The 57671-nt window shown below is 38.0% G+C and carries 53 protein-coding genes (2 of these 53 cut by a window edge); 36 read left to right on the top strand and 17 right to left on the bottom strand.

What is annotated here, in order from left to right; genetic code table 11:
- Both ABJE44_RS14600 and ABJE44_RS14605 read right to left on the bottom strand, forming a co-directional pair.
- Positions 1-1989 carry the 5' portion of an efflux RND transporter permease subunit gene (locus ABJE44_RS14600; protein ID WP_348109544.1) on the bottom strand. Its footprint begins 1350 nt before the window's first position, so the window shows 1989 of its 3339 coding nt (coding positions 1-1989); the start codon lies at positions 1987-1989; its stop codon lies off the left edge, out of view.
- Between the two features lie 11 nt (positions 1990-2000).
- Positions 2001-3125 (bottom strand): efflux RND transporter periplasmic adaptor subunit, encoded by a 1125-nt coding sequence (locus tag ABJE44_RS14605; protein WP_348109542.1) that lies wholly within the window; start codon positions 3123-3125, stop codon positions 2001-2003.
- A gap of 315 nt (positions 3126-3440) precedes the next feature.
- Here ABJE44_RS14605 and ABJE44_RS14610 point away from each other — a divergent pair, with 315 nt between their 5' ends.
- Positions 3441-3887: a YaiI/YqxD family protein gene (locus tag ABJE44_RS14610; protein ID WP_348109540.1), complete on the top strand. Its 447-nt coding sequence runs from the start codon at positions 3441-3443 to the stop codon at positions 3885-3887.
- Positions 3888-3943: 56 nt separating this feature from the next.
- Here the strand turns inward: ABJE44_RS14610 and ABJE44_RS14615 are convergent, their stop codons facing one another.
- On the bottom strand, positions 3944-5254 hold the full coding sequence (locus ABJE44_RS14615) for a DEAD/DEAH box helicase (RefSeq protein WP_348109538.1): 1311 nt from the start codon (positions 5252-5254) through the stop codon (positions 3944-3946).
- A gap of 198 nt (positions 5255-5452) precedes the next feature.
- Positions 5453-8377, bottom strand: coding sequence for a ribonuclease E (rne, locus tag ABJE44_RS14620; protein ID WP_348109620.1), 2925 nt, complete (start codon positions 8375-8377; stop codon positions 5453-5455).
- Between the two features lie 597 nt (positions 8378-8974).
- Between rne and rluC the strand changes: the two genes are divergently transcribed.
- Positions 8975-9928 (top strand): 23S rRNA pseudouridine(955/2504/2580) synthase RluC, encoded by a 954-nt coding sequence (gene rluC / locus ABJE44_RS14625; RefSeq protein ID WP_348109536.1) that lies wholly within the window; start codon positions 8975-8977, stop codon positions 9926-9928.
- Positions 9918-10559 carry an HAD-IA family hydrolase gene (locus ABJE44_RS14630; protein ID WP_348109534.1) on the top strand — a complete coding sequence of 214 codons (642 nt, stop codon included), beginning with the start codon at positions 9918-9920 and terminating at the stop codon, positions 10557-10559. Before rluC ends, ABJE44_RS14630 begins: the two co-directional genes overlap by 11 nt.
- Here the strand turns inward: ABJE44_RS14630 and ABJE44_RS14635 are convergent.
- Positions 10556-11158, bottom strand: a complete 603-nt coding sequence (locus tag ABJE44_RS14635) for a Maf family protein (RefSeq protein WP_348109618.1) — start codon at positions 11156-11158, stop codon at positions 10556-10558. The genes ABJE44_RS14630 and ABJE44_RS14635 overlap by 4 nt on opposite strands.
- A gap of 132 nt (positions 11159-11290) precedes the next feature.
- Here ABJE44_RS14635 and yceD point away from each other — a divergent pair, with 132 nt between their 5' ends.
- From yceD to ABJE44_RS14700, 13 genes are all read left to right on the top strand, one after another.
- Positions 11291-11818, top strand: a complete 528-nt coding sequence (gene yceD, locus ABJE44_RS14640) for a 23S rRNA accumulation protein YceD (protein WP_133471612.1) — start codon at positions 11291-11293, stop codon at positions 11816-11818.
- 10 nt (positions 11819-11828) lie between these two features.
- Positions 11829-11999 carry a 50S ribosomal protein L32 gene (gene rpmF / locus ABJE44_RS14645; protein ID WP_133471611.1) on the top strand — a complete coding sequence of 57 codons (171 nt, stop codon included), beginning with the start codon at positions 11829-11831 and terminating at the stop codon, positions 11997-11999.
- Between the two features lie 20 nt (positions 12000-12019).
- The gene (plsX, locus tag ABJE44_RS14650; RefSeq protein WP_348109531.1) at positions 12020-13048 is read left to right on the top strand and encodes a phosphate acyltransferase PlsX; all 1029 of its coding nucleotides are present in this window, start codon (positions 12020-12022) and stop codon (positions 13046-13048) included.
- Positions 13049-14008, top strand: a complete 960-nt coding sequence (locus tag ABJE44_RS14655; RefSeq protein WP_348109529.1) for a beta-ketoacyl-ACP synthase III — start codon at positions 13049-13051, stop codon at positions 14006-14008. It abuts the gene before it with no gap.
- A gap of 20 nt (positions 14009-14028) precedes the next feature.
- On the top strand, positions 14029-14955 hold the full coding sequence (gene fabD, locus ABJE44_RS14660) for an ACP S-malonyltransferase (protein ID WP_348109527.1): 927 nt from the start codon (positions 14029-14031) through the stop codon (positions 14953-14955).
- Positions 14956-14986: 31 nt separating this feature from the next.
- The gene (gene fabG / locus ABJE44_RS14665) at positions 14987-15724 is read left to right on the top strand and encodes a 3-oxoacyl-ACP reductase FabG (RefSeq protein WP_348109525.1); all 738 of its coding nucleotides are present in this window, start codon (positions 14987-14989) and stop codon (positions 15722-15724) included.
- Positions 15725-15892: 168 nt separating this feature from the next.
- Complete coding sequence (gene acpP / locus ABJE44_RS14670) at positions 15893-16132, top strand: acyl carrier protein (RefSeq protein ID WP_133471608.1); 240 nt, start codon at positions 15893-15895, stop codon at positions 16130-16132.
- An 80-nt stretch (positions 16133-16212) separates the two neighbouring features.
- Positions 16213-17457 (top strand): beta-ketoacyl-ACP synthase II, encoded by a 1245-nt coding sequence (gene fabF, locus ABJE44_RS14675; RefSeq protein ID WP_348109523.1) that lies wholly within the window; start codon positions 16213-16215, stop codon positions 17455-17457.
- A gap of 110 nt (positions 17458-17567) precedes the next feature.
- Positions 17568-18395, top strand: coding sequence for an aminodeoxychorismate lyase (gene pabC, locus ABJE44_RS14680; RefSeq protein ID WP_348109616.1), 828 nt, complete (start codon positions 17568-17570; stop codon positions 18393-18395).
- Positions 18396-19394, top strand: a complete 999-nt coding sequence (mltG, locus tag ABJE44_RS14685) for an endolytic transglycosylase MltG (RefSeq protein ID WP_348109521.1) — start codon at positions 18396-18398, stop codon at positions 19392-19394.
- Positions 19395-19407: 13 nt separating this feature from the next.
- Positions 19408-20037, top strand: a complete 630-nt coding sequence (tmk, locus tag ABJE44_RS14690; protein WP_348109519.1) for a dTMP kinase — start codon at positions 19408-19410, stop codon at positions 20035-20037.
- Positions 20038-20925: a DNA polymerase III subunit delta' gene (gene holB, locus ABJE44_RS14695; protein WP_348109516.1), complete on the top strand. Its 888-nt coding sequence runs from the start codon at positions 20038-20040 to the stop codon at positions 20923-20925. It abuts the gene before it with no gap.
- A gap of 25 nt (positions 20926-20950) precedes the next feature.
- The gene (locus ABJE44_RS14700; RefSeq protein ID WP_348109514.1) at positions 20951-21724 is read left to right on the top strand and encodes a YchF/TatD family DNA exonuclease; all 774 of its coding nucleotides are present in this window, start codon (positions 20951-20953) and stop codon (positions 21722-21724) included.
- Positions 21725-21795: 71 nt separating this feature from the next.
- Here the strand turns inward: ABJE44_RS14700 and ABJE44_RS14705 are convergent, their stop codons facing one another.
- The 8 genes from ABJE44_RS14705 to ABJE44_RS14740 all read right to left on the bottom strand — a co-directional run bounded on the left by ABJE44_RS14705 (position 21796) and on the right by ABJE44_RS14740 (position 28297).
- Positions 21796-22275 carry a YchJ family protein gene (locus tag ABJE44_RS14705; RefSeq protein ID WP_348109512.1) on the bottom strand — a complete coding sequence of 160 codons (480 nt, stop codon included), beginning with the start codon at positions 22273-22275 and terminating at the stop codon, positions 21796-21798.
- A gap of 90 nt (positions 22276-22365) precedes the next feature.
- Positions 22366-22746, bottom strand: coding sequence for a hypothetical protein (locus tag ABJE44_RS14710; protein WP_348109510.1), 381 nt, complete (start codon positions 22744-22746; stop codon positions 22366-22368).
- Positions 22747-22842: 96 nt separating this feature from the next.
- Entirely contained in the window at positions 22843-23451 is a 609-nt protein-coding gene (msrQ, locus tag ABJE44_RS14715; protein WP_348120815.1) for a protein-methionine-sulfoxide reductase heme-binding subunit MsrQ, read from the bottom strand.
- Positions 23452-24456, bottom strand: coding sequence for a protein-methionine-sulfoxide reductase catalytic subunit MsrP (gene msrP / locus ABJE44_RS14720; RefSeq protein ID WP_348111486.1), 1005 nt, complete (start codon positions 24454-24456; stop codon positions 23452-23454).
- A 92-nt stretch (positions 24457-24548) separates the two neighbouring features.
- Entirely contained in the window at positions 24549-25871 is a 1323-nt protein-coding gene (locus ABJE44_RS14725) for an anti-phage deoxyguanosine triphosphatase (protein WP_348111485.1), read from the bottom strand.
- Positions 25872-25989: 118 nt separating this feature from the next.
- Entirely contained in the window at positions 25990-26598 is a 609-nt protein-coding gene (gene yfbR, locus ABJE44_RS14730; protein WP_348111484.1) for a 5'-deoxynucleotidase, read from the bottom strand.
- Between the two features lie 3 nt (positions 26599-26601).
- Positions 26602-27822, bottom strand: coding sequence for a pyridoxal phosphate-dependent aminotransferase (locus tag ABJE44_RS14735; protein ID WP_348111483.1), 1221 nt, complete (start codon positions 27820-27822; stop codon positions 26602-26604).
- A 163-nt stretch (positions 27823-27985) separates the two neighbouring features.
- Positions 27986-28297, bottom strand: coding sequence for a hypothetical protein (locus ABJE44_RS14740; RefSeq protein ID WP_348111492.1), 312 nt, complete (start codon positions 28295-28297; stop codon positions 27986-27988).
- A gap of 134 nt (positions 28298-28431) precedes the next feature.
- Between ABJE44_RS14740 and ABJE44_RS14745 the strand changes: the two genes are divergently transcribed.
- Entirely contained in the window at positions 28432-29193 is a 762-nt protein-coding gene (locus ABJE44_RS14745; protein WP_348111482.1) for a Nif3-like dinuclear metal center hexameric protein, read from the top strand.
- A gap of 17 nt (positions 29194-29210) precedes the next feature.
- Positions 29211-29972, top strand: a complete 762-nt coding sequence (locus ABJE44_RS14750; RefSeq protein WP_348111481.1) for a methyltransferase domain-containing protein — start codon at positions 29211-29213, stop codon at positions 29970-29972.
- A gap of 38 nt (positions 29973-30010) precedes the next feature.
- Here the strand turns inward: ABJE44_RS14750 and ABJE44_RS14755 are convergent, their stop codons facing one another.
- A complete protein-coding gene (locus ABJE44_RS14755; protein ID WP_348111480.1) occupies positions 30011-31666 on the bottom strand; it encodes a FapA family protein in 1656 nt (551 codons plus the stop codon).
- Between the two features lie 122 nt (positions 31667-31788).
- Positions 31789-33228 carry an exodeoxyribonuclease I gene (sbcB, locus tag ABJE44_RS14760; RefSeq protein WP_348111479.1) on the bottom strand — a complete coding sequence of 480 codons (1440 nt, stop codon included), beginning with the start codon at positions 33226-33228 and terminating at the stop codon, positions 31789-31791.
- A 154-nt stretch (positions 33229-33382) separates the two neighbouring features.
- Here sbcB and ABJE44_RS14765 point away from each other — a divergent pair, with 154 nt between their 5' ends.
- The 6 genes from ABJE44_RS14765 (at position 33383) to ABJE44_RS14790 (ending at position 41653) form a co-directional block, all read left to right on the top strand.
- Positions 33383-34594: an integrase arm-type DNA-binding domain-containing protein gene (locus ABJE44_RS14765; RefSeq protein WP_348111478.1), complete on the top strand. Its 1212-nt coding sequence runs from the start codon at positions 33383-33385 to the stop codon at positions 34592-34594.
- Positions 34595-34597: 3 nt separating this feature from the next.
- Positions 34598-35455: a hypothetical protein gene (locus tag ABJE44_RS14770; protein WP_348111477.1), complete on the top strand. Its 858-nt coding sequence runs from the start codon at positions 34598-34600 to the stop codon at positions 35453-35455.
- Positions 35456-35603: 148 nt separating this feature from the next.
- Entirely contained in the window at positions 35604-35834 is a 231-nt protein-coding gene (locus ABJE44_RS14775; RefSeq protein WP_348111476.1) for a DNA-binding protein, read from the top strand.
- The gene (locus ABJE44_RS14780) at positions 35831-36109 is read left to right on the top strand and encodes a hypothetical protein (RefSeq protein ID WP_348111475.1); all 279 of its coding nucleotides are present in this window, start codon (positions 35831-35833) and stop codon (positions 36107-36109) included. The genes ABJE44_RS14775 and ABJE44_RS14780 overlap by 4 nt, the downstream gene beginning before the upstream one ends.
- Positions 36102-37838, top strand: coding sequence for a replication endonuclease (locus ABJE44_RS14785; RefSeq protein ID WP_348111474.1), 1737 nt, complete (start codon positions 36102-36104; stop codon positions 37836-37838). Before ABJE44_RS14780 ends, ABJE44_RS14785 begins: the two co-directional genes overlap by 8 nt.
- A gap of 74 nt (positions 37839-37912) precedes the next feature.
- The gene (locus ABJE44_RS14790; protein ID WP_348111473.1) at positions 37913-41653 is read left to right on the top strand and encodes a hypothetical protein; all 3741 of its coding nucleotides are present in this window, start codon (positions 37913-37915) and stop codon (positions 41651-41653) included.
- A 539-nt stretch (positions 41654-42192) separates the two neighbouring features.
- On the opposite strand, the gene ABJE44_RS14795 is transcribed toward ABJE44_RS14790, so the two are convergent.
- Positions 42193-42762, bottom strand: a complete 570-nt coding sequence (locus ABJE44_RS14795) for a VTT domain-containing protein (RefSeq protein ID WP_348111472.1) — start codon at positions 42760-42762, stop codon at positions 42193-42195.
- A gap of 407 nt (positions 42763-43169) precedes the next feature.
- Here ABJE44_RS14795 and hrpA point away from each other — a divergent pair, with 407 nt between their 5' ends.
- Both hrpA and ABJE44_RS14805 read left to right on the top strand, forming a co-directional pair.
- Positions 43170-47078: an ATP-dependent RNA helicase HrpA gene (gene hrpA / locus ABJE44_RS14800; protein WP_348111491.1), complete on the top strand. Its 3909-nt coding sequence runs from the start codon at positions 43170-43172 to the stop codon at positions 47076-47078.
- Between the two features lie 84 nt (positions 47079-47162).
- Positions 47163-47465, top strand: coding sequence for a PilZ domain-containing protein (locus tag ABJE44_RS14805; RefSeq protein WP_133471589.1), 303 nt, complete (start codon positions 47163-47165; stop codon positions 47463-47465).
- A gap of 42 nt (positions 47466-47507) precedes the next feature.
- Here the strand turns inward: ABJE44_RS14805 and ABJE44_RS14810 are convergent, their stop codons facing one another.
- Entirely contained in the window at positions 47508-48695 is a 1188-nt protein-coding gene (locus ABJE44_RS14810) for a class I SAM-dependent methyltransferase (RefSeq protein ID WP_348111471.1), read from the bottom strand.
- Between the two features lie 80 nt (positions 48696-48775).
- Here ABJE44_RS14810 and ABJE44_RS14815 point away from each other — a divergent pair, with 80 nt between their 5' ends.
- From ABJE44_RS14815 to ABJE44_RS14860, 10 genes are all read left to right on the top strand, one after another.
- Positions 48776-49759 carry an NAD(P)H-quinone oxidoreductase gene (locus ABJE44_RS14815; RefSeq protein WP_348111470.1) on the top strand — a complete coding sequence of 328 codons (984 nt, stop codon included), beginning with the start codon at positions 48776-48778 and terminating at the stop codon, positions 49757-49759.
- A 196-nt stretch (positions 49760-49955) separates the two neighbouring features.
- The gene (alc, locus tag ABJE44_RS14820; protein WP_348111469.1) at positions 49956-51002 is read left to right on the top strand and encodes an allantoicase; all 1047 of its coding nucleotides are present in this window, start codon (positions 49956-49958) and stop codon (positions 51000-51002) included.
- Between the two features lie 19 nt (positions 51003-51021).
- Positions 51022-51522 carry an ureidoglycolate lyase gene (locus ABJE44_RS14825; RefSeq protein ID WP_348111468.1) on the top strand — a complete coding sequence of 167 codons (501 nt, stop codon included), beginning with the start codon at positions 51022-51024 and terminating at the stop codon, positions 51520-51522.
- A 59-nt stretch (positions 51523-51581) separates the two neighbouring features.
- Positions 51582-53774, top strand: coding sequence for a malate synthase G (locus tag ABJE44_RS14830; RefSeq protein WP_348111467.1), 2193 nt, complete (start codon positions 51582-51584; stop codon positions 53772-53774).
- Positions 53775-53826: 52 nt separating this feature from the next.
- Positions 53827-54474 (top strand): TetR/AcrR family transcriptional regulator, encoded by a 648-nt coding sequence (locus ABJE44_RS14835; protein WP_348111466.1) that lies wholly within the window; start codon positions 53827-53829, stop codon positions 54472-54474.
- A gap of 84 nt (positions 54475-54558) precedes the next feature.
- Entirely contained in the window at positions 54559-55299 is a 741-nt protein-coding gene (gene cobB / locus ABJE44_RS14840; protein WP_348111465.1) for a Sir2 family NAD+-dependent deacetylase, read from the top strand.
- 1 nt (position 55300) lies between these two features.
- Positions 55301-55942, top strand: coding sequence for a LysE family translocator (locus ABJE44_RS14845; RefSeq protein ID WP_348111464.1), 642 nt, complete (start codon positions 55301-55303; stop codon positions 55940-55942).
- A gap of 32 nt (positions 55943-55974) precedes the next feature.
- Positions 55975-56736 carry a hypothetical protein gene (locus ABJE44_RS14850; RefSeq protein ID WP_348111463.1) on the top strand — a complete coding sequence of 254 codons (762 nt, stop codon included), beginning with the start codon at positions 55975-55977 and terminating at the stop codon, positions 56734-56736.
- The gene (locus tag ABJE44_RS14855) at positions 56729-57541 is read left to right on the top strand and encodes a glucosaminidase domain-containing protein (protein ID WP_348111461.1); all 813 of its coding nucleotides are present in this window, start codon (positions 56729-56731) and stop codon (positions 57539-57541) included. Before ABJE44_RS14850 ends, ABJE44_RS14855 begins: the two co-directional genes overlap by 8 nt.
- Positions 57538-57671, top strand: the 5' portion of a protein-coding gene (locus ABJE44_RS14860; protein WP_348111460.1) for a DUF2987 domain-containing protein. The gene runs 496 nt beyond the window's last position; 134 of the gene's 630 nt are visible here — the first part of the coding sequence; its start codon is at positions 57538-57540; its stop codon lies beyond the right edge, outside the window. Before ABJE44_RS14855 ends, ABJE44_RS14860 begins: the two co-directional genes overlap by 4 nt.

Genomic DNA, 57671 nt, shown 5'->3' on the forward strand with positions numbered 1-57671 from the left:
GAATTGGCCTAAATCGGTAATGACTTGGTCTGTTTTAGCTAACTGGGAGCCCGTTGGTAAATTAATTTCAACAAAGAATTCTCCCTGTGACATATCAGGAATAAGCTCCATACCTATTTTAGGTAATAACAACAATGACAGGGCCGAAACTATAATTACCGAGCTCAATACTAGGATTCTTAATTTAAGAGCTGCTTTTAATGCAACTAAATATATGCGCTCTATCTGAACAAATACTTTTTCAAAGCTCCAAAGAATAGGTTGTAAAATTAGTTTTGAAACCTTGCCGAATACTCTGAATATACCAATGCACAAGGTAGAGAAGGCTAAAAATATATAGTAAAAACATAAGCCAACCCCTTTAAATAAAAGCCTAAAGGGAAGGCCAATGTAGTAACCGACTAGTGCTTTTTTGCTAATTGGTTTTATTTTCGGTTCTGAGGGACTAAAGACTATTTTGCTAGGTTCTTTGTGGTGGTTACTACCTTTTTCTCGAGCGGCTAACATAGGGATTAACGTTAACGCAACGAGTAATGAAGCAGCAAGTGCGAATGTAACGGTTAAGGCTTGATCACTAAATAATTGACCGGCTACCCCTTCTACAAAAACCAATGGAAAGAACACTGCCATGGTGGTGAGCGTTGACGCTACTATAGCCATTGAAACTTCTTTTGTTCCTATAGCGGCTGCTTGTTTTGGGGTTTTGTTTAGGGTTTTGTGCCGAGCAATGTTTTCTAACACTACAATACTATTATCCACTAACAAACCTATTGCCAGGGCGATCCCTCCCAGACTCATTATGTTTAGGCTGATGTCATTGCTATACATCAAGTTAAAGGTGGCAATGATTGATACAGGTATTGAAATTGAAATAATTAGAGTAGACCAGATGTTTTTCAAAAATAAATACAAGATTGCCATAGCCAATAACCCGCCGATAATACCAGCTGATTTCACTTCATCTATGGCACTTCCAATAAACCTTGATTGATCATAAAGGAGTTGTAATTGGTATTGAGTTGGCATGTCATCCTGGATTTGCTCAATTCTAAATTGAACATTTTCGGCCACCTGTACTGTGTTTGCATCGCCTTCCTTATAAATAGCAATTTCAACCCCTTCGTACCCGTTAAACCTATTCATTGAGGTTGGCTCTTTATAGGCTTCTTTTACCGTTGCTATATCCCCTAATCGAATGTTTTTGCTTTCTCGAGTGGCAATAAATAGGTTTCGAATGTCATCTAAATTTTGAAATTGATTTAAAGTTCGAACAAGATATTCTTGAGAGCCATCTTTAACTCTGCCCCCTGAAGAGTTTACATTTTCATCTTTAAGGCGTTTGATAATGTCACTTACGTTTAAATTAAGTTGGTTGGTTTTTTGCTGATTTATTAAAACTTGAATTTCATTTTCTAACCCTCCACTAATTTTTACAGACGCTACACCAGCTACTGATTCAAGTTGTCGCTTTACTTGTTCTTCACCATATAGCCTCAGAGCTTTAATATTTTTCTCATTGATTGGCATGCTTTCATGGTCACCACTGGTAATCTCTTTAACGCCACTAAGCCCAAAACGTAGAACAGGATCTAAGCTAGGATTAAAACGTAAGAGTAAAGGTTTAGTGACATCTAGTGGGAGCTGCAAGGTGTCTAACTTCTCACGAACTTCTAAGCTCGCTAAGTCCATATCTGTTCCCCAGTCAAACTCTAGCAGTACATCAGATTGACTTGCTTTTGATGTAGATGTCACTGTATGGACACCTTTAACAACACCTATGGTTTCTTCTATTGGTTTAGAAACAAGTTGCTCTATTTCGCTCGGTGCAGCGCCAATGTAGTCTGTACGGATAGTGAGGGTAGGGTAAGATAATTCTGGTAACAGGTTTATCGCTAATCTAGATAAAGACACCATGCCAAATAATATAATGGCTAAGGTAAACATCCATATAGTGACTGGCCGCTTAACTGCAATATCAATTATGTTCATATTGCTAATCCTTAACCTTTAACAGGAGTTTCGGTTATGTCAACTAGTGCGGTCTCTGTCGATATGATTTCTACAGGGGCTTGGTCTCTTAAGTTTTGGTGGCCTGTAATTACCACTTGTTCATTACCGGTAAGTCCACTGATCACCTCAACCAATTCTCCTTGTTGATAGCCAATGCTGATGTTCTGTTTACTAGCAATGCCATTTTCAACAACAAATACATTAATACTGTCATCAATGGCAATTAGGGATTTACGGGCTAATAAAAGTGAATTTTTATGGGTGTCGTAGTTAAGTTGAACTTCTGCAAACATACCTGACTTAAGTTGGTTATTGGTATTTGGAACTCGTAATGTTACTTTGAATGTACCTGTGGTTGCGTCGATAACTGGGCTGATACGCTCTACATAAGCCTTGATTCTTGTATCGTCTAAGGCGGTTAATAGTAGAGTGGCTTGTTGATTTTTGAATACTTTAGAAAGCTCTTTTTCTGGAAGGTAAACAATACCGTATAATTCTTTTTGTTGAACTATATGGAACATTCTCGCTCTTTGGAAAGATTCGGTTAAATTACCCACTTTGGCGTTACGTTCTGCTATATAGCCTGATATAGGTGCAACGATAGTAGCTTCTTTTAGATCTAATTCAGCCAACGATAGTGTGGCCTTTGCTGACTCAAATTGTGCACTTAGTTTGTCGTAGGTATCATCACTGACTAGTTTTTGATTATAAACTTTGTTTATTTTTGCTAGCTCTTTTTCAACACCTACTAAATCCGCTTTTGCTCTGTCTAGGTTAAGGTGATAGCGTCTTGGCTCTATTTGCGCAAGTACTTGGCCTTTTTCTACATAGTCACCTTCCTCAACATAAATATTTTCTATAATCCCTGATGCTCTTGGCACTACAAAAGCCTCTTCTTTGGGTTCTAAAACAGCTGTGGTGGTATAGTTTGATGAAATATCACCTTTAGATAACAGGGTTATTTCAACAGGTACTGAAATAACTAATTTTTCAGATGGTTCATCTTGAGATGCGGTTTTGTTGCTATCGCCACAGGCACTTAATAAGCTGACACTAAGTAGAATGCTTAAAATAGTTATTAAATTGCTGCTTGGTTTTTTTATTATTAAGTGCATTTTGGTTCCCTTAAAAAACGTAAATTAGACAAATAGTGAGTTTGTAGATCATATTTAGCAGTGACCATGCCAAAGCAATAAAATACATAAAAAACAATTGGTTACGTTATTTTGGTGTCTGTTTTCAATAAATTCATGTTAAGTTTTTAGCGTGTTTGCTTATAAAGTGGTTTAATTGACCAACTTGAAATTTTTTAAAGTTGTAGCGAGTCTATTTATTGTTACCTAGCAGTAATGAATTGCTTGTTAGATTAGGTTACAAAACTTACATTAGGGTCATAGAGTTTTTTGTTTTTTATAAAGTGAGGAAATAAATTGAAAATTTGGGTGGATGCAGATGCGGTCCCTGTGGTGATTAAGGATATTTTAAATCGTGCAGCGCAACGAAAAGAAGTCGAAACCATATATGTCGCTAATCAGTATATTCGAACCCCGCCATCAAAATTTATCAGGTCAATGCAGGTGCCTCAAGGGTTTGATGTCGCTGATGATGAAATAGTAAAGTTAGTGGAGCTTGGTGATTTAGTTATAACCAGCGATATCCCACTTGCTGCTGAGGTGATAGAAAAAGGCGCCCTCGCGTTAAGTGGACGAGGAGAGTTGTTTACTAAAGAAAACATTCGCTCAAGACTCAATATTAGAGACTTCATGGATACAATGCGTGCTAGTGGTGAGCAGTCTGGAGGGCCGCCACCTTTAAACCAAAAAGATAGGCAGAATTTTTCGAACCACTTAGACCGTATTCTTACAGCAAATCACTAAAAAAAGCAGGCGTTTTAAGCCTGCACTTTATATGGTGTTTACGTAATTTTTTAAACTTATCTATTTCCAGAAGTGTTATTGGCTGGATTTTTTCTACGTCGCTGTGAAGGCTGCCCATTGTTGTTGCGTGAGTCACCAGTGCGGTTACGATTAGACTGATTATTTTGTCTATTAGGTTGTGGTTTCTTTTTAGCCTTTATAGGTCGCTGACCTTCTTTGGACTCAGGTAAAGGCTGGCTTGGCTCATAACCAGCGATGACTTTTCTTTGTATGAGTTGTTTCGTTAATATTTCTATGTCTACTAACTCTTTAAATTCATCTTGTGTCACCATTGAAATAGCCTGGCCTTTAGCGCCAGCACGTCCGGTCCGACCAATTCTGTGAACATAGTCTTCAGCAACATTTGGTAAATCGAAGTTGACCACTTGAGGAAGTTGATCAATATCTAAGCCTCTGGCAGCGATATCAGTAGCAATTAAGGCTTTTACCTTACCTTGTTTAAAATCTGCTAGAGCTTTAGTACGTGCTCCTTGGCTTTTATTACCATGTATTGCAGCAGCTGTAATTCCTCGGCCTTCTAATTGCTTAACTATACGGTTAGCACCATGCTTTGTACGGCTAAATACCAACACCTGCTGCCAGTCATTTTCTTTAATCAAGTGGGTTAAAAGCTGTGACTTTCTACTTTTATCAACGGGATAAACCCACTGTTCTACTAAATCTACAGTAGTGTTTGCGGGTGAGACAGAAACTTCTACAGGGTTATTAACTAATCCCTTTGCTAATTTTCTGATGTCGTCAGAAAATGTAGCTGAGAACATTAAGTTCTGACGTTTTTGGGGTAACAGCTTAATGATTTTTTTAATGTCATGAATAAAGCCCATGTCTAACATGCGGTCTGCTTCATCCAGCACTAGGATTTCTAGCTCATTAAATTTAACGGCGTTTTGGTTATACAAATCTAGTAAGCGGCCAGGAGTAGCAACAAGAACATCGGCCCCTTTTCGTAACTTTTGCATTTGTGGATTAATGCCAACGCCCCCAAATACTACAGTAGATCTTAACGATAAGTCCTGTCCGTAGGTTTGCACACTTTCTGCTACCTGAGCTGCTAGCTCGCGAGTAGGAGTGAGTATTAAGGCTCTAGCTTGATTCGCTTTAGCAGGTTTACCTTGGCTTAAAAGGTGTAAAATAGGCAATGTAAAGCCTGCAGTCTTTCCTGTCCCAGTTTGGGCGGCAGCCATTACATCGCTACCTTTTAACACAGCTGGAATCGCCTGCGCCTGGATAGGAGAGGGGGTGGTATATCCTTTACTAGTAATAGCGGATAATATTTTTGGTGAAAGGCCTAGGTCGGCAAAACTCATAGATAATTCTCAAAATTAGGTGATTAGCAATAGTGTCAAACTAAGCCCATGCTTTGTTTGAAATATGAACGGCTAAAATAAGTCGCGGGAGGATACAGCAAATAAGCGACAATAGCACCACAGCTATAAATTAAAAGTGCCGTGGGGAGTTACCCCACGGCATATACTGTTATTAGCTAGCGCTAGTTTTTACTGAGACTAAGAATCTGTTCCTGGTCTAAACGCTGGTGCTGTAGCCTTATTAGATGCACTTAATATTGCTGCTGTTTTAGTTGAGCGTGTAAGCTCTGGGCGAGCTTCGTCAGCTAACGAGCCAATATTAATCTCAATAAAGTCTTCAGTAATTTCTGCAGGTCTTGCCATAGGTGCTGAAACAGATTGTGACTTAACCTTTTTCGACACTTTCAAAGAGGTGGCTTTTGGAGCGACCTTAGCTTTAATAGGTGCTTCTGAAGCCTTCACTTTGGGCGCCTCTACTTCTGCCGCTTTTGCTTCAACAACAGGGGCTATTTCAGCAGGCGCAGGCTCGATGGCTTTAGGTTCGTCATCTGATAACTCCAAAGAAACTTGTTCTGGGGTTGATTGTTCAACTACGGGAACAGGTGTTTCCTCAACTTTTGCCGGCTCATCAAATTGTAACTCATCTTGCTTAGCACTTGGCTCGGCTTGAGTTAGTTTAACTTCAGGAGCTTTATTACCTTCTTCTGCTACTTGGGCTTCAACCTTAATCGTGTCAGCACCGTTTGCCTCTGTAATATCTGTGGTTTTGTTTTCACCGGCTGTATCATCAGATACTTCAGTTTCTTTACGGCGCTTTTGACCGGCAGCTCTAACATGGCGAGGTGAGCGACGGCTACGTGTACGTGGTTTTTGCTCTTCGTCGTTAGATACAGTAGAAGTTTCGACTTTTTCAGTGGTGGCTTCTACATTTGCAGGACTCGTCTCTGCTGCAGGAATACTAGTATTTACATCCGTTGCTGCGGTGGTAACACTGGGTCCTGAATTAGTATCTATGTTCTCAGCGTTTGCAGTTTCTTCTTTAGTAGCCAAAGTAGTAGATTTGGTATTTTCAACCTTTTTTGATTCTACTCTCACACTACGTCTAGTGTCTCTGCGCTTACGACGCTCTGCAACCTTCTCCTTTTTCTTCGCAGGAACATTATTATGAACCTCTTGATTTTGATTGGTTTGAGCTTCTGTGTCGTGGGCTTTATCGTTACGACGAGGCTTACGATTATCGTTTCTAGGCTTACGGTCTGAACGCTCATTCCGTTTTGTTGACTTGTCGTTACGGTCATTACGCTCGCCACGATCATTCTTCTCGTTACGTTCGTAGTTTTTGCCATTTCGTTTGTTACGATCATTACGGCTATTCTTGCCTTTGCGCTGGCTGCCATTTTGATTACGTGTACGAGTATTTTTCTTTGGTACTTCCTTAGGCTCTTCTTTTAGTAAGCCTTGGAACCATTTACCAATCTTAGTCAGCAAACTTTCTTCTGCAGCTGGTATACTTGCTACTTGAGTAGGCCTGGCTTTATTGGGCTCTATAAGGCTTTGTAAAGCTGGCTGCTCTTTTGCTAAAGCAGGGGCTACTGTTTTGTCTGTAATGGTTTCTTCTTGCTCAATAAGAGGCAAGTTATAACTCATATCTTGTAAAGCTTCATCCGGTCTACGACGAGAAATACTATAATGAGGTGTTTCCATGTTCGGATTAGGAATAATAACCAACTGAACGGAGTGACGTTTTTCTATGCTTCTTACTGACTTACGTTTTTCATTAAGTAAGTAGGTTGCAACATTAACAGGTAATTGTGCCTCTATTTGACCTGTATTATCTTTAATACTTTCTTCTTCCATTATCCGTAAAACAGATAAGGCTAATGATTCTGTACCACGTACCGTGCCATGACCACTACAACGTGGACATACATTGTGAGCAGAATCACCTAAAGAAGGACGTAAACGCTGGCGAGACATTTCTAATAAACCGAAACGAGAAATACGCCCAAGTTGTACTCTGGCTCGGTCTCCTCTCACCGCTTCTTTCATGCGGTTTTCTACTTCTCTTTGGTGACGCACTGGCGTCATATCAATGAAGTCTATTACAACCAAACCGCCTGCATCTCTAAGGCGTAATTGCCTAGCGATTTCATCTGCTGCTTCTAAGTTAGTATTGAAGGCGGTTTCTTCGATATCGCTGCCTTTTGTTGCACGGGCGGAGTTGATATCAATAGAGATTAACGCTTCTGTTGGGTCAATAACAATAGAGCCACCTGAAGGTAGGCGAACTTCGCGTTGGAAGGCCGATTCTATTTGACTTTCGATTTGGTAGTGACTGAATAAAGGCACGTCACCTTTGTATAGTTTTACACGATTCGCATAATCTGGACGCATTTGCTCAACATGCTTTAAGGCACGTTCGTGTACTGCTGTTTTATCAATTAATATTTCGCCGATATCGCGTCTTAGGTAGTCACGTATTGCACGAACTACTACGTCACTTTCTTGATGAATTAAGAAAGGGGCAGGGCGAGAGTCTGCCATTTCTTTTATACGTCCCCAACCAGATACTAGATAGTCTAAGTCGTAGGCTAGTTCTTCAGATGATTTTCCAACACCTGCTGTTCTTACGATTAAACCCATACCGTCGGGGAGGTTTAATCCACTTAACGCTGCTTTTAATTCAGTTCTTTCATCACCTTCAATACGACGAGAAATACCACCTGCACGGGGGTTGTTTGGCATTAATACAAGGTAACTACCAGCTAAGCTAATAAAGGTTGTTAACGCTGCGCCTTTTTGGCCACGTTCTTCTTTATCAATTTGAACTATTACTTCTTGGCCTTCTTTGATGACCTCTTTGATATTGGGACGGCCTTCAAACTTATAGCCTTTAGGGAAGTAGGTTCTACCTATTTCTTTGAGGGGTAAAAAACCATGTCTTTCTGCACCGTAATCTACAAATGCTGCTTCTAAACTAGGTTCTACTCGGGTGATTGTACCTTTATATATATTGGCTTTTTTTTGTTCGTGTCCTGGACTTTCTATATCCAAGTCATACAACTTTTGACCATCTACAAGTGCTACTCGCAATTCTTCTTGCTGAGTACCATTGATTAACATTCTTTTCATTCTTATTTAGCTCAGTAATGTACCGACCGCTACTAAGTAAAGAATGACTAAGTGATTAGACACCTGTTTGATTCAGCCTCACGACTGTATACTTTTAGTTAAGTTTTTTTGTACGTGTTATTGCCATTAATTATTTAATGCATTAGTTTCAAACACTTTACCTACATGTTGATAGGCTCTAAACACGGCTGCAGTTTAGATAAAAATATATACTTTAAAACTTATTATATTCGAAATACTTAGCTCTATTATTTGGCTTTATATATGTTCAAATATATTGTCAATTCAATTCGTCTTCTTTACATCGTATGCGTTCAGTAAGATATTTATATCGCTGATGTAAGCGTTCTGTTTAACCATAATCAGTGAAAAGTTACACACTTCACTGTTGGTTCACCGAAACTGGTGAGCAATCTATGTTTACGACTTTTGGTCGTTTATGCATACAGAACATTTAATTCATTATTTTGTTTTATACATTTACTTCATGTATGAAAACTCGCGTATTATCACATTAAATCGGTAATACTGGCAAGAAATTAAAATACTAGACAACTATTATTAAAATTCAGTTAGAATACGCCGGATATGGCAGACCTAATATTTGAAAAAGTTCAATTTATAACCGTCGATCCCGACCTTGAAGGTCAAAGGATAGATAACTATTTACGTACTTTATTAAAAGGAGTACCTAAAAGTCTCATTTATCGTATTTTACGAAAGGGTGAGGTGCGTGTTAACAAGAAAAGAGTCAAGCCAGAGTACAAGTTATGTGCTCATGATGAATTACGTATTCCTCCCATTAGAGTATCAGAACCCACAGCGTTGCCTTCAACAAAGTTAGATAAAGTGTCTAGTTTAGAAGCGAGTATTCTATATGAAGATGATTGGATAATTGTACTTAATAAACCTTCAGGTACCGCTGTCCATGGTGGTAGTGGTTTAAGTTTTGGTGTAATTGAGGGGCTTAGAGCATTAAGACCACAGCAGAAATTTTTAGAATTAGTACATAGGCTTGATAGAGATACATCCGGTTGTTTATTGATTGCTAAACGTCGTTCGGCGTTAAAAAACTTACACGAACAATTAAGAGATAGGAAAGTAGATAAGCGTTATCAAGCATTAGTAGCAGGTGAATGGCCAGCGAATCGATTTAAAGTTAAAGCTCCGTTACTCAAAAATACTTTAAAATCTGGTGAGCGTATGGTGTTAGTGAATGATGAAGGTAAGCCTTCGGAAACTCGGTACCGAATTTTAGAGCTTTTTAATCAAGCTACCTTAGTCGAAGCCTCTCCCATTACAGGTCGTACTCACCAAATTAGGGTGCATTGTTTACACGCAGGGCATCCAATAGCATGTGATGATCGATATGGTGATGCTGAATTTGAAACAAGAACAAAAAATCTTGGATTGAATCGCTTATTTCTACATGCTCATTCTTTGGCGTTTATACATCCTAACACTGAGGAAAGGGTCAGCTTTAAAGCTCCATTAGAATTACAGTTAATAAATGTTTTAAAAAGGTTGAGAAGTGAAATATAAAGCAGTAATTTTTGATTGGGACGGAACCTTAATGGATTCTGTAACAAAAATTGTAGAAAGCATGCAAACCAGTGCTAAACATTTTGGATTACCTGTACCAAGTTATAATGAAGCAAAAAATGTTATCGGAATCAGTTTATTGCCTGCTCTGAAAAAACTCTTCTCAATTGATGACCATGAAGAAGCAACAAAGCTAATGGTCACCTATAAAGAACATTTTAAAAACCATGCTCAAATTAGTAGCCCAATGTTTGAAGGGGCTTTAGATATGCTCGAAGAGTTAAAGTCTAGAGGACATGTCTTAGCGGTTGCTACGGGGAAAGCGAGAATAGGGTTAGAGCATAATTTGTTACATTCTAATACCGGCCATTTGTTCACCACTTCAAGGACGGCAGATGACGCAAACAGTAAGCCATCTCCCGATATGTTGAAGCAAATATTAGCGGAACTAAATTTACAAGCTAGTGAAGTTTTAATGGTAGGTGATACTACGTATGACATGGAAATGGCGGAATCTATCGGCATGGATAGGGTTGCAGTGAGTTTCGGCGTTCACGAAAGTGAAACCTTAATGCGACACAACCCGATAGCCATCATTGATTCTTTGGGTGAATTAACAGGGATTGTTTAATTAGGCTTTTTCATAAGGTCAAAGATATCAACAGACATTTTATCAAATAACTCAATTAGACGTATTAATGGTAGTCCAACTAAGCTGTTGGGATCTGTGCCCTTAAGTGATGAGAATAAAGCAATACCTAGGCCCTCACTTTTAAAACTGCCAGCGCAGTCAAAAGGTTTCTCAATTGTTAAGTAAGTGTCTATTTGGCTTTCCGTTAACCGTTTAAATGTGACTTCATAAACATCAACAATAGTTTCTATTAAGTTTTTATTTGCACAATATAAACATAACCCAGTGTAAAACTTTACAGTTTGGCCACTTGCGCTCATTAATTGTTGTTTTGCACGAATATAATCTCCCGGCTTTCCGAGAACGACGCCATTAAGGCTAGCTAGTTGGTCAGAGCCAATTACATAGGCTTGTTTATTTTTAAGTTTAATTGAAACTGATTGAGCTTTTTGCTCTGCAAGCCTCTTAACCTGTTGTTCTATTGTCTCATTCAGATGGGCTGATTCATCGATATCCGGTGCTAATGAACAAAATGGAATGTTTAATTTTTGCAAAATTGATTGTCTGTAAAGAGAGCTGGAAGCAAGTACTATTTTCATTGGTTGAACAAGGTTACCGTTAATCATTAGGGTAGTTGCCATAATAACCTAGGATCCACCTAGTAAGCTCGTGATAATTTCTCTGATATTTTCTTTGACTAATAAACGCTGAAACTATAATATGCGCGCGCTATGCAGAAAGTGAAATTACCCAAGCGATTGGACCCAGTAAAAAGTGCTAATAAACGTTCCGATTATAGGGGAGTTATTTTAGCATCTGATATGCCAAGATTGCTTGGGATGGTTGCTGATGTTGCCAGTGAAATTGATGTTGAAATTAAGTTTGCAAAAGACGAGCAGGGTCTTACTTATTTTCAAGGTCAAATGGCATGCTTAACATCACTACGCTGTGAGAGATGTAATGAAGTCTTTGAACATCCTATGGATGTATCTTTTTGTTTCAGTCCTGTGCAGGGTTCTGAAGAAGAAGACGAAGATGAATTACCGGATGTTTACGAACCGGTAGAGGTCGATGACCACGGAGAAATCAATTTATTTCAGTGTCTTGAAGACGAACTGATTTTATCTTTGCCTATTGTAGCCCTTCATGCAGAGGAGGATTGCAAACAAAAGCGAGACAAAATGAGTTTCGGAAAAATTGAACCGGCCGATGAACGTCCAAACCCGTTCGCGGTTTTGAAAGAACTTAAGCGAGACTAGGAGTAAAATAATGGCTGTACAGAAGAGTAAAAAAGCTCGTTCAAAGCGTGGTATGCGTCGTTCACACGATGCGCTTGGTACTGTTGCTTTGTCTGTAGATTCAACGTCGGGTGAGACGCATGTTCGTCATCACGTGACCGCTGATGGTTACTACAAAGGCAAGAAAGTTTTATCTCTTTAATTTATTAAAGTAATAGAACATTGAGCCATCTAACCATAGCGTTAGATATCATGGGGGGCGATCACGGCCCCCATATTATTTTTCCAGCAGTATTAAAAGCACTGCAAGAAACCCCTACCTTAAATATAATACTGTGTGGCCCACAAGCAATCATGCTTGAATGGTTCAACAAACAATCTATTGAAATCCAAAACCGTCTTGAGTTGTCTGACTGTTCTCAAGAGGTATTAATGGATGATGCTCCTTCACATGCCTTAAGGCATAAAAAAGATTCATCGATGCGCAGAATTCTAAACCTTGTGCAAGATGGCAAGGCAGATGCTTGTGTTAGCGCAGGTAACACTGGTGCGTTATTAACCATGGCCTTTTATGTATTGAAAACACTGCCAGGTATCGACCGGCCAGCATTAGTTACGCAAATTCCAACCAAAAATAATGGCAAAGTCAATTTGTTGGATTTAGGGGCAAATATCAACTGCGATTCAGAAGTATTGTTTCAATATGCTGTTATGGGTTCAGTGTTAGCTGAACAGATTGGAAGTATTAATCAACCAAAAGTTGCATTACTTAATGTGGGCGTTGAAGAAATAAAAGGAAATGATCAAGTTAAGCAAACAGCAAGATTGTTAACGGATTCTAAAAGTATCAATTACATTGGGTATATAGAAGGTCACGATATTTTTTCAGAAAAAGCTGACGTAATAGTGACAGACGGTTTTGTGGGTAACATTGCATTAAAGTCATGGGAAGGCTTATTTAAGTTCATTTTCGAAGAAATAAAAAGAGTATCCCAACAAAATTGGTACTTCTCTATTTTAGCTAAGGTAGCTCTGCCGATTTTCCATAGATTATATTTGCGCATGAAACCCGACCAGTATAATGGTGCTAGTCTGGTAGGATTGCGCGGAATTGTGGTGAAGAGCCATGGTAATGCCTCGTCAGAGGCTTTTTTGTATGCAATTCGTAAGTCCATACAAGAAGTTGAGATGCAGGTTCCTAAGAAAATAAAAGATAAAATAGAAGCGGCTTTAATGGAGCGTCACGAATAAATGAATTCCAGAATAATAGGCACGGGTAGTTATTATCCAAGCGAAATAAGAACAAATGCCGACTTATCAACTATGGTTGACACGTCTGACGAATGGATTACAGATCGTACCGGTATTAAAGAAAGAAGAATTATTGGCAAACATGAAACTGCCGCAACTATGGGGACTGAAGCAAGCAAGAAGGCTTTAGAAGCTGCAGGTATCGACGCTAAATCGTTGGACATGATTGTTTGCGCGACCACGTCAGGTAGATATGCCTTACCCAGTACGGCTTGTGAAATCCAAAAAGCTTTAGATGTTGATGGTATTCCAGCTTTTGATGTTGCAGCAGCATGTGCAGGTTATTGTTATGCCTTAAGTGTTGCCGACCAGTACATAAAATCTGGTATGGCTAAACGTATTCTTGTTGTCGGTACCGATTGTTTGAGTCGTTTAATTAATCCAGAAGATCGAACTATGGTGATCTTGTTTGGTGATGCTGCTGGTGCCACTATCATTGAAGCAAGTGAAGAGCCAGGTATATTGTCTACTCATATAAATGCAGCAGGTTCATATGGTGACTTACTTACTGTTGGCAACCCACAGCGTGGTGACGAGCAATCAATTCACGAAAACTGGGGTTCTATGAAAGGCAATGAAGTCTTTAAAGTGGCTGTAACTAAGTTAAGTGAAGTAGTGGAGCAAACGTTATCTGCTAATAATATGCAAAAATCAGATTTGGACTGGTTAGTGCCTCACCAAGCTAATTTCCGTATTATTAAAGCCACGGCTAAAAAACTCGATATGTCGCTCGACCAAGTTGTATTGACCCTTGAAAAATATGGTAATACCTCAGCTGCTACTGTACCTACAGCCTTAGATGCTGCAATCAGGGATGGCAGAATTAAACGAGGTCAAAATTTATTGTTAGAAGCCTTTGGTGGCGGGTTTGCTTGGGCATCAGCCTTAGTTCGTTATTAATTTATTTAGAGAAGTGTTTTATGAGTAAACAAGCATGGGTTTTTCCAGGACAAGGATCCCAGTTTTTAGGTATGTTAAGTGATTTAGCTGCAGAATATTCAACCATAGAAAGTACATTCGCCATTGCCAGTGAAGTATTACAGTACGACTTATGGGATGTTGTAAATAATAACGAAGATAAACTTGCTCAAACGCAGGTTACACAGCCTGCATTATTGACTGCCAGTTATGCTATTTATAAGGTATTACAAGAACTAGACGTTCCTTTACCTGAATATATGGCAGGGCATAGTTTAGGTGAATACTCTGCTTTGGTATGTGCAGGTGTAATTGACTTTAAAGATGCCATAAAGTTAGTGGAAGCCCGCGGTAAGTTTATGCAACAAGCTGTACCTCAAGGTGTTGGTGCTATGTACGCCATAATTGGTTTGGCCGACGAAAAGGTTATAGAAAGTTGTCAACTGGCCCAAAACGATACTAATATGGTTGTCGCAGCGGTTAATTTTAATTCCCCTGGTCAAGTTGTTATCGCTGGAAATAAAGAAGCAGCCGAGAGAGCGGCGGCACTATGTAAAGAGCAAGGTGCCAAAAGAGCTTTGCCTTTACCTGTTAGTGTTCCATCTCATTGCGAATTAATGAAACCTGCTGCAGAGCAGTTATCAGATCTATTAAATGACATAGATTTTTCTGCGCCAAACATTGCTGTGATCAATAATGTTGATGTTGCTATGGAGTCAGAACCAGAGGCAATTAAAAAAGCATTGAAGGCACAATTATATAGTCCAGTAAGATGGACAGAAACTGTGAACCAATTACACGATTTGGGTGTCAGTAATTTATATGAGGTAGGTCCTGGTAAAGTGCTTACCGGCTTAACCAAACGTATAAATAAGGCTGTGTCTTGTAAAGCCATTGGTACATCCGAATCTGTTTCAGAATTAAAATAGTTCAATTACATAAGTTTTATAGAGAGAGTACATGTCAAAATTAAATGGCAGCATTGCCTTAGTAACAGGTGCAAGCCGCGGTATAGGAAGAGCAATAGCCGAACGTTTAGTTGCAGATGGCGCTATTGTGATAGGTACCGCTACATCAGAAAATGGAGCAAAAGCCATTGGTGAGTATCTACAGTCAAATGGTGAAGGTAAAGTGTTGAACGTAGCTGATGCGGATTCAATGCAAAATTTGCTAAAAGAAATTACTGAACAGCACGGTCCTGTAGATATATTAGTGAATAATGCTGGTATCACCCGTGATAACTTACTTATGCGAATGAAAGACGATGAGTGGCAGGGGATAATGGATACTAATTTAACCTCTATTTTCAAAATGTCTAAAGCTGTATTACGTGGCATGATGAAAAAGCGCAAAGGAAGAATTGTTAATATCGGTTCTGTAGTCGGAACCACAGGCAATGCAGGCCAAGCAAATTACGCAGCAGCTAAAGCTGGCGTCATTGGTTTCAGTAAATCTATGGCTCGAGAAGTTGCATCAAGAGGGATTACAGTCAATGTAGTTGCTCCGGGTTTTATCGATACTGATATGACAAAAGCATTAACAGATGAGCAAAAAGAGAATATCTTTAAGGATATTCCTGCTAATCGTTTAGGAGACCCTAAAGAAATAGCGGCAGTAGTAGGATTTTTAGTTAGTGAGGAAGCAGCTTACATAACTGGAGAAACAATTCATGTAAATGGTGGCATGTACATGGGTTAAAGGTTACGAGGCATATGGTATTGTATGCCTACTGTAATAACGAATATTTATTTAACCGTGAGTGGTTGGACCAGGTAAAAAGTTGAGTGACTTACTTGCAAGGCCTCGATTTGCTGAATACACTACTCGCAAATTTATATCTAGGTACTTTAAAGGATAACTAGAATTATGAGTAACATCGAAGAACGCGTAAAAAAAATCATCATTGAACAATTAGGTGTAAAAGAAGAAGAAGTTAAATCTGAAGCTTCTTTCGTTGATGATTTAGGTGCGGATTCACTAGACACAGTTGAATTGGTAATGGCTCTTGAAGAAGAATTTGACACTGAAATTCCTGACGAAGAAGCTGAAAAGATCACAACTGTTCAATCTGCTATTGATTACGTTAACGCAAATAAAGACGCGTAAGTTATAGTTATTTAAAACGGCCCTTTCTGGGCCGTTTCTTTTTTCAAATTTTTATTTCATGTTTATAGTCGGAGGCCATAGTGTCTAAACGTCGCGTTGTAGTGACTGGACTTGGCATGCTTTCCCCTGTTGGTAATGATGTTGATTCTTCTTGGAAAAATATCCTAGCAGGAAAAAGCGGCATTGCTCCAATTACCTCTTTTGATAGTTCAGCTTTCACCACTCAATTTGCTGGTGAAGTAAAAGGTTTTGATGTTGAGCAATATATTCCCAAAAAGGAATGTAAGAAGATGGATAAGTTTATCCAATTTGGTATTGCCGCAGGCCAGCAAGCATTAAAAAGTTCGGGACTTAAAGTTACGCCAGAGAATGCCTCTCGAATTGGGGTCGCAATTGGCTCTGGCATAGGTGGTTTAGGCTTGATTGAAGATAACCACAGTCGCATGCTTGAGTCTGGGCCAAGAAAGATATCACCATTCTTTGTACCTTCAACTATTACCAATATGATTTCAGGATTTTTCTCAATATTTGAGGGGCTGAAAGGGCCTAATCTGAATGTTGTCACTGCTTGTACTACGGGCGTACACAATATCGGAATAGCAGCGCGAACCATTGCATATGGAGATGCTGACGTCATGATAGCTGGCGGCGCAGAATCTACTATTTGCTCTCTTGGTATTGGTGGCTTTGCAGCAGCTCGAGCATTATCAACACGTAATGATGAACCAGATAAAGCTAGCCGTCCTTGGGATAAAGACCGAGACGGTTTTGTTATGGGGGAAGGGGCAGGTGTCATTGTTCTTGAAGATTATGATATGGCCATTGCTCGCGGAGCAACTATTTATGCTGAGCTAGTAGGTTTTGGTATGAGTGGTGATGCTTATCATATGACCTCTCCACCTGCTGACGGTGAAGGTGCAGCCGCCGCTATGGTAAGTGCCATTAATGATGCGAAGATTGATACATCTGAAGTTGGATATATCAATGCTCACGGTACTTCTACGCCTGCTGGTGATGTAGCAGAAGTGGCTGCAATTAAATCAGTATTTGCTGAAGATGCAAAAAATTTAATGGTGAGTTCAACCAAATCTATGACGGGTCACCTATTAGGTGCAGCTGGAGCTGTTGAAGCAATATTTACAATATTAGCCTTACGAGACCAAATAGCACCGCCAACGACTAATTTAGACAGCGCAGGTGAAGGGTGTGATTTAGATTTTGTTGCAAATAAAGCCAAACCAAAAGAAATGGATTATGCCTTATGTAACTCATTTGGTTTTGGTGGAACCAACGGCTCTTTACTGTTTAAAAAGTTTTCAAACTAGCCATCCGTAAACTTGATAGAAGTGGCATTAAACTTTCACTTCTATCAAACATACATTTTTATATTAGCGTATTATTATAGTTCTAAAGCTTCTAGGGTTACTTCAATTTGATGATAGTTAATGGGCAGCAACAATCACAAATTCCTTTAACTGATCGCAGTATTCAATATGGTGATGGCTGCTTTACAACTATTGCTTATCAAAATGCTTCTCTTGAGTTATTTGATTCGCATATCCAACGATTGAAAGACGCCTGTGAGCGTTTATCTATCCCTTTCTCTAACTGGGAACAGCTCAGTAAAAGTGTTTTTGATTCTCTGCCAAATAATGAATCATGTGTCGTTAAAATTATGATAACGCGAGGTAGTGGTGGTAGAGGCTACAGTCCAGTTGGGGCAAAACACCCTAACTTTATTATTACCCATCACTCCATTCCACAACATTATAAAACTTGGCAAACGGATGGCATCAGTGTCAGCGTTAGTCCTGTAAAGTTGGCTCGTCAGCCTTTACTAGCAGGAATTAAACATTTAAATCGACTAGAACAAGTGCTTATTAAGCAAGCTTTGGCTACTACTGAATATGACGATGTGATTGTTTGCGACACAGAAAATGAAATTATTGAGTCGTCAGTCGGTAATGTGTTTTGGTGGGGTGATGAAAAGTGGTTTACTGCAAACCTAAGTGAGTCAGGGGTTGTAGGGGTTATGCGTAACCAGATAATCAATATGATGGAAAAGGCAGGCCATAAAGTTATAGTCACTCGTGAACCTTTAGAGGCATTATTCGAGGCTCAAGCCTTATTTGTATGCAATTCTCTAATGGGCGTAGTTCCTGTTAAAAGTTTGATTGACCCAGAAACTTTTAAAGTCACCAAATTTCTAATTGAACCTGTATATAAAGTGCAGTCCATGCTTAAAAATAAGTTGGAGAATTAGATGGCTAAATTATTCAAGATTTTGCTTACTTTGTTGTTTTTATTGATAGCTACCCTTGGGGCGCTATTTTATTATTTTAATGGGCAAGTAAAGCAGCCACTAAATTTAGATTCTGATACGTTTTTCCGCGTTGATTCAGGTCAATCCGCTAAAGGTATTTTAAATAGACTTAAGAGTGTCGGTATTCTTGATGAAAATCTAGGGTTAAAAATCAATATTAAAATTAATCCTGAGTTAGGTAATATTAAGGTAGGTACCTATTTACTGACACCTACAATGACTGGGTTAGATTTACTAGATTTATTAGTAAGTGGCAAAGAAGTGCAATTTTCTGTGAGTTTAGTTGAAGGCCTGCGATTAAGAGATTGGCTAGCCACTTTAAAAAGTCATCCAAACTTGAAAGTCGACAGTGATTTCCACGAAAAAGTTAATATGCTTGCTAAAGATATGTCCGGTGGTTCTTTGCAAGGATGGTTATTGCCAGATACTTATCACTTTGTAGATCAAACCAATGCATATGATCTAGTATTAAGAGCTAAAAATAGTATGCAAAACTACTTGAGTGACGCTTGGGACAACAGAGCCTTTGATTTGCCTTATGAGTCAGCCTATGAAGGCTTAATCATGGCATCTATTATTGAAAAAGAGACAGGGGTGGCGGAAGAGCGACCTAGAATAGCTGGAGTATTTGTCAATCGTTTGAACTTGAATATGCGCTTGCAAACAGACCCAACGGTTATATATGGAATGGGCGATGAATTTGATGGCAATATCAGACGTAAAGACTTAAGAACCCCAACACCTTACAATACTTATGTAATTAAAGGCTTGCCGCCAACTCCAATTGCCATGCCTAGTAAATTAGCGATCGATGCCGCATTTCACCCTATTACCACACAAGAGTTGTATTTTGTTTCCAAAGGTGACGGTAGTCATCAGTTTTCAGAAACATTAGAACAACATAATGCTGCTGTACGCACCTATCAATTAAAAAAATAAGGTTGAGTTAGAATTGCAAAAATCGGGTAAGTTTATAGTTATTGAGGGCTTGGAAGGTGCCGGTAAAAGCACTGCCGTTGAAATAGTCTCAGAGCAAATCAAGTTAGCGGGTCTCACACTGGTTAATACACGAGAGCCTGGTGGAACCCCTATGGCTGAAGCCATAAGAGAATGTGTTAAAGGTGATTGGCCTACTGAAAAGGTTACAATAGAAGCTGAGCTTTTATTAATGTATGCCGCAAGGGCTCAATTAGTCCAAAATGTAATTTTACCTAACTTAGAACTGGGAAATTGGGTTCTAGGAGATAGGCACGATATGTCTTCTCAAGCTTATCAAGGGGGAGGCCGTCAAATAGATCTAGATATGATTGAGTCGCTTCGTAATATAACCTTGAAAGACTTTAAGCCTGATTTTACCTTGTATTTAGACGTAGAGCCTCAAGAAGGACTGAATAGAGCGAGAGGGCGCGGTGAGTTAGATCGAATAGAGCAAGAGGACCTTAGTTTTTTTGAAAGAACCAGAGACCGTTATTTAGTCATAGCCCAACAAGATAAAAATTGTGTAGTAATTAATACTATGCAAAGTATTGAAGGTGTACATCAAGACATAAAACAAGCTGTATCTCGGTTTTTGGAGAATTAGATGTATCCTTGGTTGCAGCCTACATTTTCAAAGTTGAGCGCAAGAATTTCTGCTAATAAACTGCATCATGCTTTGTTACTGCAAGGTGCAGATGGCATTGGAAAGGATGTTTTTGCATTAACATTAGCCAAACTGCTTTTATGCCAAGATAGACAAGGTGAGCAAACCTGTGGTCGGTGTCAGTCCTGTAAGCTTAATGCTTCAGAAACTCATCCAGATTTATACAAAATAGAATCAGAAAAACAAATTGGTGTTGACTTAGTTAGAGAAGCAATTAAAAACTTAACTGGTACTGCCCAAATGTCTGGTGCCAAAGTACTAATAATCTACCGCGCTGACAGTATGACTGAGTCCAGTGCTAATGCTTTATTGAAAACTTTAGAAGAGCCAACTGACAATACCTTTCTGTTACTTATTACCGAAAAGCCAGAAAGTATATTAGCAACTATTCTAAGTCGCTGTGAAAAACAGATATTGCCATCACCAAATCTAGACAACACTATGGCTTGGGTTAAACAACATCACCAAGGTGACATAGATACAAACTTTGCTAGGTTATTTGTAGGAAGGCCACTAACACTATTAGATGAGTTACAACAAGAGCAAAACTTTAGCTATCAAGATTTCATTACTGGAATACAGGGTGTAATGACGGGTAACCTTAATGCAATACAACTCGCTACGGATTGGCAAAGTCATACAGATAAAGTAATAAAGTGGTTACAAGCTTGGCTGAAACAATCTTATCTCAGCACCCAAAAAGAAGGTTTTTGGAGAATTAACATGCTTTGTACAACGGCATTAAAGAAGCTTAAAAATCCGGGTGTAAACAAGACACTCACATTGGCTGAACTACTGGCTGCTTTAGCTAATTTCGAATCAAATTAAATCATATTTTTTATAGGTAAGGCTTGTGTTTGTAGACTCCCATTGTCATCTAGATAGATTAGATAAAAACCATGAACAATTATCAGAAATCCTGCAGTTTGCCCGCAATCGTGGGGTAGAGCACTTTTTATGTGTAGCTGTATCAGTAAAAGACTTTCCCGCTATGGCTGATACTGTAGCTAGCTTTGATGATGTTTCTATATCCTGCGGAGTACATCCCTTGTATCAAGAAGATGCCTGTAGTTACGATGATTTGCTCGCTATGGCCGACAACACCAATGTGGTTGCCGTAGGAGAGACTGGTTTAGATTATTTTTATAGTGCTGAAACCAAACAAGTTCAACTGTCTTCATTTATTGATCATATCAAGGTCGCGAATGAACTGGGGAAGCCCCTAATAATACATACTAGAGACGCACGTCAAGATACCATTGAGTTACTTAAAGAACATAAGTTACCCGAAACGAAAGGTGTACTACATTGTTTCACTGAAGACTGGGAAATGGCCCAAGCTGCAATTGAATTAGGAATGTATATTTCTATTTCAGGAATTGTCACCTTCAAAACAGCTACAGAATTACAGGAAGTCGTCAAAAAAATACCATTAGATAAACTGCTTATTGAAACTGACTCACCTTGGTTAGCGCCGGTGCCTTATCGAGGTAAACCCAATCAGCCCGGTTTTGTAAGAGAGGTAGGAGAGTTTATTGCAAACCTTAAAGGTATCAGTGTTGATGAGTTGGCTAAAGTGACTACACAGAACTTTTACGAGTTATTCGCCATTGAAAAAGATACATAAAGCCGGATATTTAAAATACTAGAATAGACATAGGTTCAATTCTTATTGAGCCTTTTTTGATTTTGTACTGATTATTTACCACAACACTTTTTAAACTTTTTGCCGTTACCACATAAGCATTGGCTGTTACGTTCTGGTTTTATTTCACCAGAGCTTTCGAGCATCTCACCTGTGGTATAGCGCCAATTATCTTTTTCTAAAATAAAGTCAGATAATTCATGCATCACATAAAAACAGTTATCAGCTTTGTAATAAGCTTTAAACTCTACTTGAGATGATGTTATCTCAGCTCTATGGTTAACAACTTGAAGAGATAACCAGTCGGTGCTTTGTGCACTTTGCGATAGTTCTTCAACTGTTAGTTGCAGCCGTTGTGCTTCTGCATAGGTGTTTAAAATATATGAGTAGTCTTTTAACACGTAAGCAGTAAAGCGAGATCTCATTAATACTTCTGCGTTACTTGCTTTTTGCTCACCCTTTACCATTGGTTGGCAACATTTTTCAAAAGGTAACTCACTGCAACAAAAACAGCTTTTATTATTTAGTGACACTTATATATACATCTCATTACTAACAAAGCAACTAGCCTAGGCTAACACTTATCGCTGCGTCAATAGTATTCAACCATTAGTCTAAATATTCTACCAAGGGCCTTTAATAACATTAAGTTGGCTGCTGTGCTGCTGATATAAATTAACTAAAGTAACCTGATTATCTAAACAAAGCTGCTTAATACGCTTGTAGGTAACTTCATCTAGGGAAAGTTCTTCTATAAACAGATTGGCGCACTCCTTACCTGATACAATTTTTTCAATCCAACTAACTAATGTACTGTTATCTGGTTTTGGCAATCTAATGCTGTAAGGGCGTTTTTCACTAAATTGCATGTTATCTGCAATTAGATAAGTCCATTTGAATGATGATGTAAAATCCATTTCGTTCAACATCTGCAACTCTTCAGAAGATACAGGTAACCTAGAGATTGTTTTTTTTATTGGTGTAAATGCATGTAAGCTAGCCATAATAAACTCATTTTAGTGATTATATATACAGTGGTTGGATATACAGTATTACTGTATAAAAAAACATGCAAGTGTTTTTTTTATAATCTATCTGAGCTAATTATGGCGTTTTAGATTTTTAGTGAGTTTTTTGCGTCTCAAAAATAGTAAAATTATGGCAAAGCAAATATAAATAATTGGCTGTAATAAGGCTGATTTAACCGACCAAAAGTAATGCAAGCTTACTGTGAGTAGGGCTAGATACACCCAGTTGTGGAACTTTTGCCACCTGCGCCCAAGTTTACGTTGAATAAATTTAGTGGACGTTAGCGCTAATGCAGTCAATATCAATAAACTTAAAAAGCCTACCGAAATATATGGGCGTTTAAGTATTTCCGATAACAATAGTTGCCATGCAAACTGTAAGTCAAAAGCGATATAACTTAAAAAGTGGAATAGGGCATACGTAAATGCATAAAGGCCTAACGGTCTGCGTATACTTATCAAATTCCCTTGCTTTAACTTTTTAGCGACAGGGGATACAAGCAAAGACAACAGCAATAAATTAAACGCTCCTATTCCGGTAAAGTGCAGGATTTCTTGTACAGGGTCAGCCCCTAGTCTATCGGTAAAAGCCTCATAATACAGGCTTGCTAATGGGATGAGTGCGACACAATGTATAAACACCTTTAACCATAAGATGTGGTTTTTATGTAATCGAAACAATTAGATGTACCTAGTTAAATCCATGTTTTTATAAAGAGGCGAGACATCTTCATAACCATTGAACATCTGTGTGGCAACTCTATTACGATTGAACAAACTCCCAGTGGTAATTAACCTCTCGCTCGCTTGACTCCACCTGGGGTGGTCAACTTGAGGATTAACATTGGCATAGAAGCCATACTCTGACGGCGCTAACCTATTCCAAGTTGTTGGAGGCATTTTGTCGGTTAAACGAATAGATACCACTGACTTGATACTTTTAAAGCCATATTTCCATGGCACAACTAAACGAATAGGCGCACCATTTTGTGGTGGTAAGGTTTTCCCATATAATCCAACGGACATTAAGGTTAGCGGATGAGCTGCCTCATCTAACCTCAAACCTTCAACATATGGGTAATTTAAGCCTCCGCCAGAAAATCGACTTTTTTGGCCGGGCATTTTTTTAGGATCATATAAGGTTTCAAAGGCTACATATTTAGCTGAGCTTAAGGGTTTAGCTTTTTGTAATAGTTTATACAGAGGAAATCCAATCCAAGGCACTACCATTGACCAAGCTTCTACGCAGCGAAGTCGATAAATACGCTCTTCTAAATCAAATGTTTTATAGAGGTCATCGTACCCAAGGGTTATTGGCTCTTCTACTAGACCTTCTATCTTTAATGTCCAAGGATCAACTTTAAAATTTTGCGCTTCTTGTGCCGGGTCTGATTTACCTGTACCGAACTCGTAAAAATTATTATGTGTTATGACTTTTTGTTCAGGGGTGAGAATTTGTTGTTCGTTTTCAGGTGCGGACTGTGAAAAGGATAAAGCCTTGGTTTGAAATGGGGTCTTATCTTCAGTACCAAATAAGTTAAACGCATTTGCCTTGTTACCTGCCAGTAAGGTGCCAGCACCCAAATATCCTAAGCCCTTAAGAATACTACGCCTATTATTATAGACAGTTTGGTCAGTTACCTGATTTTCTTTAAGCTCACTTGGTTTTGGAGTACGAATTAACATTATAAATTTCACCTAATAAAAGCAGTGGAGTTACATAGTAAGACAGTGAAACTTCAAATAAATTACATCACGTTTTTATCACAGAGGGTTTATTAGCTTATTTTGTCATTAACACCACTAGAAGCGGGTAAAAATAAACTGCTATATAGTTTGGCCGCAAATCCATCTGTCATACCTGAGATATAGTCCGCAATCACTCTATGGCCATTATTATTTTCGTTTTCAATAACCCAACGTTTACGGGTATTGTCTGGTAATAAGCGAGCAGGATCGGAAGCAAAGGCTTGGAACAATTCCATCACGATTTGCTGGCCCTTATATTCAATTAATTGAATCTCAGGCTTTTGTATCACTCGTTTGAAAACGTAGCCCTTAAAAAGTGCTAAAGCTTGTTGATAAATAGCGGGGAACACTGCGTTATATTTCAATAGGTCATGGTCAAACTCCGAACATAACTCTGTAATTTCTATGTGGGTAACAAAACAATTGACCAAAGCGCCAATTGCATTTTTTCGTCTATGATGCTGCTGACTAAATAGGTTATCGCTTAAAGCTTCAATATTGTCACACAACCAACAATCTTGCATATCTAGTAATGGAATAACCACCTCTTCATGAAATTGCTGCTGATTGACAATACCCATTACAATGGCATCTTCTAAATCATGTATGCCGTAGGCTATATCATCAGCTAGCTCCATGATTGAACAATCAAATGATTTGAACTGAGTCTTATGATGCTTATCTTTGTTACTTTTATATTCAATGAAACGCGCTTGGTCAGCATCAGAGAAGACTTCAATTAACCATTCAAACCATGAACTATCACACTGGTATAAGCCCTTAGGTGGGTGCCATTCACTTGCTTTAACTTCACGGTGTGAGTTAGCGCCAAGCAACTCTGGTTGGTTGCTTAAATTGTCTAGGTAATTAGGATATTTCACTAATCCTAATAAAGTGCGTCTGCTTAAATTCATACCATGGGATGCAGTATACGGCTCTAACTTGGTGACAATTCTGAATGTTTGGCCATTACCCTCAAAACCGCCATGGTCACGCATCATATAGTGCAAAGCAACTTCACCTCCATGACCATAAGGAGGGTGGCCAATATCATGGGCTAAACACAATGCTTCAATTAGGGTATCGTTTAATTCTAGGCGTGAGGTTAACTCAGGGTATTTACTAAATAGTTGTGCGGCTATCCCTTGGCCTATTTGTGATGCCTCTAGAGAGTGGGTTAATCGGGTACGATAGAAATCACTCATACCTGCGCCTAATACTTGAGTTTTCGCTTGTAACCTTCTAAATGCTGCTGAATGTAAAATACGGGCTTTGTCACGTTGAAAAGGGGTGCGGTGATCACCATCACGATGAATTCTTTGGCCGTGTCGGCGTGTAGTCCATACATTCATTGAGTTTATTACCTTCAGAATACTGTTAAAATAAGTTGTTTAGAGAATACTTAACATTGGGAGAATTTAAAACCCACACCCGGCATCAACGATTAAAGGACTAGCTTTGTTTAAGCAATCAATCTTCTTGAGTGATCTCATCTAAACTTAAACTAAAGCTGGGTATATATGCTTTCATGAAGTAATCAACTTCTGGAGAGTGGTAGGCGGTAAGCATTTTATCTAGCCTTTTTTTCGCTAATTCAAATTCTCCATTGCCAGCAGACAACTCTTCGAGAGTTTTAAGATAAGCACAGATTACGTCGGCTGCCTTAACAATAAACCCAATATCATCACTGTGATTATGATGGTCGATTAACTGAGCATAGTCATCACGAAACTCATCAGGGGCCATATTAATTAATTTTTGCTCGGCTAACTTTTCTATTTTTTTGTACTCGTCCCGAATAATAGGATTTGAATATTTCACTGGGGTAGGTAAGTCCCCAGTTATTACTTCAGATACATCATGAAATAGAGCTATAGTCGCTACTTGGTTTGAATCTAAGTCTCCCTCAAAGTATTTATTACGAATAAGGGCTAGTGCATGAGCCACCATGGCAACTTGTAGGCTATGCTCTTGAACATTTTCAGTTCTTACATTGCGCATTAATGGCCATCTGTTTATCAATTTCATCCGTGATAAGTGTGCGAAAAAATGACTTTTGTTTGGAGTAACTTGCTTCATTGTTTAATTAATCTGTTTATAACTTTTAAAGAAATTTGCTATTGCTTCTAGTGCAGGTTTAAGTATGTCTATATGGGGTAAAAATACCAACCTGAAATAACAGCCTTCATTTAGGTTAAAAGCCGAACCATGAACAAGGAGTATTTTTTCGGCTTTTAATAAATCGAATATCATTTGTTCATCATCAGTGATATTGAACTTATCAGCATCCACTTTTACAAAACAATACATGGCACCTTTGGGCAATATACATTCTAGGCCATCAACGGCATTTAGCATTTTAGTGGCCATGTCTCGTTGTACTTTTAAACGGCCATCATGACTAATTAACTCATTAATACTTTGATAACCACCTAATGCTGTTTGAATTGCATGTTGGCTTGGTACATTTGCACACATACGCATAGAGGACAGAATGTTTAGCCCTTCAATATATCCATTGGCAATAGATTTATTGCCACTTACGACTAACCATCCCACCCTAAAGCCTGCGATGCGATAGTTTTTAGATAAGCCTCCTAGCGTGATAAAAAATACGTCTTCAGCAAGAGATGCTATACAGTGATGCTTTGCGTCGTCATAAAGAATTTTGTCGTAAATCTCATCACTAATTACTGCGATTGAGAATTCACGGGCTAACTCAATGATTTGCTGCAGAATTGCTACAGAATAAACCGCACCAGTGGGGTTGTTTGGATTGATTAAAACAATGGCTTTTGTTTTATCTGTAATTTTTTTGCGTATATCTTCAATGTCCGGTTGCCACCCATTATTTTCATCACAACGATAATGCACTGGCTCACCAGACGATAAACTAACCGCAGCGGTCCAAAGTGGGTAGTCAGGCGCGGGTAATAACACTTGGTCATCATTATTCAATAACCCTTGCATTGCCATAACTATCAATTCACTAACGCCGTTCCCCAAAAAAATATCATTAACCTTTACTTGCTTAATATTTTTTTGTTGGTAGTACTGCATCACAGCAACACGGGCAGAATAAATGCCATTTGAATCTGAGTACCCTTGAGCGCTGGGTAAATTGTGGATTACATCTTTTAATATGTCGTCTGGGGCTTCAAAACCAAATGGAGCTGGGTTACCAATATTTAGTTTTAATATTCGGTGCCCTTCATCTTCCATTTTTTTAGCTTCGGTTAAGATTGGGCCTCTGATTTCGTAACAGACATTTTCTAATTTGTTGGATTTATTAATTAACTTCATGGAATGGCTAAAAAATTAGGATTGAAGCTAGGGTAAACTATCAGAGCTATTGCTGTTAGCTTTTAATTTAATAGCTTAGTAAGTTGTGGTTATAAATAGCCAAGCGAGGACGTTTTTTAAAGCCCCTAGCAATACAATAATAGAGGCTTTAAAAAATAGAAAATCAGCGAGGAAGTTTAACACCTTCATTTTCTGTTTGGATTTTTGTTGCGTAAAAAGACTTAACTGAAAATCCAGAGGTTTTGGCTTTCGGTGCTGCTTTTTTCTTGGTAGGTTTTTTCGGTGCAGCAGGGACTTCTTTGGGCGATGTGCCTAGTTCAGAAATCATATCGTTTAGCGCAGCGAGTCTTATATTTTTACCACCATCGACACTATACCACCCCCCTTTTGCTTCGATTTCAGGAGCTTTTCCATTAGCAGTTGTGTAGGCTTGCGTAAATGCAGCGATGACTTGGTCTTTGTCCAATTTACTCATAATCAGGTCTTTGCCTTCTAAATAATTATAATTAAATAAAAAATATGGTCGGCTTTTATACCGTGTTTTAATTATAATGTCTAATTTTGCTGATAATTCAAGCATCTAGCTCGTTTTTTCTCCTAGGAAACTCAATGGATATTACCAACTTTCAACTGTCAAACTTTCTAGACTCAGTACTTACACCTGAAAAAATAAAAGACTTTTGCCCCAATGGGCTTCAGGTTGAAGGTAAAACAAGTATTACTAAAATAGTGACGGGTGTCACTGCATCACAAGCGCTAATTGACCAAGCTGTAGATGTTGGGGCTGACGCGATTATTGTACATCATGGTTATTTTTGGAAAGGTGAGTCGCCCTGTTTAACTGGGATGAAAAAGAAAAGGATCAGTACCCTTTTAAAACATGATATTAACTTGTACGCCTACCATTTGCCATTAGATATACACCCAGAGCTTGGTAATAACGCTCAGTTAGCAAAGCGCTTGGGCATTATAGATCTATTACCACTTGAAGAGGGGAATTCTCAAAGCGTAGTAATGAAAGGTCGTTTTCCACATCCCATTACCCCTGAAGAGTTGAATCAAAAAATTCACTTAAGCCTTAATAAACTGCCACTACATGAGCCTGCAGATAAAAATGAAATCAACACCATAGCTTGGTGTACTGGGGGAGGGCAAGGCTATATTGAACAGGCAGCAAATCAAAATATAGATGCATTTATAACCGGCGAAGTCTCAGAGCAAACTATCCATATCGCTAGGGAAATGAATATACATTTTTATGCTTGTGGCCACCATGCCACAGAAAGGTACGGTGCTAAAGCGTTAGGTGAGCATATACAAAATCATTTGGGCATCGAATCTATTTTTATAGATGTCCATAATCCCGCTTGAGTTTAGGGAAAGTTTAAATGGAAAATAATTCGAGTGATCAAAGCTTTGATACTTTAGCAAACAAATTTAATAAGAATATTTATGGCTCGACTAAAGGTCAGTTACGCCATGAATTATTACTTCATTATTTGCAAAAAAATATAGGTCTCAATAACGCCCCCCTAAATATTCTAGACGCAGGAGGGGGGACAGGTAAAATGACTGAAGCGTTACTAAGGTTAGGCCATAACGTTACTTTGACAGATATATCTTCTGAAGCCTTAGAGCTGGCGAGTGAAAACTTAGGTGACCATGCTAATTTGACTCTATCACACACCGATATTTTATCACTGCCCGAATCAACTGAATATGATTTAGTGATTTGTCATGCAGTATTAGAGTGGCTAAAGGACCCACTTCCAGTCATCAATAAACTCGTTGCTCTTACCAAAAAGAATGGTTATCTGTCGTTATCCTTCTTTAATTATGATGCGCAACTTTTTGGCAATGTACTCTATGGAAATTTTGATTATGTTGAACGCGGAATGACAAAAAAGAACGTGGTGCGGTTAAGTCCTAATAACCCACAAAAGCCTAAGTATATTTTATCATATTTACAAACCTTGCCATTGGATATTATGCAGCTAGCTGGGATTAGATGTTTTCACGATTATTTGAGAGATTTAGATAAACAGGTTTCAATGTATGAGCAGCTTAGAACTATGGAATTAAAATACGGTAGTGAAGAGCCATATTTATGGCTAGGGAAATACTTTTTGGCAATTTCTCAAAAACAATAAAGTCAAACATCATAAGTTACTGCAGGGGATATAGAAAGTTAAGTAATTGGTGCTACTTTCCATTGATGACCAAAATAAGATATTTTGGTCGCCTCTAGTTCTTTTTCTGGTCGCCAGCTCTTAGTGTTAAGTTTTATTATTACCCCAGGATAAATACGTTTATTAGCTATAATTTGAATGTTAGATTGATAATCGTTTTTAGCTTTTAATACTTCTGCGGCTTTAATTTCTAACCATTGTAATAACTGTGTTTCACTTTGAAATAATTGATTAGCTTCATCAACCCTTTGTTGCATATCTCTAGGAATTGATTTGGAATTTATAAGCTTTATCCTCTCCATATGACGTCCACTATTTTGCTTTAGCTGTTTTACAAGTTCGTCTAAGGTTTCTTTGCGTTCTATTAACCGAATAAAACCTTCACTAAAATCAATACTTAAATTACTACCAGATACTGCGCCAAATGTTCCTGCAGAAACACCATCGTTGCAGTTGATAATACAAGAAAAAATATTGCCGTTAGGTTTAGCAATGGCTCCAACAGTAACCTTGCCCTTACAAAGTACTTTACTATGAGCTAATTGCCTACCAATCGTTACATTACCGTTACACGAAATGTCTAAACCTTGCCCATGTTGAACATGAACATTACCTTTAGATATGAGCTTTGTACTATACTCTGTGGCGCTTTCATTAACTTTACCCATAGCGCCTTCGGTAATGATTATATCTCCGCCAGCCTTAATCGTTGCAGACTCTACAAACCCATTTATCGTGATGTCGCCTGTGGCTGAAATCTCCATTTTCTCAGTAACATCACCATTGACTAACACTGAGCCATCATAATTAACGTTACCTGTTCCAACGTTTACACCTTTACAGGTATAAATATCATCTACCCACATTTTTTGGTCTTTAAATTTAGGCATGCCAGTTATATCTGCAATGAGTAAATTCTCATCATGGTCACTAATAACTGTGCCATCGCCTGTTCTAAATTTTAACCATTCACCAGGTTTGGCTTTAATCACTTCTCCTGAAACAAAGTAACCATCACGGCCTTTAGTAGGGGGCATTCTTCTTAATAACTCTGCTCCTTTTTTTACAGATATAATTGACCCTAAATTACGCATGTCAACGCGAGCGCCGCTTGCGCTTTGTGGTGTCAATATACGCTCTAAGGCATTAGGTACGAGAGGTACTAGCTTGGAAGTTTTACCGGTTCTTGGAGGAAGCCCAATTGCCACTACCGATTGGAATTCTTCGCCATTATTTGCCCTAGAGCACTTCAGCGCCAACTCATCTATACGTTTACGACTAATTCCTCTTTTGACCCCATTTTTAGTTAGAATATTTCTTAATGAGTTGCTGGTAGGTATCTTACCGCCATAACCGCAGGTTACTTTGAGGAGCACAGAAAGTTGATCTTCTAATATTTTGCACTGTACTTTACTATCTTTACGCTCACCAATACGAAAAGAAATAGTGGCCATATTGTTTTTTTGTAAGGCGTTGTTATAAGCAGCTACGACATCAATAATGCTTTCTTCTAGTATAAAAAACTGGCTATATTCACTCTTATTTATCTGTCCGTATATAGTTTGCACATCTAGTTTTTTTTCAACTAGTTTAGGACTAATAGTAATGTTTAAATACACACCACTTTCATCAAGAGCTAAATTTACACCTAACATTTATTCGCCTTTATCTATTCACATAAACAAATTATGTATAGATTTTAATTATTATTGACTAAAACTGTATCGACCTATTGTATGCTTACATTAGAAAAGTGCAGTGCAATTGGCAATCTTTTTTATAGCTTAATAGCGTAATCATGTAATGCCTTAAGTATGGTTAACTTATCTGGTTGGTTTGCATGTTTTTCATAGAGTTCTTCAAGTAACCTCATGTAGTCCGGCATGTTTATACTGGCTACTGAATCACTATCTAAAAATTTAAACTCTCTGTATCGTTGCCACTTTTGTAACTCTGTATCTGTTAAGGTTTCAGGAAAGTTACGCGCTTTATATCTGAATAATAGTGTGTGTAAACGTTCGTCTTCAAAAGGAAAGTCTGTCGCTGTTAGCCCTTGAGCATCTGATGTTACAACTTGCTGCATCAGATTTTTATCATTTTTACTGAAGAAGCCTCCAGAATAAAGCGCATGTTCAGGGTCAACATCGATCGCACTGCGCTCACCGTTATACACCTCTGTTAACTTATCTACTAATGAAACATTATCTTTGATGATTTGTAAGTTCTGTAGACACTGTTGTCTATCGATGTTTAGTCGCTCCGCGTTTTCTGCGGTTAAGGTTTTAGCAGGCGCTAAGATAGGACATTTATTTATATGAACTAATTTAACAGGTAGACGCTGTTCTCCTTCTGCCAGTAAAGCTGTTGGCGTATAGAGTCGTTCTTTAATTTCATTCGCTGAGAGTTCAAATAGTGGACTTGGGTCCAGCGCAAGGTTTAACACAATAATGGCATTTTTATTTTGTGGATGAACGCCAATTGGAACAATCCAGGTGCAGCAGCCATATTCTGATGAGATTTTAGAGGAAATATGAACAAGTGGAGTGAGTTGGTTGTAATTCAGCAACTCCAGAACTTTGTTTTTATGTCTTAGCTCAAATACATAGTCAAACAGCTTCGGGTGGTGCTGTTTAATTAGCTTAGCCATTGCGATAGTGGCGTAAACATCCGACATGGCATCATGGGCGTCTTGATGCTCAATACTGTTAGCTTTAGTTAAATCTTCTAACCTAAAACTCGGTAAACCTTTATCGTTTAAAGGCCATTCTATGCCTTCAGGCCTTAATGCATAACACGCTCTCACTAAGTCAATGATATCCCAACGGCTGTTGCCATCTTTCCATTCACGAGCATAAGGGTCGTAAAAGTTCCTATATAAGGTGTAGCGCGTGATTTCATCGTCAAAACGGATATTATTGTATCCAGCTACACAGGTATTAGGCTTTGAAAATTCGTCATGGATTTTATCAATAAATTGTTTTTCTGTTGTCCCTTTAAGAATGGATTTTTGTGGGGTAATTCCAGTTATTAGACACGCTTCTGGTTGCGGTAAACAATCGTTCGGAATTTGGCTATAAATCATTAAAGGCTCACTAATGATATTAAGATCCAAATCGGTTCTTATACCTGCAAATTGGCAAGGCAAATCTTTTTGAGGGTTTGCACCCCATGTTTCATAATCGTGCCAATAAATAGAAGCTTGTTTTTGGTTGTTCATTGAAGTTCGCCAAGTGCAGGTAAAGCCTTATCTGTTAAGGCTTGGTTCAGTTTCAATTGTTTATCATTGTTCATACAAGTTCTTACTAATTCATTAATAATTTGTACCAATGCGCGTACCAATGTTAATTCAATGTGTGTACCAAAAATAAATTATGGCATTAACTGATACAAAACTTAGAAAATATCTCAGTAAATCACAAGAAAATGAACTTGTGATTTCTGACCGCGATGGGCTAAGTGTGCGCGTTTCCAAAAATGGCACTATAACATGGCAATATCGTTATCGCTTTAATAACAAAGCAGCTCGATTAAAACTAGGTCGATATCCAGATTTAAGCATAGAAGACGCTAGAAATAAGATTCCAGAATTACGTAATTGGCTTACAGAAGGTCGAAACCCTGCTTCCGAGCTAAAGCGTAAAAAAGTGAATACCCAAGGGCGACCAACACTCGATGAATGCGCAGACGAATGGATAACAAAATATGTAAATCGCACCTTAAAGGATCAAACTAGAATCCTTTATCAACATACAGTGAAAAAGTATTTTAAAAATCAATTCCCGCAACCTGTCGAAGATATAACCCTTAAGGATTGGCTTAGATACTTCGATGAAATAGCTGATAAAAGTAGCCCCAAAATGGCTGGTACGGCGCTTAGGCGATTAAAAACGATGCTAAGTTGGTGTATTCGCCGTGGATTGGTTGATGGCTCACCAGTAATGAATTTGCTAATCAAAGATGTTGGTGAAAAATCTTCTATCGGAAGTCGCGTATTATCTTTAGATGAAGTAGCCAAAACGTGGCTAGAAATTGAAAGGGCTAAGGCTAGTCCAGCTAACAAAATATGCTTACAACTATTAATTTTAACTGGAGCAAGGCAATCTGAAATCCGATTAGCTAAATGGACGCATTTCAATTTTGATGCTTGTGTGTGGACTGTGCCATCTGAAATCAGTAAAACTAATAAACCAATTAGGCGACCAATACCAATAAAAGCAAAGCAACTACTGGATCAACTTGCTCTTATTTACGGTAAAGATGGTTTTATCATTCCCGGTCAAAAATCTGATAAAGCAATCACAACCCATAGCGTTAACCGATTTGCAAAGCGTATTTGGAGTAAACTTAATGACAATAATCAAATGCCAGAATGGACTCCTCATGATTTTAGGCGAACGTTAGTAACTCGACTATCAGAAAATGAAGTAATGTCTCATGTAACAGAAAAAATGCTAGGGCATGTTTTAGGTGGCGTTATGGGAGTTTATAACAAGCATGATTGGTTAGAAGAGCAAATTAAGGGATATAACCTTTGGGCTAATATGATTGAACAAGCAATATCGAATGAACTAAAGGGTAAGTAAAATATGATTGCGCCTAAAAAGCTGGAAGACTTATTACAACCTTTAGATAAAGAGTCCTTTGCAACTTTAAAAGATTACTTTCTTAAAAGTTTTTCTATACCAAAAATTGAAGGTGAGCCTTTAGAATTAACCATTGAAAGAGCGCAAGAGCAATTTTCAATAGACGATATAATAGGTATTCTTGGTGATGTCCCGAAGGGCTTTTCTGATTTACTTCATGTAATGGATGAGCTAATAGACCCATGTAGCGATATTATTTTATTTTGGATTTCTGAGTACATAGTAAAAAACCTTAATGAACCTTTCTTTAAACAACACAAATTTGCGTTAGATAAAGGTTCAGAAGTTGCACTTGAAGCTCTGGTTTATCAATTGGTTACCCATGCTAATAATAACAACTCAGTGATTAATAATGATTTAGGTGCTGGAATTTCAACACTTTTAAAGCGCTTAAATGGAAATGTCTTAAAACTGATAACACAGGCTATTTTATCAATTCACTTAGGGTTAGAAGGTGCAGCAAAAATGCAGGTTCAGCATTCATTAGAGATACTAGTTAAGAAAATTAAACCATACGAACTTCAACATAGTGTGATAAAGGCCTCAACGATTAAAAGCAGGGCGGTAGAATCAGCGAAGATTGGTGCAGATAAAAGGTGGGAGGCAAATCGCAAATTAAAACAAGAGGCTCACAGATTACTGGAAGAAATGAAAAGTTCAGGTAAGTTTCAAAATAACTCACAAGCATCAAAACTATTAACAGACAAAATATGTCAATTTGCTCAAAGTATTAATAGTCCATTTACAGATGCTTTTTCAGCTCAACGAAGAATCTATGACTGGTTTAGGGCTTTTAAATAATGAACCTTCGAATATTAAAAGTTACGAATGCCAGCTATTCGTAACATTTACACTGCCATCCGTATCAGAGTGACAGCTAGGCGTAATTACTTTTTGTTTACCTGAGTACATATTCGTTTCCGAGTTTTATTAATTAGGAAACAAAGTAATGAGCAGTATTAAAAGAGCACTTACAGAAATTGAAACTTCTGAATATATTGGAATGAGTAGATCATTCTTGCGTCAGTCAAGAATGGAAGTAAATCAAGACAGCCAAACACCCGCACCACCTCATATAAAAATTGGACGTTCTGTTCGCTATTTAAAAGAAGATTTAGACAATTGGTTAGATAGTTTCTTTAAACAAAGTCACCTTCAACAAGAAGGAGGAGCATCATGACTACTAAATTAACGACAACTCAAAACTTGAATTTATTACTTCTAAGTAACAAACGGCATATTGAAATTTGTACTTCGGTAGGTCGTGCATTTGGCAATGTATTGTTTCCCGATGGGGAAAATCCAAATTCATTCATAGCTGCTTTAAATACTTTCTTTTCTTGGGGGTACTTTGATCAAGAGGAGCGCTTTTATCATGGGTTACGTTATTCGCGTTTAACCATTAATGATAAAGGCAAAAAAGCATTATTGGATGCGGAGGTGATGAGTGAATAAATTCACCAACAACACCTTGGAGCGAGAACTTATCTCACGTGATAGCGAGTTCACTTCATTTTTTGATTCATTACATATCGATGATAGGCGTTTTGTGCGAGAGAAAATTGCGCATTTCCCTCGTAAAATACAGAGCATTATTATTAATCAATACCGTAATGAAGCTACGCCATTTCTCGCTAACTCTCAATTAAGAAAGTTAACTGAAAAATTAAACTCTATCATTCCGTTAATTTTGCTAAACAATTTTGACGCTGGCGAGGTAGAGCTTCGAGAGCTTGCAGATAATATGTCTGAGCATTGTCGAAACTATGAGAATAGACAAAATCGTGTTTATCAAATTTCAATCGTTAACGGGAATGTATATCGAAAAAAGCAAGCAACGGGAAGCGATAGATATTCCGTTAACGGTTTGTGTTCTGTTAACGACCCATTTCGAAGCCCTTCAGAAGATGATGTATATAGTTGGTGTGCAAGTTTCGTTAACGGGAAAGGTCTTAAAGCACCAACCGTTAATACAAAGCAAACACTGAAAGGTTGCATTAAGCGAATGCAAGACAAAGGTTGGTGGCTTAGAAGGCTACGTAAACTGATTACAAAAAGCCGTGAAGAAGTGATGATTCATCTTGAGCAAGTTAGTCGACGTAAAGGAATTTATTGCAGTGACCTAACGGCTGCTAATCGATTGATTCAAAAACAACAGCAATTAGAGATGCTTAAATCATTAACCATGACCAATGAACTCGGAGAACATTTTTCGTTACATGACTTATACGAAGTAAATGTTTCAAATCCAGAAATAAGACGTAATGAATTAATGACTCGAATACGTGGCTTTGAGGATATGTCTAAAGAATTTGGAAACTCTGGAATATTCGTTACGCTTACTTGCCCATCTAAATACCATAATGCTTATTCTAAATCAGGTCAGCGTAATCCAAAATGGCAAAGTTTAACGCCTTATGATGGTCAACAATACCTTTGCAACACATGGGCTAAAATACGAGCCGAATTTGCTAGAAAAGGTATTCGTATTTATGGTTTACGCATTGCTGAACCACAACATGATGGCACACCGCATTGGCATATGATGCTGTTTGTTGAAAAACATAATGTAGAAGAGTTTAAAAGTATTATCGAACATTACGCTTTAGAAGAAGATGGAGACGAACAAGGAGCGAAAGAAAACCGAGTTGATTTTAAAGACATAGACCCTAAAAAAGGTTCTGCTACTGGTTACATTGCTAAATATGTATGTAAAAACATCGACGGTGCAAATCTAGATAAAGGAGTATACGGTGAAGACCCAATAATGGCCGCTCAACGAGTTGAAGCGTGGGCAAGTTGTTGGGGGATTAGACAGTTTCAGCAAATAGGTGGAGTATCTGTAACGGTTTGGAGAGAACTACGTAGACTTAAGAGAGCCGTAACGGATGAAAGTCTCGTATACGAAGAGAACTCTTTAACCGAACTGTATAAAGCGGCTGATTCTGGGGATCGGGCAACCTATACGAAATTGATGGGTGGTGTTTTCTGTATACGAAAAGCTCAAGCAATACGGCCGTATTACCAGATGGAAGTAAATAAAGCCACAGGGCTAATTAAAACCAGTTGGTTTGATGGGCTCATTACCAAAAAGCTAAAAGGTATTCTTCACAAAGGCAAAGAAATTATAACTCGTATTCATACTTGGAGTTCTGTAAATAACTGTACTACCAACCAGTTTTAAATATTTTTATATTAAATGATATGTCATTATCCAATAATTTTAATTAAATAAGATTAGATTGTGGGATTATAGACATGGATAAAGTTAAAGTATTCTTAATTAATATCTGTTGGAGGGTCATTCATCGGTGCCGTAAACCGATTAATTTTGATTCGACTTCTTTATTGCCTGATCTTTGTGCGACGTCAGACGCTGAAAATGTAGATGCATATGTAGAAAGATTAAATGATTTATTAATTTATCGCCCGCAAGTTAAAGAAATAGCTATCACGGCTCCATATTCAGGGGGGAAAAGTTCATTTATATTGACTTATAAAAGACTAAATCCGCAATTTCATTATACAACAATTTCTTTGGCTGCATTTAAAGATAAAAATGAAACGGGTTATAAAGTTCAAGAGGAAAACTCTTCAGATGACACTCCAGCTTCTCAAGCTGAGTCTTCTACAAATAATCAAGTAGAAAACCTTCAAAATATCGAAAAAAGTATTGTGCAGCAGATTCTTTATCGAGCCAAAACTAGTCAAATGCCTAACTCTCGATTTAGAAGGATAGTAATTAAGCCAATTAGCGACATTAGCCAATATTTCAGGGCTGTAGCTGTTGTTTTAGGAATTATTTGCTTTCTGTACCTTACTGAGTCTTCTTTTAAACTTCCTCCGCTGAGTTTCCCAAGTGATTGGTCGAGTATTAATTATTTTAAACTTGGTGCGTTAGTATACTTATTGGTACTAGCGGTTTGGTTAATGAAAGTAACTATAACGCTATTTAGTGACTTGGGAATAAGTAAACTTAATCCAATAAAAGGCGAAGTTGCATTTGAACAAAAGAAAAATGACTCAATCTTTAATATATATTTGGAAGAAATTATTTATTACTTTCAGGCTACAAACTCCAATGTGGTTATTTTTGAAGATTTGGATAGGTTCGAACGTACAGAGATTTTTGTAAAACTTAAAGAACTCAACAAACTTATTAATGATAGCAACGATATTGATGATAATAAAAATCCCGTTAGATTTATTTATGCGTTAAAAGATAATGTGTTCACGAGTAACAATAGAACAAAATTTTTTGACGCAATTATTCCCGTTATTCCCGTAACAAATACAAGTAATTCATTTCCGAAACTAAAAGAAGTACTAAAGAGTTCGAAATTAATAGATGGCCTTTCTGACTCTTATCTAAGAGATGTATCAATATATTTAGATGATATGCGCATGTTAAAGAATATAGTTGCCGAATATGGAATCTATAAGCCAACACTATCTCTGAACCTTGAAGTTGATCCTACAAAACTATTTAGTTTCATTATATATAAAAATGTTTATGCCGATGACTTTGCAGAACTGCATAGCGGTTCAGGGGATGTTGCAAAAATTTTTAACAATATAGGAGTGTTTAGAACAGAGCATTCGAAGAGTATTTCAGTGGCTTTGGAGGACATCAAACAAAAGTTAATCAAAGCTGAATCTGAACTTTTGGAGTCATTGGAGGAGTTAAATAGTGTTTGCTTAGTTAAGGTCTTAAAATCTCTAAATCTAAAAGGAGTAACATTATTAGGTAGAAAATCAGTACTTGAAATAATTAAGCCTGATGTTTTTGATGGTCTTTACTTGGATAATCCTAAAAATTTAACAGTACATTTTTCGAACGGTCAACCAGAGCATTTAGGAGAGTCGTTTAATGATATTGTGAATAGAGTATTTCCTAACTTTCCTCCACGTAAAAGCGCGTTGCATAATAAAAATAAAAGTGTAAAAAGTAAGCTAAACAACGAGGTAAGAAATTACTCTCAAAAGCTAAGCGTTATCGCGAAAATGTCAATTAAACAATTGTGTTATGAAGACGTTGGAGCTGAAATTTTACAAGGAATTAAAAACAAGAAATTATTATGCCATTTAATCGAAAATGGTTACATAGATGAAATGTATCATGCATATATTTCAATATTTCATGAAGGTTCAATGACTCGTTCTGATATGAATTATGTAATGTCTGTAAAGCAAAATGTAAGTTTAGATGTGGCATATGAAATTCATAATATTGCAGAAACTTTAGAGTTTATAACTGAGGATCAATACATTCACCGAGCATTTTTAAATTTCAATATAATCGATCATTTGCTGAGTGTTTCCAATAAGATCCCGATTAAGGCTTGTATAAAATGTTTACAGAATGAGAGCGAAGAGGAAGTGTTCAATATCCTGCTACAGTCTATTACACACCTAAAACAAAAGGAAAAATGGCTTGTTGAGTTGAATTCTAATTGGGAAAGTATTCTTAGTTTTATTGTTAATAGTGAGAATACCATTAATGCCACTAAAAATATTTTGGTGGCAGAAATTATGATTGCTGTTCATAAGCATGACGTTGAATACTATGAGTCATTTGAAGAGCCGTCTGTTAAAGAATATATTAATAAAAACAACGAATTAATATCATATTTTTCCAATGATTCACTCTACACCCCAGCTTATTTAATGGGCGTTAGGTTTGATAATATTCGTGATTTTGTGAAAGATAAAAACACTGCTGAAAAAATTTGTTTTTGGGAAATATACGAAGTTAACAATGAAAATTTATTATGTATTTTGGCTGAGTTGAATGAAGGAAGACAGTATAATGCTTGTACGTTTGACGATATATTGAATAGTGGAAGTAAAGATTTTATTTCCTCAATTTCAAATCAAATAGAAGCATTTGCAACTATTTTGCTCGCCTCAAAAAAGCTAAGCATAGGTAGTGAAGAAGGAGCATTATTTTTACTACAGTCAAATAAATTGACTCAAAAAATTAAACTCAATATTATAGCCGAGGAAGAGTTTGAGATAGAAAGCTTTAGCGTAATTAATGAACCTAAACTATCAAGTGCATTAATATCAGTCGAGAAAGTTATCGCGAATTGGGAAAACGTTAAGCTTTTATTAGACGTATGCTCTAGTGAAAAAGAGACAAAAAAAAACGCTCTTACAGAAGTTTTAATTCAATATTTAAATGCCCCTTATGTTTACACTCAATTAAATAAATCTAATGTAGAACTTGATGAATTACAGCGCCTTGAACTTAGTAACTATCTTGTAGATAAATCATGTGAACTAGATGCTTTTAAACAGTTGTATCACTATGTTTTATTTGAGCTTTTGAATTCAGACTTTTCAAATATAGAACACAGTAAGTTGCTAGTTTTAATCAGTGCAGGGGAAATTAAACTTAATACTGCTACTTTTGATAGCTTCCTCTCATTAGATAGCTTCTTGTTGATTAAGCTATTAGAAAATCAATACTCAACTTTCTGTACGTCAGCGGAATTCTCTGATTATGTACTTGATGAAAAAGATCTAGAAGTACTCTTAAGTTCAGATAAGCTCGAAAAAAAGCAAAAGGTTGATGCGATAAATCGGTTTGAAGAGCCGGAAACTGTTACTCCTGAATTGTTTAACCTACTAAAAGATTTTATATCATTTTTCAATGAACCAATCGCTGAATATTTTGTTGATAAAGAAATTCCAAAAATTTCGCCTGCTTTAACAATTTTATTGTTGGGCTTGAGATTGTCAATTGAAGATAAGTTGTTACTACTTCTAGGGCAAATTCAGTTCATGAAGTACGATGAAGCTATAGAAGCCTTAATTAAAGTTGGACAGCCTTATTCAAAAATACTCTCATCTGGCTCTTATATAAATATAAAGCCTACCGATGTCAATATGTCACTTGCGAAGGCGTTGAAAGAGCACCGCATAATAAAGTCTTATGGCAATTCTAGTTACGCTGTAGGTGAAAAAATTAGACTTAACGTGTTTAGAAAGAAATAAGCTATTAGACCTTGAACTACTTCTTTATAGAGAATTTAGCTAGATTCTTATAAGCGACACCAGTAATACATTTTGCTATACAAAATTGAATTTCGAGTGGTTATTAGTGATTGGTTTTTCTGTTACCTTTTTAAAGTGGTGGCCTCAATATGGTCTAAAAGCTGCACTGATTATTGTGAGGGGGATATTAATTTGGGCTTAAAACATCTTAAATGTAAGTTGTACCTTATTGCGTACCATTAATCGATATCATCAATTAAATTTATTAGTTATCAATATGTTATTAGATTAGGTTATATATCGTGCCAGTAAATAGAAGCTTGTTTTTGGTTGTTCATTGAGGACCGTTAAGTACCTTGGATGGTTTGTTTTGCATATTATGTTGTGATTCTAATGTTTATACAAACTTGAATTCAATTGCCTTAGAAGGTTAACGGCAAACTTTGTGTGGGTTAAAAAAGTTTAACCTTTTTAGGCAACAAACTTCAGTGGTGAAGCATTGAACACAGAGGCCAGTGAAAAGAATGAAAACACTGATCCTATAGCACAAGCCATATAATGATCACCAAGACGGTTATCACAATAGTAGTGGGCAACTTATACTTTTTGAACATGGCCTCTGCTTGATTTCCCGCTATCATCACTAATATTGCTAATCCAACATAACGCACTGAGCGAGCAATTAATGTTGCTAAGATAAACATAAAAAACGAAAACTTAGCCGCACCCGCGGCTAACATGGCTATTTGAAATGGAATCGGGACTAAGCCAATTGACAACACATACCAAAATCCTTTTTGTTGCATTTTTGACGTCACCTGTTGCAACTGTTGCGGGTCTGAAAACAAACTTGCAATTTGCTCGGCAAAGGTATCAAACAAAAAGTAGCCAACCAGATACCCAACCATAGCACCAAGAATACAGCCTAAGGTTGCCGCGCCTGCTAAGAACCAGATTTTTTCACGCTTAGCTTGCATCAAGGGGATCAGTATTGTTTCTAACGGAATAGGCACAATAATTGATTCTAGGAATGACATAGTCGCTAACACTGGATAGACATAGGGTGAGTCGATTAACTCTTTAGTCTTGTTACGCAAATAATCTATCATAATAGTCCTATAGCAAGTTTGGGTGTTTAATAAAACTGGATTAGTTGATATCTCCAATTTTTCTTAAATATTTAACTTAAAGCCATAAATATGCCAGGTTATAACTCTATGATATTATTGATTATTTTTTATTTTCTGAAAAGCCAGGCCTTCTAAAGTGTAATAATTACAGACCTATGCTGAGTCTCAAATTGGTAAGTTACAACACTCAGAACCCCATTATTAATGTTAATAATGGCACTCTTTAATTACTCCCTTTTGGGGGAGAACCATACGGACACGTAACAATAAATAAGGCGTAACTAGCTTAAATGTTTATTTTGCTGGAATTTGCATTGCTCTTCTTCTAGGATCTGCCCTTATTTTTGTTGAACCTATCTCCTGTAACTAAAAGTAGAGCGTCATTTTTGTCTCCTGAACAACCTAAAATTGAGCAAGTAAGTATTAAACAATTATCTGAAGACATTGCGTCTTGTCTTTCAAAAGATAAGTTTCGGCTGTTGTCTAGACTGCATCGTGGCGCAAAAATTTCTGCTGACAAACAACAGGAATACTTGCACAAACTCAACAAGGATGTCCAAAGCTCTAAATTTATTTATGAGAAAAGACTCAAGCAATGTCCTGAGATTAAGTACCCAGATTTACCTGTAAGTGAAAAAAAGCAAGAAATAGCAGAAGCAATAGATGCTAACCAAGTAGTCATCATAGCGGGTGAGACTGGATCTGGTAAAACGACTCAAATACCTAAAATTTGCTTAGAATTAGGCCGAGGTATCAGAGGGTTAATAGGGCATACCCAACCCAGACGCTTAGCTGCAAGGACAGTTGCCAATAGAATAGCGGATGAATTGAAAACACCGTTAGGCGAGCAGGTAGGGTTTAAAATTAGATTCTCTGACCAAGTGTCAGACAGTACTTATATAAAATTGATGACTGACGGTATTTTACTTGCCGAAATTCAACAGGATAAGTTTCTAAATCAATATGACACCATCATTATTGATGAGGCCCATGAAAGAAGTTTAAATATAGATTTTATTTTGGGATATTTAAAACAGTTACTACCTCGTCGCCCTGATTTAAAGCTCATCATCACCTCAGCAACCATAGATCCTCAGCGTTTTTCAAAACACTTCAATGATGCGCCCGTTATCGAAGTCAGTGGCAGAACCTTCCCCGTGGAGATTCGTTACAAAGAAACAGAGCAGGGGGATTACGACCAAATTCAATCTATCACTGAGGCCGTTGATGAGTTAATGCTCGAAAAACCGGGTGACATTTTGGTTTTTCTAAGTGGAGAGAGAGAAATACGAGATACGGCTGATGCCTTAAATAAGCGCCAATACCGGCATACAGAAGTATTGCCGCTGTATGCGAGATTGAGTAACGCTGAACAAAACAAAGTGTTTGCTGCTCATTCTGGTCGCAGAATTGTATTGGCAACTAACGTCGCTGAAACATCGCTAACCGTACCTGGCATTAAATACGTTATTGACCCGGGCACAGCTAGAGTGTCTAGGTATAGTGTTCGCAGTAAAGTACAGCGTTTACCCATAGAAGCTATTTCCCAAGCTTCGGCCAATCAAAGAGCGGGTCGTTGTGGTCGTGTATCAAATGGTATTTGTATTCGTTTGTATTCAGAAGAAGACTATCTAAACAGAGACTTGTTTACCGATCCTGAAATACTGAGAACGAACTTAGCATCCGTTATTTTACAGATGATGGCCCTAAATTTTGGAAAAATTGATGCCTTTCCATTCGTCCAACCACCGGATTCACGAAGTATTAATGATGGATTTAAATTATTAGAAGAACTAGGGGCAACTGATAGTGAGAAGGGTAGGCAGCGCCTGACAACTCGAGGTAAACAGCTGGCTAAATTACCGATAGATCCTAGATACGCCAGAATGGTAATAGAAGCAGATAAGTTAAACTGTTTACACGAAATACAAATTATTGCAGCGGGCTTAAGTATCCAAGACCCAAGGGAGCGTCCGCAAGATAAAAAACAACAAGCCGATCAAAAACATGAAGATTTTACGAATAAAGAGTCAGACTTTTTAGGGTATTTTCAATTGTGGCAAATTTTTAAAGAGCAGCAACAATCGTTATCTTCTAATCAATTGCGTACTTGGTGTAAGAAGCATTTTATTAATTTTATGCGAATGCGTGAGTGGCAGGATATTGTCAGTCAGTTAAAAAAATCATGTGCTGAACTTGGGTTTGGTATTAGCTCACAAGAAGCCAGTTATCAGGCTATTCATCAAGCTATTATCTCGGGTTTACTATCCCACATAGGTACAAAAGATAAGGACAGAGAATATCTAGGTGCTCGTAATAGCCGTTTTATGATTTTCCCAGGTTCCGGATTAGCTAAATCACAGCCTAAGTGGACTATGGTGGCTGAACTAGTTGAAACTGCACATTTATTTGGACGTGTTGCCGCTAAAATTGAATCAGATTGGATAGAACCATTAGCACAACACTTAACTAAAACAGAGTATTCAGAGCCCCACTGGTCAAAGAAACAAGGGGTTGTTCAAGCGTTTGAAAAAGTAACCTTATATGGATTGGTGATTGTAAACCAAAGACGTAGAAACTTTAGCCAAATAGACCCTGTGGTTAGCCGAGAGATATTTATTCGTGAGGCATTAGTGAACATGGAAAGTAAAATGAATTTTACTTTTTTGTCTCATAATCAAAGTATTATTGAAAATGTAGAAAACCTTGAAGATAAGAGCCGTAGGCGAGATCTATTGGTTGATGAAGAGACCCTTGTTCTATTTTATGCTGACAAACTTCCGGATTATGTATACTCAGAAGCTAGTTTTAAAAAGTGGTGGAAAAAAGCCTCGGCTACTACGCCAGAATTACTTAATTTTGATCCTAAGAGTTTATTAAAGAAAACCACCAGTCATATTGATGCTCATTCTTTTCCAGAAACGTTTAAACAAAACAATTTAACATTGGCTTTGGATTACCATTTCGATCCTAAGGATATAGATGACGGCGTAAGTTTAATGGTGCCCTTGGCCCTTTTAAACCAAGTTACTCCCCAGGGCTTAGATTGGCTTATTCCTGGATTAAGGCACAAACTTATTATTGCCCTTATTAAAGGCTTACCTAAATCTATTCGTAAAAACTTCGTCCCTGCACCTAATTATGCGGATGCTTGTTTAGCAGATATGCAGCAAGTCGACAAAAAAGGTGAGATGTTAGCCTTTTTACCTAGTTTATCTTTAAAATTGAAACGTATGACAGGGGTTGAGGTAGATATAGAAGAGTGGCAGTTAGATAAGTTACCTCCTCATTTAGTTTTTAATATTAAAGTCCTAAATAATAAAGGTACTGTGATTGCACAGGGACGAGATTTAATCAAACTGCAACAGCAGTTGCAGTCCAAAGTTAAAGAGAACTTACAGCAAGTTGCTACACCGGAAGTAGAACAATCCGGGCTAGTCGAGTGGAGTATTGACACTATTCCCGAAGAATTTATTAATAAAAACTCAGGGTATGAAATCAAAGCCTATCCGGCTTTAGTAAACGAAGGTAAAACAGTAGCCGTTAAACTTTTCGAACAGCCAAATATAGCTCAAGAGTCACATAAAATTGGGTTGCGTCAACTCATAATATTATCTATTCCTTCTCCCGTTAAATATTTACAAGACAAGCTCCCTAACAAAGCGAAACTCGGTTTGTATTTTAATCCTTTTGGGCAAATTAAAGCGCTTATAGATGACTGTATCGATGCCGCAGTTGATCATATGATTGACAGTTATAGCATCGAATTTAATACCGATATTCGCGATAAAGCACATTTTCAGAAAGTAACTGAAAGAGTGAGGCAAGATATCAATGAAGAGGTATTAGAGATTGCTCAAAAAGTCGAAGTAGGATTAACCATAGCCCATGGTATAAAGAAAAAAATGAAAGGAAATGTCCCCCTTAATTTGATCTATGCCCATGGTCATATTAAAGCGCAATTAGATAGTTTGGTGTATAAAGGTTTTGTAGCGGATGTTGGCGCCAATAAACTTAATGATTGGCAACGATATATCAAAGCGATAACCAAACGGTTGGAAAAGCTTCCTATAGATCCAACTAAAGATAAGCTCCACCAATTAAATATTGAAAAGGCAGAAGCAGCATATAAGAGTAAATGTAATCAGTTTCCTGCCAATCAACTTCTACCGAAAGAGTTAAAAGAGGTCAGGTGGTTAATACAAGAGTTACATGTTTCCTTTTTCGCTCAGCAGTTAGGGACGTCAACCCCCATATCAATGAAACGTATATTGACCTATTTAGACTCTCTTTAGTCTAACCTTTGTTAACAATCGTTGACTTTATAATCTAAGCACCCTATAAACAGGGTGAGCAGATTAAACAGAAAGAGGTATGGGATGTTAGGATACGATGATAAACGTAACTTTTTTAGAATGATGGTGAACTCAACTTGCGATTTGAAGATCGTAGATGAGGAGTCTTCACGGTCTATTCAAGCGGTTTGTAAGGATATTAGCGCTACGGGTATGTCATTCGAAATAGAAGAAAGTTCAGTTGAGGTGGGGACCTTAATCAATGTGTACATTGAGTCTACTAACGCACAAATCCCTTCTTTAACGGCAGATACGAAAGTAGTGTGGTGTGAATCTAGCGAAGAAAATACTTGCACTATAGGTGTTGAAATTCTTGAAATGAAATAACTCAAAGCTAAGAACAGTGGCCCGTGGCCACTGTTCTTAGCTTTATAAAACCTTGCAAACTAACCCTTTTAAGTAAAAACCTTCAGGGTAGTTGGTCGATACGGGGTGATCAGCAGCTTGGCCTAGTCGCTCTATTATTTGCACAGTTCTACCTGCATCGAGTGCTGCATCAGCCACAACCTTTTGAAACAAGTCAAACGATAACAAGCCAGAACAGCTGAAAGTACATAGAATTCCCCCCGGACGCATTATTTGCATGGCTAACATATTAATATCTTTATAGCCTCGACAGGCACGGTTGAGAGAGCTCTTAGAGTCAACAAATTTAGGAGGGTCTAAAATAATTTCATCAAAATGCTTTTGTTCTTTCTTAAAATCTCGTAATGCCTGAAACACATCTAAGTTTAAAAATTCACTTTTTGAGGTATCTAGACCATTAATCTCAACATTTCTTTTAGCTGTTTCTAATGCCAAGTCAGAAACATCAAGATTTGTGACTGATTTTGCGTCATTTTTCAGGGCATAACTACCAAACGTCCCGGTGTAACAAAAGCAGTTTAGTACGTTTCTGCCTTTCGCATATTTTGCAGCAATGTCACGGTTATCTCTTTGATCTAAATAAAATCCAGTTTTATGCCCTTGTTTTACGTTGACGAGTATTTTGACACCATTTTCTTCTATTATTACTTCATCAGGCACTTCACCATGTAATACCTGAGTCACTAATTCTAAGCCTTCTTTTTTTCGAACCGCCACATCGCTTCTTTCATAAATAGCACAATCAGGAAACTGTTTTGTTAAAGCCCACACTATTTTGCTTCTATGTTTCTCAGCTCCTGCTGATAAAAGCTGACATACCAAAACGTTTGCATATCTATCTATAGTGATACCTGGCAGTCCATCGGACTCTGCGGCTATCAATCTATACCCTGTTAAACCATGCCTAGCTATTAATTCTTCTCTGCTGTTTTGAGCTGTCGCTATTCGTCTTTGAAAAAAGCCGTTATCGATAGTTTCATTTTGCTCAAAAGTCCAGATACGAACTTGTATTTGTGACTCAGGGGACCAAGCACCACGTCCTAACCATTCGCCATCATGAGAGAACACATCGACTGTGTCTCCATGGTTGGTTCTTCCAATGGTTTTTTCGATCGCCCTTGAAAAAATCCAAGGGTGGCGACGTAATAAAGATTTTTCTCGACCTGGCTGTAAAATAACACTGGATGGCATAGGATAACTTATATTTTAAATTTGCCGTGATTGTACATCAGGGCTATTAGATGCAAAACCTAAAAAGGATAGCAAAGTTCGTGAAATTTATAGAGCATGTTGAAGGCGGCGGTCCAGATTCTTTAACTATTTCAAATACAGACATCCCTGAATTGAAGCCTAACCATGTACTTGTCAAAGTTGCATATTTTGGGATTAATAGAGCGGATACGTTGCAACGACAGGGTAAATATCCGGCGCCTCCCCACGAAAGTAAAATATTAGGTTTAGAAGTAAGCGGTGAAATAACGGCGATTCATGATGAACAAAGTGCTCCCCATAATGTAAAGCTTGGTCATGAAGTATTTGGACTTGTTGCTGGCGGCGGGTATGCGGAATACGTACTGATAAATACCGAGCATGTCATGGTTGTGCCTGAGAATATTTCTTTAGCGCAAGCTGCAGGTATTGCAGAGTGTTTTTTAACGGCATATCAAGCCTTATTTATAGAGTCTAACTTGCTACCTAAACAACATGTTCTAATTCATGCTGGAGCCAGTGGCGTGGGATTAGCAGCCATCCAACTTGCTAAGTTACACCGGGCTTTCATTGCGACCACAGCTTCAAGTGAGTCCAAGCTGGCACTTTGTAACAAGCTGGGTGCAGATCTGTTGATAAATTATAAACACCAAGATTTTTTTAAAGAAATTAAGGGTAACTGGCAAGGGTGTGACTTGGTGGTTGATTTTATTGGCGGTGATTATCTCAACCGTAACTTACAGTTGTTAAACACCGATGGGTCTATTTTATATTTGGCTATGTTAGCAGGGCGGTACGCTGATGGCTTAGACATGGCATTATTATTGGGCAAACGAGCCAATATAAAAGGGTCTACATTGCGTAATAGAAGTAATATTTATAAAACTCAACTGATTAAAAAATTTACTAAAGCTCATTTGGCTGATTTTTCTAATGGCTCACTTACTTCCATCATTGATACTGAATATTCAGCAGCAAAATTAGCCGAAGCCCATCAACGTATGGAAAATAATGACACGCAAGGCAAATTGGTTGTGGGTTGGTAATGAAGCGTAATAAAAAGTGGTTAGGTTAGCTGTACAGTCAAGAATAGATTGATTAGAATACAAACTTGACACAAGTGTCAGGTTTTTAAGCGCTTTTAATCTAACCTCACTTTTATCTCAACCTATTGTGGTTAACTGTTATGCATAACAGTTAACTCGCTCAATACCATGTATATAACCGCCTAGGAAATCGTAAATGATTAAAGACACTCAAGCACAAAATACCTTAGATGAAAAAGGGGCCGCATTAGAAATGAAATTGAAAACTCATTTCGTTGACCTGGTGAGTGAACGAGTGGGTGGAGAAACCCTAGCTTGTAGTGATGATTTTTTTGCAGAAATGGAAAACTTATTGAAGTCCGGCCGCGGCATATTTATCGATGATAAGTATACCGAGCGCGGAAAGTGGATGGATGGTTGGGAATCGAGACGCAGTTATGGGCGAGATAATGGTCGAGAGTTTGATTGGTGCGTTATTAGATTAGGTATTCCAGGAAAGATTAAAGGTTTTGACATAGATACCAATTACTTTAGAGGTAACGCCCCTGAAAGCGTTTCAGTTGAAGCATGTAATAGTACTACGCAACCTGATGATGAAACGGTTTGGACTACCGTACTTGAACAAAGTGAAGTCGCAGCCCATAGCCAAAACTTATTTGAAATAAACAATAATGACTCATGGACACACGTCAGACTTAATATATTCCCCGATGGGGGAGTCGCCAGACTTCGCGTCTATGGAGAGGCTGACGTAGAGTGGGGGCAATTTGTTGAAGGTGAGCTAATAGACTTGGCTTATATCAAAAATGGCGCAAAAGCTTTACTCGTAAGTGACATGTTCTTTAGTGATAAGAATAACCTAATCATGCCTGGGCGGGGTAAAGATATGGGCGACGGTTGGGAAACTAAGCGCAGACGCGATCCTGGCCCAGATTGGTCAATTGTTAAATTAGCGGTGCCCGGAACTGTAGAAAAAGTACTGATTGATACCTGTCACTTTAAAGGTAATTTCCCTGATACCTTTATGTTAGAAGGTACAAATACTGATAACGATGATTTTGTAAGCCAAGAGGTTGAATGGCAACCCATAATAGAAAAAACTAAATTGTATGCTCACAGAGAGCATTTATTTATAGAAGAAATATTGACTCAATCAAGCCAGTCTTTCACACATGTGCGCTTGAGTATTTTCCCGGACGGCGGCATATCCCGCATGAGAGTCTTCGGAAAACCAGCAGCTTAATTCACGGAGGGGGCGTTTAATGGACAATATTTTAGTCAAACCTAAAGCATTAACAAGAGGCGCTTTTGCAGCGTTTGGAGATGTTATTGAAGTGAATTCAGATTCGAATAACTTCAGTATAAATGATGGGCATACTCAAAGATATCACGACTTAGCAGACGTTGATGTAACTGAAAACAATGGTAGAACCCTACTTAATATTTTTAGGTCGACTCCATTAGCTCAGCCCATTGCTATCAAAATGATGGAGAGGCATCCATTGTCTAGCCAAGCATTCATACCTATGGGGGCAGCACCATATTTGGTGGTAGTCGCCCCAAAAGGTGAGTTAGATACGGATAAAATTGAAGTATTTTTAGCCCGGGCTGACCAAGGGGTTAATTACCATAAAGGGACCTGGCATCACTATTGTTTAGCATTAAATCAAGTAAGCGACTTTTTAGTGGTAGACAGAGGGGGAGAAGGCCATAACTGTGATGTGGTTTCCTTAGACGGGTCAATTGTGATTGAGCCTTGGTAAATGCCATTTAGGGTACAGAAAATGATAATAATTTACTTAGAGATACAGGAAAATAAAAAATGATTGAACGAGTTATTGAACATGGGTATCAAGTTGCTGAATGTTTACATAAGTTGGTAAATGAAGAGGTACTTCCTGGTTTAGATATAGACAGTAAAAGTTTTTGGAAATCTTTGGCTGATGTAATGGACGAATTTGCTCCAAAGAACCATGCTTTGCTGGAAACGCGAGAACAGCTTCAGGCGCAAATCGATGCTTGGCATGTGGCTCCCGAAAACAGCCCGTTTAATCATGAGTCCTACAAAAATTTTCTAAGTGAAATAGGTTATATAGTACCTGAAGGCAAAGACTTTCAAATAACTACTGATAATGTAGATGCTGAAGTTGCGTTAATTTCTGGCCCGCAATTGGTGGTGCCTTTAATGAATGCCAGATTTGCCTTAAATGCCGCAAATGCAAGGTGGGGGAGTCTTTATGATGCTTTGTATGGTTCTGACATCATAGTGGATGAGCAAGAAAGTACTAACAAGGGCTATGATCCTATTAGAGGCGCTAAAGTCGTAGCATTTGGACGTGAGTTCTTGGATCAAAGCTTGCCCTTAGAATCAGGCTCTCACAAAGATGCCACTGGTTATTTTATAAAAGATAAACAGCTAGTTGTAGAGCTTCAGTCGGGCTCTAAAAGTGCGTTAGCAAAGCCTGAGCAATTCGTTGGTTTTACAGGCTCTTTAGCCAGTCCAACGGCTATTTTGTGCATCAATAATGGTTTACATATTGAAATACAAATTGACGCCAATAGCCCCATTGGTAAAACAGACTTAGCTCAGGTTAAAGATATTGTCTTAGAGTCAGCATTAAGTACCATTCAAGATTGTGAAGATTCAATTGCTGCCGTTGATGGAGAAGATAAAACAGCAGTTTACCGTAATTGGCTGGGCTTAATGAAAGGGGACTTAACCGAAAAGCTTGTTAAAGGCGGCAAAGAGATAGTTCGTTCACTTAATCCAGACCGAGAGTACCTCACAGTCGAAGAAGAGGCATATAGTCTATCGGGACGTAGCTTACAGTTTATCCGTAACGTTGGTCACCTAATGACCACAGATGCAGTATTGACCCGCGATGGTGAAGAAGTACCTGAGGGAATTCTAGATGGTATTATTACAAGCTTAATATCACTGCATGATTTGAATGGCTCATCACAGTATGTGAATTCTAAAGAGAAAAGCATCTATATAGTCAAACCTAAAATGCATGGTCCAGCAGAGGTGGCGTTTACTGATGAATTGTTTAGCACCATAGAAAACAAACTGAGCTTGCCAGCCAACACCATAAAGATGGGAATTATGGATGAAGAGCGACGTACCTCAGCTAATTTGAAAGAATGCATACGTGCTGCAAGTAGCCGAGTGGCGTTTATCAATACAGGATTTTTAGACAGAACCGGTGATGAAATACATACGTCTATGTTAGCAGGCCCTATGGCTTGTAAAGAGTTAATGAAAAATGAAGCTTGGATTGGTGCTTATGAAAGCCGCAATGTGTTAATTGGCTTAGCAGCAGGTTTAAAAGGTAAAGCCCAGATAGGCAAGGGGATGTGGGCCATTCCAGATGAAATGTCAGCCATGATGGATGCTAAAATTGGCCACCCTAAATCAGGTGCGAGTTGTGCTTGGGTACCTTCACCCACAGCTGCAACATTACATGTAATGCACTACCACCAAGTAAACGTTGCAGATGTACAAGATAGACTTTTAGCGTCATTAGGGGCAGAAGCTGATAATCAGTTAGATGAGCTTTTGACAATTCCATTGCTGAAAGATCCAGATTCAGTCTCGATAGAAGAGCGACAACATGAACTCGATAATAATGTGCAAGGACTGTTAGGCTATGTTGTTCGTTGGGTTGACCAAGGAGTAGGGTGTTCTAAGGTTCCTGATATTGAAAACGTCGGGCGCATGGAAGATAGAGCCACATTACGAATTTCTAGCCAACATATATGTAATTGGTTACATCATGGTTTGTTAAATGAAGAACAAGTTATGGCAAGCCTTAAGAAAATGGCTGTAGTTGTTGATGCTCAAAATGTTGGTGATCCCAGCTATATTCCTATGGCTGATAACTTTGAAGGAAGCGTTGCGTTTCAAGCTGCCATCGATTTGATTTTCAAAGGTAAAGAGCAGCCTAGTGGTTATACCGAACCTTTATTACATCAAAGACGAAAAGAGCTCAAAGCTAAATTGCTTGTAAGTTGAACACCAATGTCGGTTCTTGCAAGGTCATTGAACCTTGGTAATAAGTAAGCTGATGACAGTTAACACTAGCCTCAATAGTCCAGACGATGTAGGCAATGTTCGTAAAAAGAACGTTGCCATCATTTTGGATGCTGCAAAAAAAGAATTTGTGACCTTTGGTTTCAAAGGGGCTTCTATCAAAAGAATTGCAGAGCGAGCTAATATACCTAGAGCTAACATACATTATTATTTTGCTAATAAAGATGAGCTTTACAAGGTATTACTTACTGATATTGTCACAACATGGAATAAAAACTTTGATTCTTTTACGGATTGTGACGACCCGAAAGTGGCTTTGTCGAGTTATATACGTTCTAAAGTAAAATACTCAATGGAAGATCCTGAAGGCTCACGAATATTTGCAAGTGAAATTATTCATGGTGCTGATGCCCTCGAGTCTTATTTGTCTACTGACTTTATTCTGTGGTTAGAACAAAAGGTAAAAGTCATAAATACTTGGATAAAAAACGGTTTAATGGATGATATCAACCCTTATCATCTATTGTTTTTAATCTGGGGGGCTACCCAACACTATGCCGATTTTAATGTTCAAGTAGTAGCAGCGTTAGATGTAAAGCAACTCAGCGAAGAACATTTCGAAAGCATTGTCCAGTCCATCACCCATATTGTATTGAAAGGTTGCGGTATCTCATCAAACTAGCATTAAGCGAATTTCCACTAGCCAGCTAAGGGATTAAAAAGGATAATGCGGCCCGTTATTCATTCATATCAAAACGAAACTATCATGTTATCTAATTTTGCTTTACCTGATGACTTTTCATCATTAAAGGTTGTCGTACTGACAGGGGCTGGAATTTCTGCAGAATCAGGTTTGAAAACATTTAGAGATAATAATGGATTGTGGGAAAACCATTCAGTTCATGAAGTCGCCACCCCAGAAGGTTTCAGTGACAACCCCAGCTTGGTGTATCGTTTTTACAATGAAAGGCGTAAGCAATTATTAAGCAAAGACGTTAAACCTAACATAGCTCATTATGCCTTGGCTAAACTAGAAGAAAAATTAGCAGACAACCTCTGGGTGGTTACCCAAAACGTTGATAACTTACATCAAAGGGCTGGCAGTAAAAATGTCATACATATGCATGGTAGTTTGCTATCTGCTAGGTGTATTCAGTCAGGTAAGAATGCCGAAGCTTTAAATGATATAAACGGCACTACTCAATGTAAATGTTGTCAACCTAGCAGTGGCATGCGACCCGATATTGTTTGGTTTGGAGAGATACCAATGCATATGGAGCGTATTGAATCATTGCTCCGTGACGCTGACCTATTTATATCGATCGGTACGTCTGGCACGGTTTATCCCGCTGCAGGATTTGTAGATTTAGCTAGTCATTATCAGGTACACAGTGTTGAATTAAATCTAGAGCCGAGTGACGGTTTTAATCAGTTTTCTGAAAAACATTATGGTTCAGCTACCCAAGTCGTGACACAGTTTGTCGATATTTTACTAGAAGGTTATTGAGTTGTTGGAGTATGTAGAAAACTATTGGTTAGAGTTTTTAACGATTGCAAGTGTACATATTCTTGCGGTGGCGAGCCCTGGTCCAGATTTCGCTATTGTTTTAAAGCACAGTATCCGTTACGGACGTCGCTTAGCGTTAATTACTAGCATAGGGGCTGGCGTTGGCATTCTGGTACATGTGAGCTATTCACTATTAGGGATTGGCTTGTTAATTAAAGCCAATCCAGATTTATTTACAATCATCAGTTATATTGCTGCCGCATACTTGCTTTATATTGGTTGGGGAGCAATTCGCAGTCCCGCTCCCTCTAAAGACAGCAGTTCGGTTAGTGGCACCAGTGAAGTCCTGATTTCAGACAAAAAAGCGTTTATGATTGGGTTTCTAACTAATGGGCTTAACCCCAAAGCGACCCTATTCTTTTTATCTATTTTTGCTGTCGTTGTATCCGCTGACACTCCAAATTTAGTCAAATTAGCATATGGCTTATATCTGGCTATTGCGACTGGGCTTTGGTTTTGTTTTCTGTCGGTGATTTTAAGTTCAGATAAGGTCCGCGCCTTTATAGGTTCTAAAGGGTATTGGTTTGACCGTGTCATGGGAGCGGTTTTAATTCTTTTAGCGGTAAGCTTAGTTTTACCCTAAATGTATAATTTTTAATGTTAAGTAGGTGATGAGTGAAACAAGAAGAGTGTAAAGTTGTCGGTGGCAGCTATGAGAAATCCATTAATGGCGAAACTCGAATAGAATTAAAAGCATTAATTGTTGAAGCTTGGGAGCTGTCTAAAAAAGGCAAAACAGAAGTTATGCAAGGTGTAATGTTAATGTTATTTATTGTTATGGCTTTTGTTTGGGCGCTGCAAAATATACTTGGCGTGACAGATATGACTATGATTTCACCGAGAACGCAAGTCACTATGGAGTTGATTTTTGTGGTGATTACGGCGCCTATTATTGCCGCAATGTTATGGCTGGGTATGTCTCGTAGTGTGGGTCATAAACCTGCATTTTTTCCGTTACTAAAGCGAGCATTTGGTTCATTTGTCATTATTCTTTTGGCTCTTTTGTTGGCTATATTAGTAGATGTAGCCGGACAAGTACTTTCGTTAGCTGGCTTGTTTGTTGGGGTCGCGACTACCGTTTATCTAGGTATGGCTACAGGGTTTTCAATGATGTTACTAATTGAAAAAAAATTAGCACCTAAAGATACTATTATTCAGTCTTTTAAAGTTTTTAATCACCACTGGCCGAGTTTAAGCCTTTTCTATTTAGGCTCATTGGCGCTGTTTTTATTGGGTATGTTGACTTTGGGTGTTGCCTATATCTGGTTGATACCTTTTTATTTTAATTTAAAAGGTGTGCTTTATCGTGAACTCTTTGGTGTAACTGTCAAAGTGGGCGACAAGTCAGCAAAACAGGAATCTATTTTTAATGCTTAAAAACTTGTTAACAGCACTAGTGATATTGCTGTTGGTCGTAACGTTTATTGTCGTTACCCAACAAAACCATATTGATAAAAAAAATCATATAGTTGTCAACCTCAAGGCCTTTGATATTCCAGTCTTAGGGACAGATAAAGATCCTGTACCAAATTTCAATACCTATGAAAATGTTATCGATAAAAAGAAGGCATTCTTTGCCTATTTATTACCTGAAGTAAAACGTCAAAACACCATAATTACAATTGAACGACAAGCAGTCGTAACCTTATTTGAGGCATATAAAGTAGGTAAAACCTTTAATGAGTCCCAAAGTACAGTATTTGAATACTTGGTAACCAAATATACGGTGCAATTCGAAACCTTAAATGATGCTGTATTTGATGAGTTAACAACTAAAGTTGATATCATTCCTGAAGCATTAGTATTAGTTCAGGGAGCGATCGAGTCAGGGTGGGGCACGTCTAGGTTTGCAAGGCAGGGCTATAACTTTTTTGGTTTGTGGTGTTTTAAAGAAGGGTGTGGTTTTGTTCCTAAACAGCGTGTTGAAGGTGCGGTTCATGAGGTCGCTAAGTTTAATGACTTGTCTCATGCTGTGATGACTTATATGCGTAATATCAATAGGTTATATGCCTATGAAGAACTTAGAGCGTTGAGATTGTCACATCAAACCGAAAATAAGCCAGTAACGGCAGAACTGTTAGCTAACGGCTTAATCTCCTATTCTGAGCGAGGCCAAGAGTACATTGATGAGTTGCTTGATATGTTAAGAGTTAATAAAAAATACATGGGGTTACAACAGTGAAAGTAAACGTTTTAATTATGCTTTTGGTTTTCAGTTCGTTTTCGTATAGCGAGCCCTTAGAAGTTGAATATGCGAGCTTTTACAGTCATGTCAAAAAACTTCAAAGTGATGATACTCAAGCGTTAAGGTT

The sequence above is a fragment of the Paraglaciecola sp. genome, assembly GCF_039942875.1.
Classification (GTDB): domain Bacteria; phylum Pseudomonadota; class Gammaproteobacteria; order Enterobacterales; family Alteromonadaceae; genus Paraglaciecola.

Excerpts from the sequence above, each read along its gene's own strand:
- ABJE44_RS14740 (WP_348111492.1), bottom strand. The coding sequence starts at position 28,297 with ATGAGTAAATTGGACAAAGACCAAGTCATCGCTGCATTTACGCAAGCC.
- ABJE44_RS14835 (WP_348111466.1), top strand. The coding sequence starts at position 53,827 with ATGACAGTTAACACTAGCCTCAATAGTCCAGACGATGTAGGCAATGTT.
- rne (WP_348109620.1), bottom strand. The coding sequence starts at position 8,377 with ATGTTAATCAATGGTACTCAGCAAGAAGAATTGCGAGTAGCACTTGTA.
- ABJE44_RS14855 (WP_348111461.1), top strand. The coding sequence starts at position 56,729 with ATGCTTAAAAACTTGTTAACAGCACTAGTGATATTGCTGTTGGTCGTA.
- ABJE44_RS14780 (WP_348111475.1), top strand. The coding sequence starts at position 35,831 with ATGACTACTAAATTAACGACAACTCAAAACTTGAATTTATTACTTCTA.
- holB (WP_348109516.1), top strand. The coding sequence starts at position 20,038 with ATGTATCCTTGGTTGCAGCCTACATTTTCAAAGTTGAGCGCAAGAATT.
- ABJE44_RS14790 (WP_348111473.1), top strand. The coding sequence starts at position 37,913 with ATGGATAAAGTTAAAGTATTCTTAATTAATATCTGTTGGAGGGTCATT.
- rpmF (WP_133471611.1), top strand. The coding sequence starts at position 11,829 with ATGGCTGTACAGAAGAGTAAAAAAGCTCGTTCAAAGCGTGGTATGCGT.
- ABJE44_RS14770 (WP_348111477.1), top strand. The coding sequence starts at position 34,598 with ATGATTGCGCCTAAAAAGCTGGAAGACTTATTACAACCTTTAGATAAA.
- ABJE44_RS14605 (WP_348109542.1), bottom strand. The coding sequence starts at position 3,125 with ATGCACTTAATAATAAAAAAACCAAGCAGCAATTTAATAACTATTTTA.
- yfbR (WP_348111484.1), bottom strand. The coding sequence starts at position 26,598 with ATGAAGCAAGTTACTCCAAACAAAAGTCATTTTTTCGCACACTTATCA.
- rluC (WP_348109536.1), top strand. The coding sequence starts at position 8,975 with ATGGCAGACCTAATATTTGAAAAAGTTCAATTTATAACCGTCGATCCC.
- ABJE44_RS14795 (WP_348111472.1), bottom strand. The coding sequence starts at position 42,762 with ATGATAGATTATTTGCGTAACAAGACTAAAGAGTTAATCGACTCACCC.
- ABJE44_RS14635 (WP_348109618.1), bottom strand. The coding sequence starts at position 11,158 with ATGAAAATAGTACTTGCTTCCAGCTCTCTTTACAGACAATCAATTTTG.
- ABJE44_RS14775 (WP_348111476.1), top strand. The coding sequence starts at position 35,604 with ATGAGCAGTATTAAAAGAGCACTTACAGAAATTGAAACTTCTGAATAT.
- ABJE44_RS14805 (WP_133471589.1), top strand. The coding sequence starts at position 47,163 with ATGTTAGGATACGATGATAAACGTAACTTTTTTAGAATGATGGTGAAC.
- yceD (WP_133471612.1), top strand. The coding sequence starts at position 11,291 with ATGCAGAAAGTGAAATTACCCAAGCGATTGGACCCAGTAAAAAGTGCT.
- ABJE44_RS14830 (WP_348111467.1), top strand. The coding sequence starts at position 51,582 with ATGATTGAACGAGTTATTGAACATGGGTATCAAGTTGCTGAATGTTTA.
- ABJE44_RS14745 (WP_348111482.1), top strand. The coding sequence starts at position 28,432 with ATGGATATTACCAACTTTCAACTGTCAAACTTTCTAGACTCAGTACTT.
- ABJE44_RS14710 (WP_348109510.1), bottom strand. The coding sequence starts at position 22,746 with ATGGCTAGCTTACATGCATTTACACCAATAAAAAAAACAATCTCTAGG.
- ABJE44_RS14810 (WP_348111471.1), bottom strand. The coding sequence starts at position 48,695 with ATGCCATCCAGTGTTATTTTACAGCCAGGTCGAGAAAAATCTTTATTA.
- ABJE44_RS14825 (WP_348111468.1), top strand. The coding sequence starts at position 51,022 with ATGGACAATATTTTAGTCAAACCTAAAGCATTAACAAGAGGCGCTTTT.
- ABJE44_RS14750 (WP_348111481.1), top strand. The coding sequence starts at position 29,211 with ATGGAAAATAATTCGAGTGATCAAAGCTTTGATACTTTAGCAAACAAA.
- ABJE44_RS14725 (WP_348111485.1), bottom strand. The coding sequence starts at position 25,871 with ATGAATGTATGGACTACACGCCGACACGGCCAAAGAATTCATCGTGAT.
- ABJE44_RS14615 (WP_348109538.1), bottom strand. The coding sequence starts at position 5,254 with ATGAGTTTTGCCGACCTAGGCCTTTCACCAAAAATATTATCCGCTATT.
- alc (WP_348111469.1), top strand. The coding sequence starts at position 49,956 with ATGATTAAAGACACTCAAGCACAAAATACCTTAGATGAAAAAGGGGCC.
- msrP (WP_348111486.1), bottom strand. The coding sequence starts at position 24,456 with ATGTTAATTCGTACTCCAAAACCAAGTGAGCTTAAAGAAAATCAGGTA.
- mltG (WP_348109521.1), top strand. The coding sequence starts at position 18,396 with ATGGCTAAATTATTCAAGATTTTGCTTACTTTGTTGTTTTTATTGATA.
- sbcB (WP_348111479.1), bottom strand. The coding sequence starts at position 33,228 with ATGAACAACCAAAAACAAGCTTCTATTTATTGGCACGATTATGAAACA.
- acpP (WP_133471608.1), top strand. The coding sequence starts at position 15,893 with ATGAGTAACATCGAAGAACGCGTAAAAAAAATCATCATTGAACAATTA.
- ABJE44_RS14755 (WP_348111480.1), bottom strand. The coding sequence starts at position 31,666 with ATGTTAGGTGTAAATTTAGCTCTTGATGAAAGTGGTGTGTATTTAAAC.
- fabD (WP_348109527.1), top strand. The coding sequence starts at position 14,029 with ATGAGTAAACAAGCATGGGTTTTTCCAGGACAAGGATCCCAGTTTTTA.
- cobB (WP_348111465.1), top strand. The coding sequence starts at position 54,559 with ATGTTATCTAATTTTGCTTTACCTGATGACTTTTCATCATTAAAGGTT.
- ABJE44_RS14655 (WP_348109529.1), top strand. The coding sequence starts at position 13,049 with ATGAATTCCAGAATAATAGGCACGGGTAGTTATTATCCAAGCGAAATA.
- ABJE44_RS14765 (WP_348111478.1), top strand. The coding sequence starts at position 33,383 with ATGGCATTAACTGATACAAAACTTAGAAAATATCTCAGTAAATCACAA.
- pabC (WP_348109616.1), top strand. The coding sequence starts at position 17,568 with ATGATAGTTAATGGGCAGCAACAATCACAAATTCCTTTAACTGATCGC.
- fabG (WP_348109525.1), top strand. The coding sequence starts at position 14,987 with ATGTCAAAATTAAATGGCAGCATTGCCTTAGTAACAGGTGCAAGCCGC.
- ABJE44_RS14735 (WP_348111483.1), bottom strand. The coding sequence starts at position 27,822 with ATGAAGTTAATTAATAAATCCAACAAATTAGAAAATGTCTGTTACGAA.